54 protein-coding genes and 1 tRNA gene (2 of these 55 cut by a window edge) are annotated in these 57,671 nt (G+C 44.3%); 27 read left to right on the forward strand and 28 right to left on the reverse strand.

Going from position 1 to position 57,671, the window contains the following annotated elements; all coding sequences use genetic code 11:
- Positions 1 to 322, forward strand: partial view of a helix-turn-helix domain-containing protein gene (locus INQ51_RS22655; protein WP_317207971.1) — the end only. Its footprint begins 2,129 nt before the window's first position; the window shows 322 of its 2,451 coding nt (coding positions 2,130-2,451); the start codon falls outside the window, past its left edge; the stop codon is at positions 320 to 322.
- 27 nt (positions 323 to 349) lie between these two features.
- Here INQ51_RS22655 and INQ51_RS18410 read toward each other — a convergent pair whose 3' ends face one another.
- A complete protein-coding gene (locus tag INQ51_RS18410; protein ID WP_233379417.1) occupies positions 350 to 793 on the reverse strand; it encodes a DMT family transporter in 444 nt (147 codons plus the stop codon).
- Between the two features lie 162 nt (positions 794 to 955).
- Here INQ51_RS18410 and INQ51_RS18415 point away from each other — a divergent pair, with 162 nt between their 5' ends.
- Both INQ51_RS18415 and INQ51_RS18420 read left to right on the forward strand, forming a co-directional pair.
- A complete protein-coding gene (locus INQ51_RS18415) occupies positions 956 to 2,593 on the forward strand; it encodes an ABC-F family ATP-binding cassette domain-containing protein (RefSeq protein ID WP_233379418.1) in 1,638 nt (545 codons plus the stop codon).
- 203 nt (positions 2,594 to 2,796) lie between these two features.
- On the forward strand, positions 2,797 to 3,411 hold the full coding sequence (locus tag INQ51_RS18420; RefSeq protein ID WP_233379419.1) for a L,D-transpeptidase: 615 nt from the start codon (positions 2,797 to 2,799) through the stop codon (positions 3,409 to 3,411).
- Positions 3,412 to 3,415: 4 nt separating this feature from the next.
- Here INQ51_RS18420 and INQ51_RS18425 read toward each other — a convergent pair whose 3' ends face one another.
- From INQ51_RS18425 to INQ51_RS18440, 4 genes are all read right to left on the reverse strand, one after another.
- On the reverse strand, positions 3,416 to 4,690 hold the full coding sequence (locus INQ51_RS18425) for a zinc-binding dehydrogenase (protein ID WP_233379420.1): 1,275 nt from the start codon (positions 4,688 to 4,690) through the stop codon (positions 3,416 to 3,418).
- A 177-nt stretch (positions 4,691 to 4,867) separates the two neighbouring features.
- Positions 4,868 to 5,539 (reverse strand): HAD family hydrolase, encoded by a 672-nt coding sequence (locus INQ51_RS18430; RefSeq protein ID WP_233379421.1) that lies wholly within the window; start codon positions 5,537 to 5,539, stop codon positions 4,868 to 4,870.
- 3 nt (positions 5,540 to 5,542) lie between these two features.
- A complete protein-coding gene (locus INQ51_RS18435; RefSeq protein WP_233379422.1) occupies positions 5,543 to 7,594 on the reverse strand; it encodes an SDR family NAD(P)-dependent oxidoreductase in 2,052 nt (683 codons plus the stop codon).
- Between the two features lie 12 nt (positions 7,595 to 7,606).
- Positions 7,607 to 8,845, reverse strand: coding sequence for a hypothetical protein (locus INQ51_RS18440; RefSeq protein ID WP_233379423.1), 1,239 nt, complete (start codon positions 8,843 to 8,845; stop codon positions 7,607 to 7,609).
- A 146-nt stretch (positions 8,846 to 8,991) separates the two neighbouring features.
- On the opposite strand from INQ51_RS18440, the gene INQ51_RS18445 reads away from it, so the two are divergent.
- From INQ51_RS18445 to INQ51_RS18460, 4 genes are all read left to right on the forward strand, one after another.
- The gene (locus INQ51_RS18445) at positions 8,992 to 9,369 is read left to right on the forward strand and encodes a DUF423 domain-containing protein (protein ID WP_233379424.1); all 378 of its coding nucleotides are present in this window, start codon (positions 8,992 to 8,994) and stop codon (positions 9,367 to 9,369) included.
- A gap of 116 nt (positions 9,370 to 9,485) precedes the next feature.
- Entirely contained in the window at positions 9,486 to 10,271 is a 786-nt protein-coding gene (locus INQ51_RS18450) for a peptidoglycan DD-metalloendopeptidase family protein (RefSeq protein ID WP_233379425.1), read from the forward strand.
- A 308-nt stretch (positions 10,272 to 10,579) separates the two neighbouring features.
- Positions 10,580 to 11,062 (forward strand): exosortase/archaeosortase family protein, encoded by a 483-nt coding sequence (locus INQ51_RS18455; protein ID WP_233379426.1) that lies wholly within the window; start codon positions 10,580 to 10,582, stop codon positions 11,060 to 11,062.
- The gene (locus INQ51_RS18460) at positions 11,059 to 11,583 is read left to right on the forward strand and encodes a hypothetical protein (RefSeq protein WP_233379427.1); all 525 of its coding nucleotides are present in this window, start codon (positions 11,059 to 11,061) and stop codon (positions 11,581 to 11,583) included. Before INQ51_RS18455 ends, INQ51_RS18460 begins: the two co-directional genes overlap by 4 nt.
- Before the next feature lie 140 nt (positions 11,584 to 11,723).
- Here the strand turns inward: INQ51_RS18460 and INQ51_RS18465 are convergent, their stop codons facing one another.
- Positions 11,724 to 12,530, reverse strand: a complete 807-nt coding sequence (locus INQ51_RS18465) for a hypothetical protein (protein WP_233379428.1) — start codon at positions 12,528 to 12,530, stop codon at positions 11,724 to 11,726.
- Positions 12,531 to 12,993: 463 nt separating this feature from the next.
- Between INQ51_RS18465 and INQ51_RS18470 the strand changes: the two genes are divergently transcribed.
- Complete coding sequence (locus INQ51_RS18470; RefSeq protein WP_233379429.1) at positions 12,994 to 13,692, forward strand: hypothetical protein; 699 nt, start codon at positions 12,994 to 12,996, stop codon at positions 13,690 to 13,692.
- Positions 13,693 to 13,812: 120 nt separating this feature from the next.
- On the opposite strand, the gene INQ51_RS18475 is transcribed toward INQ51_RS18470, so the two are convergent.
- The gene (locus tag INQ51_RS18475) at positions 13,813 to 16,281 is read right to left on the reverse strand and encodes a thiamine pyrophosphate-dependent enzyme (RefSeq protein WP_233379430.1); all 2,469 of its coding nucleotides are present in this window, start codon (positions 16,279 to 16,281) and stop codon (positions 13,813 to 13,815) included.
- A gap of 100 nt (positions 16,282 to 16,381) precedes the next feature.
- Positions 16,382 to 17,653: a dihydrolipoamide acetyltransferase family protein gene (locus INQ51_RS18480; RefSeq protein ID WP_233379431.1), complete on the reverse strand. Its 1,272-nt coding sequence runs from the start codon at positions 17,651 to 17,653 to the stop codon at positions 16,382 to 16,384.
- A 181-nt stretch (positions 17,654 to 17,834) separates the two neighbouring features.
- On the opposite strand from INQ51_RS18480, the gene INQ51_RS18485 reads away from it, so the two are divergent.
- From INQ51_RS18485 to INQ51_RS18495, 3 genes are all read left to right on the forward strand, one after another.
- Positions 17,835 to 18,542 carry a GntR family transcriptional regulator gene (locus INQ51_RS18485; protein ID WP_233379432.1) on the forward strand — a complete coding sequence of 236 codons (708 nt, stop codon included), beginning with the start codon at positions 17,835 to 17,837 and terminating at the stop codon, positions 18,540 to 18,542.
- A 102-nt stretch (positions 18,543 to 18,644) separates the two neighbouring features.
- Entirely contained in the window at positions 18,645 to 19,535 is an 891-nt protein-coding gene (locus tag INQ51_RS18490; protein ID WP_233379433.1) for an alpha/beta hydrolase fold domain-containing protein, read from the forward strand.
- 401 nt (positions 19,536 to 19,936) lie between these two features.
- Complete coding sequence (locus tag INQ51_RS18495) at positions 19,937 to 21,253, forward strand: aspartate kinase (RefSeq protein WP_233379434.1); 1,317 nt, start codon at positions 19,937 to 19,939, stop codon at positions 21,251 to 21,253.
- A gap of 58 nt (positions 21,254 to 21,311) precedes the next feature.
- Here the strand turns inward: INQ51_RS18495 and INQ51_RS18500 are convergent, their stop codons facing one another.
- The 4 genes from INQ51_RS18500 to INQ51_RS18515 form a co-directional block, all read right to left on the reverse strand.
- Entirely contained in the window at positions 21,312 to 22,073 is a 762-nt protein-coding gene (locus INQ51_RS18500; RefSeq protein ID WP_233379435.1) for an MBL fold metallo-hydrolase, read from the reverse strand.
- Positions 22,074 to 22,100: 27 nt separating this feature from the next.
- Positions 22,101 to 24,320 (reverse strand): alpha-L-rhamnosidase C-terminal domain-containing protein, encoded by a 2,220-nt coding sequence (locus tag INQ51_RS18505; RefSeq protein WP_233379436.1) that lies wholly within the window; start codon positions 24,318 to 24,320, stop codon positions 22,101 to 22,103.
- Between the two features lie 298 nt (positions 24,321 to 24,618).
- Positions 24,619 to 25,161 (reverse strand): isochorismatase family protein, encoded by a 543-nt coding sequence (locus INQ51_RS18510; RefSeq protein ID WP_233379437.1) that lies wholly within the window; start codon positions 25,159 to 25,161, stop codon positions 24,619 to 24,621.
- A 70-nt stretch (positions 25,162 to 25,231) separates the two neighbouring features.
- Positions 25,232 to 25,846, reverse strand: coding sequence for an SIS domain-containing protein (locus INQ51_RS18515; RefSeq protein WP_233379438.1), 615 nt, complete (start codon positions 25,844 to 25,846; stop codon positions 25,232 to 25,234).
- Positions 25,847 to 26,142: 296 nt separating this feature from the next.
- Between INQ51_RS18515 and sucC the strand changes: the two genes are divergently transcribed.
- From sucC to INQ51_RS18530, 3 genes are all read left to right on the forward strand, one after another.
- Positions 26,143 to 27,276, forward strand: coding sequence for an ADP-forming succinate--CoA ligase subunit beta (gene sucC, locus INQ51_RS18520; protein ID WP_233379439.1), 1,134 nt, complete (start codon positions 26,143 to 26,145; stop codon positions 27,274 to 27,276).
- A gap of 26 nt (positions 27,277 to 27,302) precedes the next feature.
- Positions 27,303 to 28,175 carry a succinate--CoA ligase subunit alpha gene (gene sucD / locus INQ51_RS18525; RefSeq protein ID WP_233379440.1) on the forward strand — a complete coding sequence of 291 codons (873 nt, stop codon included), beginning with the start codon at positions 27,303 to 27,305 and terminating at the stop codon, positions 28,173 to 28,175.
- A 121-nt stretch (positions 28,176 to 28,296) separates the two neighbouring features.
- Positions 28,297 to 29,127, forward strand: a complete 831-nt coding sequence (locus INQ51_RS18530; protein ID WP_233379441.1) for a restriction endonuclease — start codon at positions 28,297 to 28,299, stop codon at positions 29,125 to 29,127.
- Between the two features lie 66 nt (positions 29,128 to 29,193).
- On the opposite strand, the gene queF is transcribed toward INQ51_RS18530, so the two are convergent.
- The 10 genes from queF to INQ51_RS18580 form a co-directional block, all read right to left on the reverse strand.
- Complete coding sequence (queF, locus tag INQ51_RS18535; protein ID WP_233379442.1) at positions 29,194 to 29,664, reverse strand: preQ(1) synthase; 471 nt, start codon at positions 29,662 to 29,664, stop codon at positions 29,194 to 29,196.
- Positions 29,661 to 30,320 carry a 7-cyano-7-deazaguanine synthase QueC gene (gene queC, locus INQ51_RS18540; protein WP_233379443.1) on the reverse strand — a complete coding sequence of 220 codons (660 nt, stop codon included), beginning with the start codon at positions 30,318 to 30,320 and terminating at the stop codon, positions 29,661 to 29,663. The genes queF and queC overlap by 4 nt, the downstream gene beginning before the upstream one ends.
- 1 nt (position 30,321) lies before the next feature.
- Positions 30,322 to 31,002, reverse strand: a complete 681-nt coding sequence (locus INQ51_RS18545) for a queuosine precursor transporter (protein ID WP_233379444.1) — start codon at positions 31,000 to 31,002, stop codon at positions 30,322 to 30,324.
- Between the two features lie 97 nt (positions 31,003 to 31,099).
- Positions 31,100 to 31,456: an arsenate reductase (glutaredoxin) gene (arsC, locus tag INQ51_RS18550; protein WP_233379445.1), complete on the reverse strand. Its 357-nt coding sequence runs from the start codon at positions 31,454 to 31,456 to the stop codon at positions 31,100 to 31,102.
- Positions 31,457 to 31,467: 11 nt separating this feature from the next.
- Positions 31,468 to 33,558: a polyphosphate kinase 1 gene (ppk1, locus tag INQ51_RS18555; protein ID WP_233379446.1), complete on the reverse strand. Its 2,091-nt coding sequence runs from the start codon at positions 33,556 to 33,558 to the stop codon at positions 31,468 to 31,470.
- 298 nt (positions 33,559 to 33,856) lie between these two features.
- A protein-coding gene (prfB, locus tag INQ51_RS18560) for a peptide chain release factor 2 (RefSeq protein WP_233379447.1) occupies positions 33,857 to 34,946 on the reverse strand; the annotation gives its coding sequence in 2 pieces (ribosomal slippage) (positions 33,857 to 34,882 and positions 34,884 to 34,946; 1,089 coding nt in all).
- Between the two features lie 161 nt (positions 34,947 to 35,107).
- On the reverse strand, positions 35,108 to 35,578 hold the full coding sequence (locus INQ51_RS18565; protein WP_233379448.1) for a regulatory protein RecX: 471 nt from the start codon (positions 35,576 to 35,578) through the stop codon (positions 35,108 to 35,110).
- A gap of 83 nt (positions 35,579 to 35,661) precedes the next feature.
- Positions 35,662 to 36,390: an ABC transporter ATP-binding protein gene (locus INQ51_RS18570; protein ID WP_119436828.1), complete on the reverse strand. Its 729-nt coding sequence runs from the start codon at positions 36,388 to 36,390 to the stop codon at positions 35,662 to 35,664.
- Positions 36,391 to 36,438: 48 nt separating this feature from the next.
- Complete coding sequence (locus INQ51_RS18575) at positions 36,439 to 37,902, reverse strand: DUF5687 family protein (protein WP_233379449.1); 1,464 nt, start codon at positions 37,900 to 37,902, stop codon at positions 36,439 to 36,441.
- Positions 37,903 to 37,970: 68 nt separating this feature from the next.
- Positions 37,971 to 39,410, reverse strand: a complete 1,440-nt coding sequence (locus INQ51_RS18580; protein WP_233379450.1) for a gliding motility-associated C-terminal domain-containing protein — start codon at positions 39,408 to 39,410, stop codon at positions 37,971 to 37,973.
- A gap of 81 nt (positions 39,411 to 39,491) precedes the next feature.
- Here INQ51_RS18580 and INQ51_RS18585 point away from each other — a divergent pair, with 81 nt between their 5' ends.
- Together INQ51_RS18585 and INQ51_RS18590 are read left to right on the forward strand one after the other, a co-directional pair.
- The gene (locus tag INQ51_RS18585) at positions 39,492 to 40,502 is read left to right on the forward strand and encodes an aspartate-semialdehyde dehydrogenase (RefSeq protein ID WP_233379451.1); all 1,011 of its coding nucleotides are present in this window, start codon (positions 39,492 to 39,494) and stop codon (positions 40,500 to 40,502) included.
- 110 nt (positions 40,503 to 40,612) lie between these two features.
- Positions 40,613 to 42,160: a bifunctional GNAT family N-acetyltransferase/carbon-nitrogen hydrolase family protein gene (locus tag INQ51_RS18590; protein ID WP_233379452.1), complete on the forward strand. Its 1,548-nt coding sequence runs from the start codon at positions 40,613 to 40,615 to the stop codon at positions 42,158 to 42,160.
- Between the two features lie 3 nt (positions 42,161 to 42,163).
- On the opposite strand, the gene hflX is transcribed toward INQ51_RS18590, so the two are convergent.
- Positions 42,164 to 43,363 (reverse strand): GTPase HflX, encoded by a 1,200-nt coding sequence (gene hflX / locus INQ51_RS18595; protein WP_233379453.1) that lies wholly within the window; start codon positions 43,361 to 43,363, stop codon positions 42,164 to 42,166.
- Positions 43,364 to 43,436: 73 nt separating this feature from the next.
- The gene (locus INQ51_RS18600; RefSeq protein WP_233379454.1) at positions 43,437 to 44,126 is read right to left on the reverse strand and encodes an energy transducer TonB; all 690 of its coding nucleotides are present in this window, start codon (positions 44,124 to 44,126) and stop codon (positions 43,437 to 43,439) included.
- A gap of 243 nt (positions 44,127 to 44,369) precedes the next feature.
- Between INQ51_RS18600 and INQ51_RS18605 the strand changes: the two genes are divergently transcribed.
- Together INQ51_RS18605 and INQ51_RS18610 are read left to right on the forward strand one after the other, a co-directional pair.
- Positions 44,370 to 44,443: transfer RNA gene (locus INQ51_RS18605), tRNA-Ala, on the forward strand.
- A 380-nt stretch (positions 44,444 to 44,823) separates the two neighbouring features.
- Positions 44,824 to 45,279, forward strand: a complete 456-nt coding sequence (locus tag INQ51_RS18610) for an OsmC family protein (RefSeq protein ID WP_233379455.1) — start codon at positions 44,824 to 44,826, stop codon at positions 45,277 to 45,279.
- 173 nt (positions 45,280 to 45,452) lie between these two features.
- Here the strand turns inward: INQ51_RS18610 and aqpZ are convergent, their stop codons facing one another.
- The 3 genes from aqpZ to INQ51_RS18625 form a co-directional block, all read right to left on the reverse strand.
- Complete coding sequence (aqpZ, locus tag INQ51_RS18615; protein ID WP_233379456.1) at positions 45,453 to 46,136, reverse strand: aquaporin Z; 684 nt, start codon at positions 46,134 to 46,136, stop codon at positions 45,453 to 45,455.
- 178 nt (positions 46,137 to 46,314) lie between these two features.
- Entirely contained in the window at positions 46,315 to 47,529 is a 1,215-nt protein-coding gene (locus INQ51_RS18620) for an efflux RND transporter periplasmic adaptor subunit (protein WP_233379457.1), read from the reverse strand.
- Between the two features lie 152 nt (positions 47,530 to 47,681).
- On the reverse strand, positions 47,682 to 48,383 hold the full coding sequence (locus tag INQ51_RS18625) for a hypothetical protein (RefSeq protein WP_233379458.1): 702 nt from the start codon (positions 48,381 to 48,383) through the stop codon (positions 47,682 to 47,684).
- Positions 48,384 to 48,434: 51 nt separating this feature from the next.
- Here INQ51_RS18625 and INQ51_RS18630 point away from each other — a divergent pair, with 51 nt between their 5' ends.
- The 5 genes from INQ51_RS18630 to INQ51_RS18650 all read left to right on the forward strand — a co-directional run bounded on the left by INQ51_RS18630 (position 48,435) and on the right by INQ51_RS18650 (position 53,371).
- Positions 48,435 to 49,121, forward strand: coding sequence for a M48 family metallopeptidase (locus tag INQ51_RS18630; protein ID WP_233379459.1), 687 nt, complete (start codon positions 48,435 to 48,437; stop codon positions 49,119 to 49,121).
- A gap of 152 nt (positions 49,122 to 49,273) precedes the next feature.
- Entirely contained in the window at positions 49,274 to 49,600 is a 327-nt protein-coding gene (locus INQ51_RS18635; RefSeq protein WP_233379460.1) for a hypothetical protein, read from the forward strand.
- 107 nt (positions 49,601 to 49,707) lie between these two features.
- On the forward strand, positions 49,708 to 51,171 hold the full coding sequence (locus tag INQ51_RS18640; protein ID WP_233379461.1) for a TrkH family potassium uptake protein: 1,464 nt from the start codon (positions 49,708 to 49,710) through the stop codon (positions 51,169 to 51,171).
- A 93-nt stretch (positions 51,172 to 51,264) separates the two neighbouring features.
- A complete protein-coding gene (locus INQ51_RS18645; RefSeq protein WP_233379462.1) occupies positions 51,265 to 52,602 on the forward strand; it encodes a deoxyguanosinetriphosphate triphosphohydrolase in 1,338 nt (445 codons plus the stop codon).
- A 169-nt stretch (positions 52,603 to 52,771) separates the two neighbouring features.
- On the forward strand, positions 52,772 to 53,371 hold the full coding sequence (locus INQ51_RS18650; protein WP_233379463.1) for a helix-turn-helix domain-containing protein: 600 nt from the start codon (positions 52,772 to 52,774) through the stop codon (positions 53,369 to 53,371).
- Positions 53,372 to 53,457: 86 nt separating this feature from the next.
- Here the strand turns inward: INQ51_RS18650 and INQ51_RS18655 are convergent, their stop codons facing one another.
- Positions 53,458 to 54,228: a TIGR00266 family protein gene (locus tag INQ51_RS18655; protein WP_233379464.1), complete on the reverse strand. Its 771-nt coding sequence runs from the start codon at positions 54,226 to 54,228 to the stop codon at positions 53,458 to 53,460.
- A gap of 101 nt (positions 54,229 to 54,329) precedes the next feature.
- Between INQ51_RS18655 and INQ51_RS18660 the strand changes: the two genes are divergently transcribed.
- The 4 genes from INQ51_RS18660 to glmM all read left to right on the forward strand — a co-directional run.
- Entirely contained in the window at positions 54,330 to 55,274 is a 945-nt protein-coding gene (locus tag INQ51_RS18660) for a pseudouridine synthase (RefSeq protein ID WP_233379465.1), read from the forward strand.
- Positions 55,275 to 55,428: 154 nt separating this feature from the next.
- Positions 55,429 to 55,917 (forward strand): RNA polymerase sigma factor, encoded by a 489-nt coding sequence (locus INQ51_RS18665; protein ID WP_119436847.1) that lies wholly within the window; start codon positions 55,429 to 55,431, stop codon positions 55,915 to 55,917.
- 3 nt (positions 55,918 to 55,920) lie between these two features.
- Positions 55,921 to 56,610, forward strand: coding sequence for a hypothetical protein (locus tag INQ51_RS18670; protein WP_233379466.1), 690 nt, complete (start codon positions 55,921 to 55,923; stop codon positions 56,608 to 56,610).
- 236 nt (positions 56,611 to 56,846) lie between these two features.
- A protein-coding gene (glmM, locus tag INQ51_RS18675) for a phosphoglucosamine mutase (RefSeq protein WP_233379467.1) crosses the window boundary here: on the forward strand, positions 56,847 to 57,671 show its 5' portion. It continues 558 nt past the right edge of the window; only the first 825 of its 1,383 coding nucleotides appear in the window; the start codon lies at positions 56,847 to 56,849; its stop codon lies beyond the right edge, outside the window.

Here is a 57,671-nt window from a genome sequence, read left to right on the forward strand (position 1 = left end):
TCCGAAAAAGGAGAAAAAGCCAAAAGTGGATACCAAGAAGGTGAGTTTAGAGATGTTTCAGTCTGGAAAAACAGTAGCAGAAATTGCCAAAGAGCGTGCTTATACTGAAAACACAATCGAGGGGCATCTGGCTCATTTTGTAAAAACAGGCGAATTGGACGTGTTTCAGTTTCTCACAAAAGAAAAGCTTGAAAAAATGTTAGAGTATTTCAAAAATACGAAGGAACGCAATTTGACACCTGCACGCGAAGCCTTGGGTAATGAATTCAGCTACGGCGATTTGCGGATAGGGTTGAGTTATCTGGAATCCCGGAAAGATTGAGCACAGAGACACCTGGGAAGGTGTGATTTAGTACTTCTGTATCAGAAAGATTCCGCTGATCAGCAATAGAATTCCGGCGATACGACCGGCTGAAATCTGGTGAACATTTAATCCGAAAAAACCATAATGGTCGATAATGGAAGCGGCAATTAATTGCCCCGCAATGGAAGCCGCCAATACCGTGCTGACTCCAATCCGGGGGATAAAAAAGATCACCGACGAAACAAAAATAGCTCCGAGCATTCCTCCGGCCAGTAAATACCAAGGCGCTGTTTTTACGTGCCCCCAATCAGGGATTTGTGTTTTGAAAATAACATTGAGAGCCAGTAAACAGATAAAACCTACCAGAAAATTAACAAGCGCTCCTTGAATCGGATGCTTTAAAAAAGTAGTTAGCTGGGTGTTGATACTTCCCTGAATGGCCAGTAAAAAACCTATTAACAGAACTATAAGGGTGTAAAATGCTTTCATGACTTCTGCTGTTTTGAATTGCAAGTATAACCATTTCGCCGCGACTGATCATTTTCCGATGTCAAATATTATCATTTGTGAAAAGAAAACGGTAAAATTAATTCCATGGAAAACTTACCGGACGGATGATTATCTTTGCGGCCTTATTTTCAGAAGATAATTATGATTTCGATTGACGGACTGGCGGTTACATTTAGCGGGACAACTTTGTTTAAAGACATCAATTTCGTGGTGAACGAGAAAGACCGCATTGCCTTGATGGGGAAGAATGGCGCAGGAAAATCAACTTTGTTGAAAATTATTGCAGGCGTTCAAACTCCTTCAGCAGGAAAAGTTTCGGCGCCCAAAGATGCAGTAATTGCCTACCTTCCGCAGCATTTACTTGTGGATAACAGCCGCAGTTTATTTGATGAGGCCTCGCAGGCTTTTTCCGATGTGCTGAACATGCAAAAAAGGCTCGATGAACTGAATCACGAGCTCACCGTCAGAACCGACTACGAATCGGATGAATACAGCAAGATTATTGAGGAAGTATCGGATTTAAGTGAGAAACTATACAGCCAGGGCGAGATAAACTTTGATGCAGAAGTTGAAAAGATTTTATTGGGACTGGGTTTCTTACGGGAAGATTTTCAGCGGCCTACTTCCGATTTTAGCGGCGGCTGGCGTATGCGAATCGAACTCGCCAAAATTCTGCTGAAAAAGCCCGACCTGATTTTGCTCGATGAGCCTACCAACCACCTCGATATTGAATCGGTGCAGTGGCTCGAAGAATTCCTGGTGAATGAAGCCAGGGCCGTGATTGTGATTTCGCACGACCGGGCTTTTGTCGATAACATTACCACCCGAACCATCGAAGTCACCATGGGGCGTATTTATGATTACAAAGTGAATTATACGAAATACTTGGAACTTCGTAAAGAGCGCCGCGAGCAACAACAGAAAGCATACGACGATCAGCAAAAAATGATTGCGGAAACCGAGCAGTTTATCGAGCGTTTCAAAGGAACGTATTCAAAAACATTGCAGGTGCAGTCGCGTGTAAAAATGCTGGAAAAACTGGAACTGGTGGAAGTGGACGAAATGGACACCTCGCACCTGAAACTTCGCTTTCCGCCGTCGCCTCGTTCGGGGAATTTCCCGGTAATTGCCGATCAGGTGGAAAAATCGTACGGCGATCATTTAGTGTTCTCGGGGGCAACGTTTACGATTCACCGCGGAGATAAAGTGGCGTTTGTAGGGAAGAACGGCGAGGGGAAAACCACGTTGGTTAAAGCCATTATGGGTGAGCTGGAACACGGCGGAACGTTAAGCCTGGGGCACAATTCCATGATCGGCTACTTTTCGCAAAACGAAGCTTCGTTGCTGGATGAAAAGCTAACCGTTTTTCAAACCATCGACGATGTGGCAAAAGGAGACATCCGCACAAAAATCAAGGATATTCTGGGAGCGTTTATGTTTGGCGGCGATAGCTGGGACAAACAGGTAAGTGTGCTTTCGGGGGGTGAGCGTACCCGTCTGGCAATGATCAAATTGTTGCTGGAGCCGGTGAACCTGTTGATTCTTGATGAGCCTACCAATCACCTGGATATTCGTACAAAAGACATCCTGAAACAGGCTTTAATGGAATTCGATGGCACCTTGATTCTGGTATCGCACGACCGCGACTTTCTGGATGGATTGGTTCATAAAGTGTATGAGTTCGGAAATAAACGCGTAAAAGAATACGAAGAAAGTATCCGCGAGTTCCTGGAACGAAAAAAGATGGAGCATTTGCGGGAACTGGAAGTGAAAAAGTAAAGAAGCATTGTTTTATTGGCGATAAATCCGCCGCAGTTTGACTTCCCGGGCGGTAACGAAAATTGTGACGGATATTCCTTATCTTTCGCGGTATGCGAAACGATTCTTTCAAATATTTGAAATATCTGGGTTTTGTTTTCCTGCTGATTTGGGCGTGTTCCTCACCGAAATCGGAAACGGAACAGATTAGGCAAATTCTAAAAGTGCAGGAATCATCCATTCCGGCAAATGTTGATCAGTTGTTAGTTGCAGTTGCTGAACAGTCCGGAAATACTCAGGTCAGCCTTTTTGCCCTGGAAAAAGCAGGTAATAATTGGAATGTTAAAATAGGTCCCCTGGCTGCCGGGATTGGCCGAAATGGTTTTGCTGCACTTGGCGAAAAAATGGAAGGCGACGGAAAATCTCCTTCGGGTGTTTTTGGCCTGGGGCAGTTGTTTACTTATGCCGATACCCTCAATACAAAAATGCCTTACACCATTTCAACCAATGAAGACAAGTGGATCGACGATTCTGAGTCGAATGATTACAACAAATATGTCAGGGGTGAAACCAACGCAAAATCATTTGAAAAGCTAAAGCTGAAAAGCGACTACTACAAATATTGCCTGGTGATCGAGTATAACACTGATCCGGTAGTCAAGGGCAAGGGAAGTGCTATATTTTTACATCTTCGGGAAAAGGCCGATGAAACTACGGCCGGTTGTGTGGCCGTTTCGGAGAAGGATATGGAGCAACTTTTAAAATGGTTAAACCGGGATGCTCATCCTATAATTGTAATGGGGGACAGGCTAACGTTGTCTCGTCAGCCTGTCCGGTAGTATTTTAGATTTCCGGCGCGTTCGCCAGCAAATATTCTTCAGCTTTTACGTTCCACAAGCCTTTTGTTTCGGCTACCAGTTTTGCCAGTTCAGCATAAAACGAGTCTGTTTTGCCCAATTCAGCAAAATCAGAAATGGCAACCAACGGAAGGTTTTTGTGCGTGTAGATCAGTTTTTTCCCTCCCGGAATATTAGGAAGGTTCAAGGTAGTTTCAGCAACCGCATTTAATCCGCCAACGTGGGTGATCAATCCTGCCGGATCAAGGCCTTTGCTCATCACGTCGAGTGCTTCTACCATATCGTCGTTGTTACCTCCGGAGGTTCCCACAATGTGGGTGTAAGCATAATGAACGTTGTAGAAGTTCAGTTTTGCAGCGAATTCAGTGTCAGAAGGACCGGCAAAAAAGTTGAGACAGCCGTCGTGAGCGAGAATCGCATCGCCTTGTTCAACTACCGGAGCTACCGGAGCGAATACGAAAACATCGTTGTATCCTTCTCCTCCCGAAACGTCTTTTAGTGCTTTCACCGGATCTTCCACATTTCCTGTATTCAGGTAAATCAACTCAATGCCTTTTTCTTTCGCCCACTCCACGGGGAAAATTTCAGCGGCACGATCCAAGCGATCCTGTGCAATATCTGTAACTACCAGGAGCGATGGTTTGCGGTCTTCGCGACTGATTACGTAATTGATGGCAGCCAATCCCATCGGACCTACACCTGCGAGGATGGCCATTTTTCCACCTTCCACAATCTCCATTTCGTGAACGTAAGAACCCGGAGTAGTGTGGTAGTTGGCATGCATCGCACCGATAACACAACTCAGAGGCTCGGATAACGACGCCGGGTAAAAGCCGGGACCGTCATAAGCCAGCAAACAATCCTGCTCGAGCACATCTTTTGGTATGATCACGTAAGTGGCATCGCCGCCAATATATTGATAAGAATAACCGGGGGCACTTAAAATCCCTACCGGTCCGTCTTTGTAATAAATAGCCGGCTGTATCGAATATTTCTGACCCGGTTTGAATTTGTGCTGCCATTTTGCACCTACTTCTACAATCTCTCCTGAAAATTCGTGCCCGATCATAATCGGTTCTTCTGCAATGTTATTTGGGACGCGTTTGTGGTCAGTTGCTTGTGTGGCAGCTTTGTAGCTCGACATGCAAATGCTGTCGCTTACTACTTTGGCCAGAATTTCATCGTCCTTGATCTCCGGAAGCTCAAATTCTTCCAGTCGCAGATCTTTCTTTCCGTATAATCTTACTGCTTTTGTTTTCATATCTGTTTTTTATTTTAATTCTTTCTTTTGCCGTGACTTGAATAATTTATGGTTTTGTGATTGCACTCACCCTGATCCCGAGTGATCGGGATCGTCCCTCTCTACGCGTAGAGAGGGAGAAGAGGGAGAGTCGGTTATCAACTTATTTTCCATTTTAATTTCAAATCTTGCACTCCATTAATATTTCGTGCTTCTTTTTACCATCTCCAATAATTCGGCAGGGCTGTTTATAAAATCAACGCAACCTGCTTCTTCCATATCTTCCAGTTTTCCGTAACCCCACGTCACACCAAGCGTTTGCATTCCGGCAGCTTTACCTGTTTTTATGTCAACATAGGAATCTCCCACAAACAGAACGTCACTGCTTTTTACGTTGAATTTCTGTGCGATCAGGTTGGCCGCAAAGGGATCCGGCTTTTTGGGGATATTATCTTGTTGACCGAATACCAGATCAGGAAGAAAATCCTTCATGTAATTTTCTACGATCGGCAGGGTTTGGCTGTGCGGTTTGTTCGTATTTACCGCAAACGGAATTTTATGTTGCTTCAGAAGCGCAAGCACTTCATCGATTCCTTCGTACAAATGGCTTTTCACCATCAAATGTGCGAGGTAATACTCTTTGTAAGCCTGAATGAAATAATCCAGTTTTTCCGGATCACTTTTTATGTGATCGGGAAGTGCTCTTTCAACGAGTTTGGCAGCCCCGTTTCCAATCCACGAGACATACGACTCCGTATCATGCGTTGGCAGATTCTTTTGTTCCAAAACATGGTTGCAGGCATCTGCTATATCCACAATCGAATGCAGTAGGGTACCGTCTAAATCGAATATGATTGCGTTAAATGTCATCAACTAATTCAGCATAATTTGTCCGCCACTTACCGGAATGGCCTGTCCTGTTTCATTTTCCTGGTCGATGGCGTAGAAAACCGCTTTTGCCACATCAACCGGAGAGCAACCTTTGCCTAGCGGGACTTGCGCCAGGTAAAACGCTTTCACATCGTCAACAGTTTTAGCTCCCGGAACTTTTCCTGCGTTTAAGTATTGAACAAACAATCCGTTTTCAGGATCACTCCAAAGCGGACCTTCGTAAAAGTTACCCGGGCAGATTGAATTCACCTTAATTCTATCGGGGGCCAACTCCAGCGCAAACGACTGGGTCAAACCAATGCCGCCAAATTTTCCACCGGCGTAAGCAAAGTTCTTCTTGCTTCCGGCCAAACCCGATTTTGAATTGATCTGAATCACATCAGCATACAATGAGGCATTGTATTTATTCTGCAATTTCATAATCGGAGTGGCTGCCTTGGTACAATAGAAATAGGCGTTATAATTGATTTTGGTAACCAAATCGAAACTTTCGGGTGTCATTTCCTCCAAACCTCCGGCACGTAAAATCCCGGCGTTGCTTACGAAAACATCCAGTCCTCCAAATTCGCAAACGGTTTGGTGCATCAGGTTTTTTAACGATTCTTGATCGGCAACATTGGTTTGTACAAAGATGGCACGGCTGCTGTTTTTTATTTCGTTGAACGATTCGGCGGTAGCTTTCCCGACTGTTTCGTTGAGGTCGGCAACAATGATGTTTGAACCGTTTTCTTTCATTACACGGGCAATCCCTTCTCCAAATCCCTGGGCGGCACCGGTAACAATCGAAATTTTGTTTTCAACACGTCCGGCTACTGTTCCTGCCGAAACTTTACGGCGGTAATTTTCAACCTCCCAGGTATCGATAAAGTTGATCTGCTCGGGTGTCATAAAATGCTGACCACCGAACGATTCCGACAGCCAGGAAATTTTCATGGCATCTTCAAAAACTTCTTTGATGATATTTGATTGATCGGCATTGTCGCCAATCGAAAGCATTCCGATGCCCTTAATAAACACAACCTTTGGAGCAAATCCATAATCAGCAATAAAAGCTTCATATTTTGTTTTGAAGGCTGCGATCGTTGCTTCCGGCGAAGAAACTTCTTCTATGTAAATGTATTTCGATTTGCAATAAACAATCAAATCGGGAGTGAACGGGTAATTCACTTTCTCGAACGCTTCAGCACTTGAATTGAATTTTTCAACTAATGCCGAGTTCGTTACTTTGATCGTTTTCAAACCTTCCTGTGAAACAATGGCACGAATGGCCGGTACAACTTGTGTTACGTGTTCAGCAACCGGAAGTGCAGTTTCGTCCACGGGATCGGAGACTGCCTTTTCAATGTTGGCAATAATCCCATCGTAAATATCAATGATCTCCTGAGTGGTATCGGCACTTACAAAAATGCCATGGTTCTGAAGTAAAATAACTTTGGGGTCGTATCCTTTTTCTGCTCTGAACGCTATGATTTTGGCTTCAACAGCTTTGAATAAAATGTAACCGGGATCGATGTATGGAATGTAAACCGCTTCGTCGCCAAAAACAGGTTTTACGAACTCTTCTGCCTGGTTGCTGCACATGATTCCGTTAACTGCGGTTGGGTGCAGGTGAACCACAAATTTGTAGTTGATGGCATTGTGGAACGATGTTTCCACCGACGGGCGTTTGTCTTTTGTTATGGTCGCGTCTGCTAAATCATCTTTAATCTGGCTTTCGCGTTTAAAAGGATCGGAACTGTATTCGTTTTCTGAAATTTTAGCCAGCTTGCTGCGGTCCATTACGGCAAAACCTTCTTCGCTTATGGTCGACAAAGCAAATCCGCTTGCTTTTACCCAAAGCTGATCGTCCGTTTTAAACGAAGTATTTCCTCCGCCCGCAATCACATATTCCTTTTGGCTACCGTAACTACGCGAAACTTCAATTAAATCTTTAATTCCCTGGTTCATGGTTTTTATTTCTTTGTGGTTCTCCGTGTCTTCTCCGTGAACTCTGTGGTAAAGTTTTTTGAACCCATAGAGTTCACCGAGTCTCACACAGAGTTTGTATTACATACTTAGAAATTTTGCAATTACTGCTTTCCCTAATTCAACAAAGGCAGCTTTTTCTTCGGTTTTGGCAATTTGTCCTTTTAAGTAGCCCTCTTTCCCGTTGGCTACCAAATACTGGTGAGCCGCCACAACAGCAGTGCCTTCGTAATTGATCTCTTTGAGCTCTTCATCCAGATCGATACCGCCGCCACAACTTAGTTTGATCGGATCGAGTTGCGGAGTATTGTGTTCACTTCCGAAAGTAATCACAAAGTCGTTTTGGTGGAAGAACTGTACAAAGTTCTTAAAAATGTCGAAGTTATTTCTCCCCGGGATCAACTCAATACTAAATACATTTTTGCTTTTTAGTTCGGCCAGCAGTTTTTCTTTGTCGGCTTCGTAGTCGGTGAAATTGGCGTTGCCAAAATCCAGCAAAACCGGATAACACGGAATTCCACCTGCATCAATGATCAGTTCTTTTACTTCTTCCAGCGAAAGAAAGGCTTTCGGATCTTCCGGAACAAAAGCAGCTCCGCCTGCTTTTAACAAGTTGCCGCGTATTTCGTTTTCCAGCCCGGCTACATCATCAATGGCTGACTTTACCGCTTTTCCCTGGAAAATAGCATTGAAAAGTCTGGCTCTTCCCAAATCAGTTTCCTCTTTCTCAAAAACTGCAATCCGTATCGCCTGCGCAATGTGGCGCTCACGGAACAGGTTTTTGGCCAACCGGTTTTGTAGTTCAGTTGCATCGAATTGAAGGTCGATATCGTTTTCTGACAGGAAAACATTTAGTTTTTCCACCATTTCGTAGGTTTGGCGGTTGCTTTCGGTTTGCAGGTTGCTGATTTTTTGGGAAGAGGCTTCACTCATTTTTGCCGGCTGACGAAGTCCTTTTCCGCTAAAATAAGTGCGGCCGGGGTTGCTGGGGTCGTTTACCCGGATGCCGGCTTGTTGCAGGTCGTTCTGTAAAGCCATAAACTCAATATTGAAAAGCGGGAAAATGTTGTGTTTTCGGGCCATCTCCGCAAATTCGTTATAGCCGTCGGTGGTATAAAAATCGTTGATGCCCAAAACCGAAACATCTTCTGTTTTTGCCATTTCAAAAGGCTGTTCAATATTCGAGAAGGCGCTGAACGAGTGCGGCGTGTGTATGTGTCCGTTAATGTTCGGGACTGCTTTGGGGGACTGTTCTTTGTACCATTTTAATAAGTCTTCCGTGTCGGGGAAGGTGGTAAATATGCTTTTTGCCTGTGTCATACTATTCTGATCTGAATTTAGGTGCAAAGAAACAAAACTGCTTATTTTCAGGTGTCCTTTGGTATCCTGTTTTAAAGATTACTGGGCCGGGAAACTTTCAGGCGGCTTTTCTTGTTGTTCATTCATAAAAATAAAATCAATATCAGATGAGCAGAATTATTATACTATTGTCGGCCGCGTTACTGGCGTTGGCGGTCGGATTGGGGGCTTTTGGTGCACATGCCTTAAAAACGCATCTTTCTTCCGAAATGTTACAAACCTGGGAAACGGGTGTTAAATATCACTTTTACCATGCTTTGGGCTTGTTGCTGGTGGGCGTTTTATCGTTTTTTATGCCTTCGGCTTACCTGAAATGGTCGGCTATTTTATTATTTGCCGGGATTGTTGTGTTTTCGGGTAGTTTGTATGTTTTAGCGCTTTCGGGGATTAAAATACTGGGTGCCATTACGCCAATTGGAGGCTTAAGTTTTATCGGCGGCTGGATTCTGTTGTTTTTGGCAGCCTGGAAAAAATTTCCCGCCTGATAAGTTTGTTAATGTTTCGTAAATGATTTGTTAGCGTTTCTAAAAGCAGAAACCGAATGTCGCAGAAAACATATTTTTCACTACTATTGCGTGAAATTGACCCGATTTTTTATCGTATGAGAGTAATTTTTCTTTTGTTGGTGCTTCTTTTTTTTGTTGGTTTTCAGAGCAATGCACAGTATGTAAATACTGATGAACTGGTAATTGTGCCCGGTTTGGAAGCCCCTGTTTCTTTAACTGAATACAATGTGATAAAAACGCAGGAACAGGAACAGTACAAAAGTTACCTGGCGGGTTTTATGGTACCCGGTAACGGGGGAAAGGTGATCAGCGATTACGGTCCGCGTTCGGGAAGGATGCATTACGGCACCGATCTGAAAATGGAGCGTGGAGATACAGTTTATGCTGTTAACGACGGAAACATTACCCGATCGGGTTGGGGGAGCGGCTTTGGAAACATTATCATCATTCAGCACGCCAATAACATCGAAACTTATTACGCCCATCTTTCAAAATTTTTGAGAAAAGAAGGAGAGTGGGTGGCCAAAGGTGAAGCAATTGCTTTGGCAGGGAGTACCGGTCGTGCACGTGGCTCACATTTGCATTTCGAGATACGCCAGGAGGGGAGGGCTTTTGACCCGGAGCTGGTGTTTGATTTTGGAGAACAGCAAATTAGGGACGAAGCCCGGAATTTTGAAACACTTGTGGCTTTGCATCAAACCTTAAAGCCCAGGGGATATTCAAACAATGCAGCAATTCCTGAATTTTACAAGGTGCGTTCGGGTGATTCGCTTTGGGTGATATCGCGAAAATTCAAAACCCCGATCAAAGATATTTGCCGCCTGAATAACATTTCCGAGAATTCGGTATTGCAGATCGGGCAACCTCTGAAGATGTATTAGCCGGGAGTTCAATTCAAAGATCGAAGTCAACTTTTAGAAAGTATCGAGCGCATTAGGGCTTGTTTGTAAACAATCTTTCAGGTGCGTTGTGTTATCTCATTTCTTGCATAGACAAGGACTTTTAGCAATATTTTTACTTCTTTCTGCCGAAATAAAATTATTTTTGGCCTTAACAGATTCAACATAAAGATTGTCCCGTGAACTACAACAGAAAACATAAACACCTTAGCAAGAGCGAACAAAGATCTATCGAGCGAAAAGAACTTCTCCGCCAATTACTGCCATTGGCAAAATCATTTGGACTATGGATGATTTTAGTTACAATTGTGGCGGTGGATTATGAAACAAACCGGTGGTTCTCCATGTTTTTTGTGCACGCGGCAACCGATCTTTCAGTTATTCTAAGTAAAATTTTCTTTATCCCGGCTAAATATTTAATCAGCACTTCCAATGCCATTGCTACGCCGGATTTAAATTACGACATGATTTCCATTGCGAACTACCCTTTGAAAATAGAGTTGGAATGTTCGGCCTACCATGCGTATTTTGCATTGATTGCCCTGGTTTTATTTTCGGCCTGGAAACTAAAGGATAAATTTTTGTACGGCACTGTTATTTTGGTGGTTCTGGCGATTTTGAACAGCGCTCGGATTGTAATACTTGGTGTTATTGGTAAAATGTTTCCGGCGATATTGGATGCTATGCACGACTATATCTGGAATATTTTACTGGTGATCATACTTTGGGGACTGTGGGAATTATCCAATAAAAGACTTACAAAAACGGCATGAGACGATATTTTAGAAATACCATTTTTGTTGTTACCAGTGTTCTTTTCTACCTCCTGTGGAACAGTGGAGGAGAGGAGGTTTACGCCAAATTTCTGAAGGAAGGGGTGCAGCATTTTACCACAAAAATTTCAGCCATTGAAACGGTTTATTTGAAACAGGAGGAAACAAAGGACAAGATCATTATCTGTTTTAAATATCCTGATCGGACAACAAAAATGACGCTGGATTACTGTATGCCAATTGTATTGTTGTTTGCCTGGCAGTTTTCTCTTTTGTTCGACTCGCGCATTACAAAAAAAACGGCCTTAAAGTTTTTTGCCATAAATTTTCTGATTGTTTTCATCCTTCAATTTCTGTTTCCTCTCTTGCTTTTCGATATCAGTAATTCAAAGGTAAAATCGGTTGGTCTTTATATTGGTTTTCAGATCTTTGGGTTTATTATCTTCTTTCTTATTCTGAAAGATTCAATTCTGATTCGACTAAAAGCACAGCAACAGAAATACAATTCCGTGGAAAATTGAGAATTTATTTTTACTCGTATGAGAGGCCGGCATATAAAAAGCTTGATAGATCTATTTCTGTTAGATTTATCAAGCTTTTTGTTTTAACGAGAGGGAAATAGTCGGGTCGCTGATGTTTTTCTGGGTATTTTATGGCATTTTTATGCCCTTATCCTATTAAAGATGGATCTTCTAAAGCGTAAAACTGTTGATGCAATAATCAGGAAGAAGACCAGGTATATTGCCCAACCGGAAACCGGAACAACAAGAGGGGCGCTCCCAAAAGCTATGTTGTCAGCTCCTTCTGCTCCGCTTGCAGGATCGTGTATGATGATTTTACCAATTGGGGTATCTGATGTAACACCCCAAAACGAACCGGACGGACTAGAAGCCGTGCTGGTGGACGCCAGAAGATTTGAGTTTATATCATATATTTCTATGGTAGCTGACGAGCCGCCAAAAATGTTTACAACGTCCATTCCAACAGCCTCTACTGCCGGATTAAAATTAATAACGTATTTTGCACCAAACACATTTGCTACTGCAACTTTACTTGAAACCCCCGCATAGTTGGTTCCAAGTAAAACTATTGCGGTTGGATAACTGGGATTTGATGTGGTAAATTCAATTCCCGGCAAAATATCTCCCGGACTAAAAGCGCTGTTGTTTGTACTTGCATTTAAGGGTGCTGCAAAACTTATAATATTATTGTCTGACACGTTCCCATTTTCAAATCCTTCGACCGGAAGTCCGGGGAAATCACCGTCAAAAACTGCACGACTATTATAATATGTTATGCCCGCTGCAGTTGAAGCACTAGCCGATTTTAATGGTTGCGATTTGAGCGTATTCGTTCTCTCAAGCGAGTTGCCGGATGCAGCAAGTTCGGTTACTGATGCTGGCGTGTTTGTTTGCGCAGATGCAAGAGCTACTGTAAAGCTCATCAAGAGGGTAAAGATCTTTCTCATAATTATTTGATGTTAAGTAGTTTTGACTGAAAAGGACTTTTGCAATCTTAGTTCTTAACAAATAAGTGTGCTTTATGTTTTACGGCGTGGCAAGTTTTGTTTCTTTGTTTATTGAGAGAAATCCAGTCTTCGGACAGGGATGTTTGCCGCCTGAATAATTTTTCCGATAACCCGGTGCTGCAGATAGGGAACTGCTAAGGACGTATTAAAATTAGTTTCGTCAGATAGCTTTAGAATAATTCTAAACTACTTGAAAATGATATCCATGCAGTGTTTTTTAAAGCAAGTCATTTACATTTATCTCATGCCTATGGGCCCTGCTCGTAAGCACATGAAATCACGAAAATAAGGCAGAGCCCGAGACTGTGCTGGTAGGCGTTGTCGGGTCTTTTGATTGGTTTGAAGAAAGAGGAGAATATTTGAGAGTTTCATTTAATGTAGTATTACTAATTACTCTGAAAATATGTTTGACATCATCAGGTATTCATTGACTGGTTTGCTGTTGATTTTAATAATTTCAGCAAAAGCGCAGGAACCTGCCCGTGAAAATAGCTTTGCCATTAACGGTTGGACAAGTATTGCCCGTGAAGGCTATAATCGTTTTGGGCTGGTAGATTTATCGCACGAATGGAAGCCCTGGCCTTACTTTGGTCTCGATTTGGGTGGTGGCTTTGGGTGGTTAAGCTGTTACGATCTGCAAAAAACTTCGGCTGGTATTGGGGCTTATGAAAAACTGTATTTGCGGGAAATGAGCGGTAGTTTCCAGTTAGCCCGGGGGAAGCTTACTGCTTATCTGCCTGTTTGGCGAGACGATGATGATATCACCCGCATTCAGGGTTTTGCTTCCATAATGGGCGGGGTTATAGGGGCTATTTCGTTGGATGGGAACCTGGAGTATTACGAAACAGGCCAGGCAATAAAAGCATCTTCTGAATTCGAGGGACATTTTTTTCGCGGTTTTGAGTTGGGTTTGTGGGGAGCCTTTTCCAGGCATTGGGCGATGAAATTATATGTTGGCGACAATAATATTCAATTTGGCAAAGCAGTAAAGGGCTTGAATACGGAGGTCGGCAATTTTCCGGTTCATTTTGATAGTTATGTATCGAAAGCCTATGTCGGCTTTAGCCTGATTTACACCTATCGGCTAAAAAGAAAGTCGTAGTAATAGTATTATTTAATCGCCAAATCATAAAAAAACCGGCTTCCTCTGAAACCGGTTTTAATTCTAATAAAAACCAAAACTTTGGATGCTTTTACCAACTAGTGCATCCTTAACTATGAATTAAATACCTCTGGCATTCCTGTCCAATTGTTCTGCCTCGGTAAAATCATTTTCACATACATGTCCTTTTAAAGGAACAATTCTTTCGTGGATAGCGTCGATGATCCATTCGGGTTGCGGGAAGAAATAATCTTCCAGTTCGTGTGCCGGAGTGATCCAGTTACGCGAACCCACTACCACCGGCGGTGCATCGAGGTAATCGAAAGTCAGCTCGGTAATGTTCGATGCTAGGTCGCGCAGGAACGATCCGCGTGCCGATGCATCGCCCGAAATAACGATCCGGCCGGTTTTTTTGATCGATTCGATTACCGGTTCGTAGTTGAAGGGAACCAGCGAACGGGCGTCGATTACTTCTGCCGATACACCGTATTTTTCTTCTAGTGTTTTGGCCGCATCCAAAGCACGATACAAAGTAGCGCCAATGGTCAGAATGGTTAGGTCGCTTCCTTCTTTCTTGATATCCGGTTCGCCCAGCGGAAGTTCGTAGTATTCTGCCGGAACACCTTCTTTGTGGAACTGCTCACCAATATCATACAAACGTTGACTTTCAAAGAAAATAACCGGGTCAGTTCCCTGCAGTGCTGTGTTCATCAGACCTTTTGCATCGTAGGGAGTTACCGGGAAAACTACTTTTAATCCCGGAATATGAGCAGCCAGAGCAGTCCAGTCCTGCGAGTGTTGTGCTCCGTATTTTGAACCTACAGAAACACGGATCACCACCGGCATTTTTAGTACGTTACCACTCATGGCCTGCCATTTTGGAAGCTGGTTGAAAACTTCGTCGCCGGCGCGGCCCAGGAAGTCGCAATACATGATCTCCGGAATAACTCTGCCACCGCACATCGCATAGCCAATTGCAGTTCCAACAATCGATGCTTCCGAAATAGGTGAGTTAAACAAACGATGGTAGGGAAGGGCCTCGGTTAATCCTCGGTACACGGCAAACGCACCGCCCCAGTCGCGGTTCTCTTCTCCGTAAGCAATCAGGGTCGGGTCTTTGTAGAAACGGTCGACAATGGCTTCGAAGATACCATCGCGTAATCCGTAAGTTTTTATTTTTGAATGCGCCTTTCCGTTGGCGTCAAACATAAAGCGTTCTTTTTTTGCCAGTTGCTGAACACGCGGGTTTTCTTCCATCGGGTGGTTCACTTCCACGGGGCGGTCTTCCATTTTGTCTACCGACTGGTTGCTGAACATCATTTCTCCGATCAGGTTCGGATGCTTTTTCATGTTCATGATGGGCGAAACTTCATCATCGATCGCCAGTTTCAGCGCGTAAGTGATCAGTTCGGTTGTAGAAGTCTTGATAGCTTCCAGTTGTTCTTCGGTGGCAACGCCGGCTTTTACCAATTCTTTCCCAAACCAGATGATTGAATCCTGGGCTTCCCATGCTTCCACTTCCTCTTTTGATCTGTACGATGAGGCGTCGGAAGGCGAGTGGCCGCTGTAACGGTAAGTCAGCACGTCGAGCAGCACCGGACCACGTTTCTCTTCCAGAATTTTCTTTTTCCGTTTGTAAGCGTCGATCACTGCCAGCGGGTTGTAACCATCCACACGTTCTGCATGCATCTGGTCGTCGTTCAATCCGGCGCCAATGCGGGCTGCAATGTTGTAACCCATGGTTTCGCCACAGGTTTGTCCGCCCATTCCGTATTGGTTGTTCATAATGTTAATGATTAGCGGTAGTCCGCCTTTCATGTCGCCTTCCCACAGTTCGTTAAACTGGTCCATGGTGGCAAAAGTCAGGCCTTCCCAAACAGGGCCGCAAGCCATCGATGCATCACCAATGTTGGCCACCACGATACCCGGTTTGCGGTTTACTTTTTTGTAAAGCGCTGCACCCACCGAAATGTCGCCCGAACCTCCAACGATGGCATTGTTGGGATAAACACCAAAAGGAGTAAAGAAAGCGTGCATAGAGCCACCAAGCCCTCTGTTGAAGCCTGTTTCGCGGGCAAAAACTTCTGCCAGCGTTCCGTAAATCAGGAATTTAATGGCGAGTTCTTTGGTCGTTCCTGTGTGGCCGGCTTTTACCGGTGCGGCGGTGATTCCGTCAAAATGCGAGTCCATGATTTTTTCCAGTTGCTCGTCGCTGAGTTTGGAAATGGCCGAAAGACCTTTGGCCAGAATTTCGCCGTGGCTGCGGTGTGAACCGAAAATAAAATCTTCCACTCCCAGCGTGTAAGCCATACCAACTGCCGCAGCTTCCTGTCCGATGGAAAGGTGAGCGGGGCCCGGGTGGTTGTAAGGAACCTCGTTGTATTCCCCCCGTGTTTTTATGAGGTTGAGCATGGTTTCAAATTCGCGGATAACCACCATGTCGTGAAAAATGCGAATCAGGTCGTTGTTCGAGAAATTTTCCTTCTCGTCTTCTATTGTTTTGTTGTACTGGTTTACCGGGATTGGTTTGAACTCAATTTGACCGGGTTTACGTACTTCGTCCGGATTTATATATTGTACTTTTGGCATTTCTTCTGATTTATATGTTTTTCAAAATTCTAACAGCCAGTTCAGAGTTTAAAGTTCAGTGTTCAGAGTAGAACATACTTTGAACTTTGAACACTGAACTCTAAACTTGTAAATTCTCGATTTGATTTTTGATTTCAGCAAGGAACAGTGTTGCTTCTCCGCCGTCGAGTGCCTGGTGGTCATAAGTCAGCGAGAGTCCCATCATCGGAACAAAGCCGTAGACACCATCTTCCAGCTCTTTCGGACGCGGAACAATGGTACAAACTCCCAGTATAGCAGTTTGCGGCAGGTTGATCACCGGCGTAAACATTTCCACTCCGTAATTTCCGAGGTTCGAAACCGTAAAAGTTGCAGCTGCAGGGCTTAGTAAATCGGGATTTACATTTCCGGCACGGGCGGCAGTTGACAATTGTTTTAACTGGCTTGAAAGACCGGTAATGGAAAGGTCATCGGCATTTCTCAATGCGGGCACCATCAATCCACGCTCTGTGTCAACGGCTAGCCCAAGGTGAACTTTCTTAAACCATCTCATTTTATCACCCAGGAAATGCGTGTTCGCTTGCGGGTATTTTTCCAGTGCGCGGATAACAGCGTAACAAACGAGGTCGTTGATGGTAACGTTTTGTTTGATTTCGCCGGCTTCGAGCTGAGCTTTGAATTTCTTGCGCAGTTTCATTAGCTGGCGGGCATCAGCACTCATGTGGTGCGTCAACTGTGCCGAGTTTTGCAGCGACTGATGCATTGCATTGGCAATCAGTTTGCGAATATTCGGAATGGCTTTTACTTCAAAATCATCTCCGGTTTCGAGAACGACTGCGGGCGTAGGTTTGCTCACAGGCGCTGCTTTGGGGGCCGGTGTTTCAATAACTGCTTTGGCAGCTGGCTTTTGAGCGGCTTCTTCAATGTCACGGGCAATGATTCTTCCGTGCGGGCCGGTGCCTTTTAGTATTTGGATGTCAACACCCATTTTCTCTGCCATGTTACGGGCCAGCGGCGAAATTCGCAGTCGCGCTCCTACCTGGTCTTCTTCTACTTCAAATTCAATAACTTTGGGTGCTTCTTCGGTGATTGCCTCAGGAGCTTTTTCTGCTTCTCCTTCTGAAGCACCGGGTTTGAATTCTTCGATTGATTCTCCTTGTTTGCCTATTACCGCCACATTTGTCAATACCGGAATCTCGTCTCCTTCTTCAAAAAATGTAGCCAGCAAAATGCCACTTTCTTTGGCTTCCTCTTCAAACGAGGCTTTGTCGGTTTCGTAGGAGAACAGAATGTCGCCTTCGTTGACTTCTTCTCCTACTTCTTTGTGCCATTGTCCAAGGATGCATGATTCAACTGATTGTCCTTGTCGTGGCATCATTACGGGTGTTGCCATATTTGTTAGTTTTATTAATTTGTCTTACTTGTAAATACAAATAATATTACTGCTTATTTTTAAGTATCAATAAATCAATAAAATAGTGATATCTTAAAATGCGGATGTAAAATTATATTTTATAACTTGTATTTACAAGTTGTGTTGCCATATTTTAAAAAAATTTTAACTTTGAGGTCACATGGAAAATTTACCTCAATATCGGAAGTTGTACGAGGTGCTCCGGAAACGAATTCTTACCGGGGTGTATCAGGAGGGTGATCTTTTGCCTTCGGAGAATGAATTAAGTGCCGTTTATGAGATGACGCGCCCCACTGTGCGTCATGCTTTGGAGACGCTGGTGAAAGACGGCCTGATTTTCAAAAAGCAGGGCAAGGGAAGTATTGTGCGAAAACCTCCGCAGAACATTGGTATTCTTTCGATTGCGGGAACAGCTTCGGCGGTTGGGGTGCGTTACCTGAAAACAGATATCCTGCAAAAACCAACGGTGCAAACCTGGCCTGAAGACTTTCCTTTTGAGCTTTCGGAGCTCGAACAGGAGTCGGGTTGTATTTACATGGAACGCCTGCGATATGTGGAAGACGAGCCGGTTTTTTATGATATTAACCACCTTCCGAATATTTACCTGCCGCGGATTGCACAGCGTTCGTTCGAGAATAAATCGTTATTTGAGATTCTGCGGCAAAATTACCAAATTGAAATTATTGGCGGAGAACAAAAGCTGAAGGCAGTGAAACCAACCGTAAAAATCAGGCAGTTGCTGCACTTAAAACCAGGGCAGCCCGTGTTGTACATGGAGCGGAAACTTACCACCAATAAAGAGAATTTTCATATTTATTCTACCATTTATTTTAACTCGGAGAAGCACGCCATTTTTGGGACGTTTTAACCAGGGGAAGCAGTTGTTTGTCTGTACTTCGATAAATAATCTGGCCTGTCTTTGGCTCGTGTAGGCAATATTTTTACATTTGTTCCCCTATTTTTGAAATCTATGGAGGAACAGCAGCAAATGATGGAGCCTGTCAATGCGGCGGGTGTGCGCGCTACTTTCTGTAACGAACGTTACGGTGATCACGAAAAAAATACCTTTGATATTTGGTTGGCCGATTCGGAAGAACCGACACCGCTTGTAATTTTTATACACGGCGGCGGGTTTATTGGCGGCGATAAATCGAGGTACTATGATTCGGAAGATTGGCCCCGTTTCCTGGAAGCAGGTGTTTCGGTAGCCACCATTAACTATCGCTATCTGAACGAACCTCCGTATGGTATTCTGGGAAGTATGTCTGATTCCAAAAGGTGTCTACAATACATTCGTCATAATGCCGAAAAATACAACGTGGATAAAAGCCGTATTGCCTGCTCCGGAGGGTCTGCAGGAGCCGGGACCTGTTTGTGGCTGGCTTTCTCAGAAGATATGGCCGATCCTCAAAATGCTGATCCTGTTTTGCGCGAATCAACCCGGATTGTTTGTGCTGGAGCTTTTGCCACGCAGGCAACTTACGATATTTTGCAATGGTCCGGAATACTTGGTTTGCCCGAAATGAAAAGTCCGCAGGATTTGCTGGTGATTGCACGCGCCTTTGGGTTTAAATCGCCGGAAGGAATGGATTTGTACAAGCAAACCGCCATTCGGCAGGAGCTCGATTTTTTGGGGAAGATGGATCAAAACGCGCCGCCCTTTTTTGTGCTGAATAAAGCCGAAGGAGGCATCCCCAGAAGTGAAGATGAGTTGAATCATCATCCCTTGCATGCCAAAGCGTTGAAAAGCAAAGCCGATAAACTAGGGCTGGAGGCTGTGATCTATGCTCCTGCTATTGGCATTGAGGATGAGTCGGGCATTGGGATGGTTGATTTCTTTCTTGGAAAACTAAAAGCGTAAGAATCGTTGTTTAAAGTGTCGGGAAAAAGCAAGGTACTTTTCTTGTGCCTGGATATTCATATTTATTTCTCGGTATAATTCACTGTTCTGTGTTGCGGAAAAGATAATTCTTATTCTTTTAAAAGGCTTTTGTCTGCGGCATTAATGTAAGTTCTCGCTTTTTAAGAGCCTGTCTGTATCCAACTTTTTTGTTTTTTAACGCGTAGAAAAAACGGGTTTTATAAAGGCGATCTCGTCTGCTTTTTATGGAGAGTTTAAATCTATTGTAAAAGTGAAGATGAAGCGGGGGACATTTCGCACAAAATCCGGGCTTTTTTGTTTTATTGCACTGATAAGCAGTTAAGACGGCTATCAAACAGACTTTTTAAAATAATTCGAAAATCGATTGAAAATTTATAGGTATGAAGGTATTGAAATTCGGAGGAACATCGGTTGGCTCGCCTGAGAATATGCGGGCTGTGATGAACCTGGTGACTGATGGCGAGAAAAAAATAATAGTACTCTCGGCCATGTCGGGAACAACCAATTCTTTGGTTGAAATCTCAAATTTTCTGCACAAAAAGAACAAGGACAGTGCGAATATTGCCATTGGTAAACTGGAAGCCAAGTACAAGCAGGTGGTTGCCGAATTGTTTCAGTCGGAAGAAAACAAAAAGGCCGGGCTCGCCATTGTGAAGGCCAGTTTTGATACCATCAAATCTTTTACCGCCGGCGTTTTTTCGGAGGTGGGCGAAAATACCATTCTGGCGCAGGGAGAGATTATCTCAACTCAGCTAGTAACGGTTTTAATGAACGAAAACGGATACAATACCAAGCTTCTGCCAGCTCTTGAGTTCATGAAAATTGATGAAGACAAGTCGGCTGATATGGTTTACATCCGGGAGCACATTAAACCCGTGATCGATAAAGCCGGGGAGGCCGACTATTATATTACGCAGGGATTTATTTGCCTTGATGCCAATGGCGACATTAGTAATTTGCAAAGAGGAGGAAGCGACTACACTGCTTCTTTGATCGGGGCTGCCATTGATGCCGACGAAATTCAGATTTGGACGGACATTGACGGTTTTCATAACAACGACCCACGCTTTGTGGAGAATACCCGGAAAATTGAGCAACTGTCGTTTAACGAGGCGGCTGAGTTGGCGTACTTTGGTGCAAAAATCCTTCACCCGCAAACAGTGTTGCCGGCAAGGGTTCAAAACATTCCGGTTCGCCTGAAAAACACCATGAATCCTTCGGATGGCGGAACATTGATCACCGCAGAATCGGATGGAAAAGGAATTAAAGCTGTGGCTGCCAAAGACGGAATTACCGCGGTTAAAATTCGTTCGGGACGCATGTTGATGGCTTACGGTTTTCTAAAAAGCATCTTCGAAGTGTTTGAGAAATACCGCACACCCATCGATATGATCTCCACTTCGGAGGTTGCCGTTTCCCTGTCGATTGACCATGTGCAGAACCTGGAAGCGATTCACGAAGAGTTGAACAAGTTTGGGTCGGTGGAAATCGACCACGATCTGTCGATTGTTTGTATTGTGGGAGATATTATCCAGGAAGAACATGGTTTTGCGTCGAAGGTTTTCCATGCGCTGGACGGAATCCCCATCCGAATGATCTCGTACGGAGGAAGCCGTTACAATATTTCGGTGCTGGTGCCAACCTCGCAAAAAGTAAAAACATTGCAGGCGCTGAGCGACCATCTGTTAAATAGCTAAAAAATTACAGGAGATACAGATATCCCGGATTGGTTGTAAAACCGGTTCGGGATTTTTTTTACTGAAGCTGAAAAACTTCGGAGGCTTCGCGACGCGAAGTCAGTTTAACTGCAAAGCGTTCGGTGAGCGGCTGCATGGTCTCGAAGGCCATCTCCGGCGTATTGTTTTCTTTCGACAAGTGACTAAGGAACACACATTGCAGATTTTCTCCGGCATGCTGGTTTAAGAGTTCGAAGGCCTGGTCGTTGGAAAGATGCCCGACATCGGAAGCCACTCTCTTTTTTAGGTGCCACGGATAACTTCCTTCCCACAACATTTTTTCGTCGTAATTTGATTCCAGAAACAGGCTGTCGCACAGTTGGAGGTGTGTTTTTACATTGTTACAAGCTTCGCCAATATCGGTAAAAACGCCAATGTTTCGGTTTTGGTATTCAATTCTGAAAGAGCAAGGTTCGGCAGCATCGTGGTTTTTAAGTACCGGGTAAATGGAAAAATCCCCTACTTCGATGACATCGTCCGGAGAGAAGAATTTTGGGTAGTCGGGACGCAGGTTTTTATACGAACTGTTGTAGGTTTTGGCGGTCAGGTACACCGGAATCTGAAGCCTTTTTCCCAACACGCGTGCCCCCCGCATATGGTCGCCGTGTTCGTGAGTGATGAACAATGCTTTGATTTTAGTCGCATCCAGGTCGCGTTCTTTCATACGCAACAGAATCTGTTTGGTCGAAATACCGGCATCGATCAAAACCGCATCGGTGTGGTTTCCTATGTAATAACAGTTTCCGTTGCTTCCGGAAGCGATGGCACAAATCTCAAGCATAATTAATCCCTTTCTGGCTGCAAAGATCTATTTTTTTGCTGAAATAAGGTAAGTTCCGCTGGCCAGTTTAAATAAATTCCTGGACATCCCGAGGTATTCGACTGTTGAATTGACTTCTGCTTTTTTTCCGTTAACCTTTACAGTCGGGAGTTCTGATGGAATAAGTACCAGTGCCTCGCTGTTTCCGGGCACCGAAAGTTCCATTTCCCATTCTTCCGGATTGCTTTTGAGCTTACAGGTAATCGCCCCGCGAATTGTCGGGATGGTGAGTTCGATGTTCTCAAGCCCGGTTGGCTGCGGGTTTACTGAAAAAGTCTTAAAGCCGGGCTCTACCGGTTGGATGCCCATTAAACGTCGTGGAATAATGTTGGCCGGAGCGGTTGCCCACGCATGATTCCAGGTGAGATTGGGCTTGTAGGCTTCGTCCCAGGCTTCGGTGGTCATGGTGGAGCCAACCTTCAGCATGTTCATCCAGCTTCTTTTGTCTTCCGATGTCATCAGGTTCAAGGCATATTCAGCTTCTCCTGCATTGTACAATGCTTCCAGCAGGTATTGGGCGCCGTAAACGCTGCACGCAATTCCTTTGCTTTTGATGTATCGAACAACCGAAGGGATGTCTTTTTCGGGCACCAGGTTGAATGCCAGTGGAAACATATTGGCATGCAAACTTGCGTGGCTGGCATCGATTCCATCCACAAAATAGCCTTTTTGCGTGTCAAACATATTGCGCAGTATGCTTTGTTTCACCTTCTCCGCATGCGTTTTGTAAAAGTTGCTGTCCTCTGTTTTACCAAGTGCGGCGGCAATTTCCGACATGCATTTCAGTGAATAGAAGTAAAATGAATTAACCACGGTATTGTAATCGGCAAACTCATAGTTATCGTTTTCAATAGGCGGCCAGTCCACAATGTCTCTGAATCTTTCCCCTGTAAAATGAATGCTTTTCAAAACCTCGGAGGTTAGTTTTCCGGTTTTGGTGCTAATCAGGCCATCTTCGCGTTGCAGGTCGATCAGCGTTTTCTTTTTCAGATCGTTGTAAATCGTTGCCAAAAACTCGGTGTCGCCGGTGTGCATGTAGTGTTCGCGGGCCATCATAACTGTATGCATTTGCCATTCGGTTGGCCAGCTGGCATGCGAAACCAAAAACGCAAGACTGTAGCGGGCCGCCGAAAACTCACGATCTACCGCATAGTGCCCCAGTTGCTGAATGTAAGCATCTGCTTCGTAGGGCATTCGCTCGCGGTTCCCGTCGGAATAAACCCCTAAAAACGGCGTGGCTTTTAGCGTGTATTTGCACAGGTCCCACACCTTGTTCAGGTTCTCATTGGGGCTGTTAAACGCCGACTGGCTGTCGTCAAACAGATAATAAAGCGCTTCCTGGGTGATGCTGTTTACCCGTATTTTTCCGTCGCTTTCAATTTCTGCATAGCGAAACGGGACTACCTCGGGATAAAAAGGCGCCATTTTCTGGCTGTGTGGATAACGGGCGCTGTGTGGAGGAATTTTTACCTGGTAAGTATGTGTTCCTTTTTTTAATTCGATTTCCGTTTGAAAGAAGCCGATGTTGCTACGCCCCGGATTTTTATGCACCGATAAATCTTCATTTTTTCGTTCGCTCAGGTAAACCCTGATCTTTTGTCCTTCAACATCTGACGTGATCGAAAAGTCAGCTGTTGCAAAGGCGGCTTGTCCAAAATCGGCAAACCAGTTTCCTTCACTGACTTTTTTGAATAAAACGGGTTCTTTTTTTGTGAAGCTCGCCATTTGGCGGTCTTCTGCTACCCAATTGCCGGGCGCCAGTTCCACCCAATTGCTGACACCTGCCCACTCGTCGCTTCTCCAATCGAAGGTGCCGGTAATGAATTGCTGAGGTTTACTGTATGCGCTCGCTTTGCCTTCTTTTCCCCACACCTTTACTTTCCACCAGTATTTTGAATGTGACGACAGGCTCTTTCCCTTGTATGAAACGTTTATCGAAGTCGCGGTGTTGATTTTTCCGCTGTTCCACAAATCTGCTTCTTTTTCTGTTAGCAGATCGGGAGAAGAAGCCACCAGTATTTGATAAGCAGTTTGAGTCACTCCTTGTTGCGGGAAGATCCATCCAAACTCGGGATTGGAGTCGGTAATGACGGCTTTTTCGGGTTCCCGAAGTAGTTCAACCAGTAAGCCGGTTGGAGCTGGCAGGTTTTGAGCAAAAACGGAGAAAGGACTAAAAATCAGTACGAGCGAAAGGATTGTTCTGTTCATGGTTAAAAACGGTTACTATTGGTTCGGTTGCTTAAAAATAAGAAAAGAGTTGAAATGGAAAACAAAATAATCGTGATTCCGGGAAATCATCAGCAGAAATGAAGGTTAGATGTAGACTCGTATTCTGGATTTGTTTTTATTTTTTTATTGCAGAATTACCAATATCCAATTTTCCGGATTTTGTTGGATATTTTACATTCAAAATTGAGCGTTGGATATTTTTTAAAATTGACTCTCATAAAAAAAGCAGGGAGTGCCCTGCTTTTTTTATATGGTTTCTAACCTGAGTAGCTGATAGTTATTTCACCAGTTTCGATATAGCTTTGAACTCATCGGTTCCGGCTGCACGCGTTAATTCGAAAAGAATGGATTCGTAAGAAGTCATCAGAATGCCTTCGTGGCGGAAGCGTTCTTTAGCCAGTTCGAAATTTTCCGGGGTGCGCGACGAAACGCAATCCATCACCACAATCGGGTTCAGACCGGCTTCTTTTAGATCAACCGCGGTTTGCAAAACACAAACATGCGATTCAATACCGCAAATAATTACATTTTTGGCGTTGAAAGCGTTAATCTTTTCGCGGATTTCCGGAACATCAAAACAACTGAAATCTTTTTTCTCAAGATATTCGAATTCCGCAAACAGTGATTTTACTTCGGGCAGTGTTTCACCCAAACCGCGTGTGTATTGCTGCGAGACCAGCACGGGTACACTTAAATGGTTCAAGCCTTCAATAAGTATCTGGCAGTTTTTCTGCAGCGTTTCTTTTTCATGCATTACCGGGAACAAACGTTCCTGTATGTCAATAACCAATCCTACAGTGCCTTCTTTGGTAATTCTCATTTGTCTTCATTTTATGAAATCTCTTGCGGGAAATGCCCCTTCCGAAATTTCAGATTGTAGTGGTAAGGTTCTACTTTTTCTCGGTTTTTGCCTGCATCCGCGATTTATCTCCCAGGTAGCCTCCGTGGTGACGCTTGGCATATTCTTCGTTGGTAAAACCGATCTTTTTCATCATCGAAACTACCAGTGCATCACCGATTACGGTCATTACGGTGGTGGAAGTTGTAGGCGATAATCCCAGTAAGCAAACTTCTTTGGGGTTGCCGGTGAAAATGAATGCATCAGCATTTTGCGCCAGTACTCCATCCGGGTTGCTGGAAATAACGATCAGCGGCAAGCCTTCGTGAAGGTTTTCGGCCAGATCAATCAGTTCAATAATTTCGCGGGTTTTGCCCGAGTTGGAAATCACCAGCAACACATCGTTTTCCTGCAATACTCCGAGGTCGCCGTGTTGCGATTCACTTGGGTGAAGAAATACAGCAGGTGTTCCGGTAGAGCTAAATGTGGTGGCATAGTTTAGCGCAATTTGCCCGGCTTTCCCCATTCCGCTGGTAACCAGTTTTCCTTTTTTTTGGTGTACCCGCTCGTAAATCAGTTCAATAGCTGTCAGCATTCCATCGCTAACCGGAATGTTTCGGATGGCTTGCGCTTCATCCTCTATAACCTTTTTGATTAAATCCTTCATAAGAGTAGAAATTGAGGCACAAAACTAACGAAAATTCGGAAGTCAGCCAGCCAGACTCCGCTCTTCCGGAATATTTTTAAAACATGTGATAAAAGTTACACAGGAAATGTGTTATAGGTCATAAAAAAAAGAAAACAATTTGGTCGTTTGAGGGTTAAATAATTGATAAATTTAACGATAATTTTTTCAACCGTAACAGGCCGAAAATGAACGATTACACTGACCTTTAGTAAAAACCGCATCGCGCAGGTTCTTGTGGTTTGCTTTCATAATTCGGCGAAAAACAATTTAAACACATGAAAATTCATGAATATCAAGCCCGAGATTTATTCAGGAAGTACGGGATTCCTGTGCCGGAAGGAGAGTTGTGCCATTCGGTAGATGAAGTAAAAAAGAAAGTTTCGGACAAAGACAAACTGAGGGTTGTTAAAGCCCAGGTATTGGTCGGTGGAAGAGGAAAAGCCGGTGGTGTTAAGCTGGCAACCACCAAAGCCGAAGCAATTGAAAAGGCCAAACTGATACTGGGAATGGATATCAAAGGCATAACGGTTGAAAAAGTACTGGTTGCCGATGCCGTGGATATCGAAAAGGAATTTTATGTTGGCCTGATCAACGACCGGAATGCAAAAGCCGTAACCCTGATGGCCAGTTCTGAAGGGGGAGTGGAAATCGAGGAAGTGGCAAAAACCAATCCCGAGAAGATCATTAAAATGCCGATCGACCCAACCATGGGACTGATGGACTGGCAGGCCCGCAAAGTGGCTTTGCAGCTGTTTAACGATCCGAAACAGGTACGTCAGGCAGCCGAAATCCTGGTGAAGCTTTACAAACTGTATGTTGAAACCGATTCTTCGCTGGCTGAAATCAATCCGTTGGTACTGACTCCGGATAAACAAGTTTTGGCGATCGACGGTAAAATGAATTTTGACGATAATGCCTTGTTCCGTCAAAAAGAAATTATTGCCATGCGTGAGGCCGACGAAAACGAGAAAAAAGAGCTGGAAGCCAACGCAAAAGGACTTTCATATATTAAACTGGATGGCAACATCGGGTGCATGGTGAACGGCGCCGGACTGGCAATGGCTACCATGGATATGATCAAATTGTATGGAGGCGAGCCTGCCAACTTCCTGGATATTGGTGGTTCTTCCAACCCGCAGAAAGTGGTTGATGCCATGAACATTCTGCTGGGAGATAAAAACGTAAAATCGGTGATGATCAATATTTTTGGCGGAATTACCCGTTGCGACGATGTAGCTCGCGGACTGGTTGCTGCACTCGATCAGATAAAAACAGATATTCCGATTGTGATTCGCCTTTCGGGAACCAATGCCAAAGAGGGGCTCGAGATTATTGAAAAAACCGGGTTGCCGGTGGTGAAAACCATGAGCGAAGCAGCTCAGAAAGCGATAGAGCTAAGTCAAAAGTGAAACGTTGAAAGTAAAAAGTTAGAGAAATGAGCATTCTTATAAATAAAGATACCAAAGTAATTGTGCAGGGAATCACCGGACGCGACGGTGCTTTCCATACCAGTAAAATGAAGGCTTACGGTACCAACATTGTTGGTGGAATTTCTCCGGGAAAAGCGGGGCAGCAAGTGGAAGGCATTCCGGTTTTCAATACGGTTGAAGACGCTGTGAAAGCTACCGGGGCCAATGCTTCCGTTATTTTTGTTCCGGCACCTTTTGCCGGTGATGCCATCCTGGAAGCGAGCTATGCCGGAATTGAGCTGGTAGTGTGTATCACTGAGCATGTGCCGGTGCAGGACATGATCCGGGTAATGCCGGTGTTGAAGAAAAACGATACCAAGTTGGTGGGTGCCAACTGTCCGGGATTGATTACGCCGGGCGAGTGTTTGATCGGAATTCTTCCGGGAATGATTTTTAAACCTGGAAATGTTGGTTTGATCTCGCGTTCGGGTACACTTACCTATGAAGTGGTAAACATGTTGACAGAAAATGATCTGGGGCAAACTACCTGTGTGGGAATCGGTGGCGATTCTGTTTCCGGTTTGTATTTTATCGATTTACTGGAGATGTATGAAAATGACCTGAAAACCGATGCGGTGGTTGTAATTGGTGAAATTGGTGGCGATGCCGAAGAGCAGGCAGCCAAGTTCATTAAAGAGAAAATGACCAAGCCGGTGGTTGCTTTTATTGCCGGCCAATCGGCTCCTCCCGGAAAACGGATGGGACATGCCGGGGCAATCATTTCTAGTGGTGCAGGAACCGCAGAAGAGAAGATCAAGGCTTTTAATGCGGCCGGTGTTCCGGTGGCAAAAGAACCTTCAGAAATTCCGGGTTTGATCAAAGAAAAATTAGGACTGTAGAACCTCCCGATTTAGGGAAGAGTAAAAATAATGAACCGGTTGTCAGCTGACAGCCGGTTTTTTTGTTTTATCTGCCCACGATACAAAATATCCTTTAAATTAGGGGCAAAATCAAAAATCCATGAATTTACACGTTACAAAGGGAAACGGAGAAAAAGTGTTGTTTGATGCCGGTAAACTAAAACAGGCACTTCAGTCGTCGGGGGCAGGAAAACAGGAGCAGGAAAGCATTGTCCGGCTGGTCCGGGATGAGTTGTACGACGGGATCCCGACCCGGAAGATCTACCAGTTGGCGTTTAGTCTTTTGAAAAAGGAATCGTATAAAATGGCGGGACGTTACCGTCTGAAAAATGCGATTATGGAGTTGGGACCAACCGGATTTCCTTTTGAAAAATTTGTGGGGCGGGTGCTCGAAACCATGGGATACCAGGTAGAGACCGGCGTGATTGTTAAGGGGAAATGTGTGCAACACGAGGTAGATGTAGTGGCCCGCAAAAACGGCGAAATGCTGATGATCGAATGCAAGTTTCACAGCGACAGCCTGACCAAAAGCGGGGTGCAGGTGCCACTTTACATTCATTCGCGTTTTCTGGATGTGAAAGCTGCCTGGGAAAAGCAATACGGTACCGATCTGCAATACCACGGCGGAGTGGTTACCAACACACGTTTTAGCGAGGATGCCATGAGTTATGGAACCTGTGTGGGACTGTTTATGGTATCGTGGGATTTTCCGCAGGGAGAAGGGTTGAAACAATACATTGATAAGTCGGGGCTGCATCCGCTTACTTCACTGATTTCACTAAGCAAAGCTCAGAAACAGCAATTACTTGAAAAGGGCATTGTTCTTTGCAGCGAGATCACCAATCAGCCTGATTTGCTTCGGGAAATGGGCTTACCGGAAAAGCAAATCAACCGGATTCTTCGCGAAGCCCGTAACCTGATCGCAAAGTAACTTTTCAAATTTGTGCAGTAAAAACGATAGACAGCTTCTTGTTCTTTTAACGCAGAAGCAAACTTTTTAGCGGTTGTCGATCTTTTCCGGATTCATATCGTGATTTTGCATGCGGTACCAGGCCAGTTCTTCGTAACGGGTTCCGGGTTGGCCGTAGTTGCTGTACGGATCAATGCTCAAACCGCCGCGTGGCAGAAATTTTCCCCAAACTTCGATGTACTTCGGTTCCATCAGGCTGATCAAATCTTTCATGATGATGTTGATGCAATCTTCGTGAAACGCGCCGTGGTTGCGAAAACTAAACAGGTAGAGTTTCAGGCTTTTGCTTTCCACCATTTTTTCACCCGGAATGTAGCTGATGTAAATCGTTGCAAAATCGGGCTGCCCGGTTATCGGACAAAGGCTGGTAAATTCGGGTGCGTTGAACTTCACCCAGTAATCGTTCTCCGGATGTTTGTTGTCAAAGGTCTCCAGTACACCGGGTGTGTAATCAAAAAGGTAGTTCGTTTCGTTTCCGAGGTGTTTTAAATCGCTCATGCTTTTTTTGAATTTAGATAATTTTCCAGTCCGCGGTTGCGCAACATGCAGGCCGGGCAATGCCCGCAACCTTTGCCTTTTACGCCGTTGTAGCAGGTTACTGTTTCGTTTTGTACAATTTCCATCACGCCAAGTTCATCCGCCAGTTGCCAGATGGCTGCTTTGTCTTTCCACATCAGGGGAGTGTGAATCGTGTAGTCGTAATCCATCGATAAATTCAGGGTTGAATTCAGCGACAGGATAAAGTCGTTCCGGCAATCGGGGTAACCACTAAAGTCAGCTTGCCCCACACCGGTTACCAAATGATGGATATTGCGGGACTTAGCAAAAATGGCGGCGTAGGTCAAAAACAACATATTTCGTCCTTCCACCAGTGTATTGGGTGGCCGGTCTTCCGGTTTTGCTTCTTCCACTTCCATTTCCTGCGAAGTGAGCGCATTTTGCGTGAGTTGTCCCAACAGGTCCATTCGGAAAACACTTAGCTGAATTCCTGCTTTTTCTGCAATGCTTTTCGCGGCTTTGAGTTCTATTTTGTGCCGCTGGCCGTAATCAAAAGCAATGGCCTGCACTTCCGAGAAATTTTGCTGAGCCCAATAAAGACAGGTAGTTGAGTCCTGTCCGCCCGAAAAAACAACAAGGGCTTTTTCTGTTATCATTTTAAACCTGTTTTAAGCGGAACGGATTGTACGAAATATTGTAATCGTAGGTGTCGATGCCTTCCAGTTTTTTCACTTTGTTTACGATAACAATGGTCAGCGGAAGCACCAGAATCTCATAAACAGTTTTGATCAGGGCCTGTGTCAGGATCATTGTCAGCATAACACTCACAGGAAATACTCCGGCAAAGGCAACGGTGATGAAGATGAGTGAATCGGCTCCTTCACCGGCCAGCGTTGATACAATGGCCCGCAACGAAAAGTTCTTGCCGCGGGTCATGACTTTGAAACGGCTCATTACATAAGCATTCAGAAAAGATCCGAGCAAATAGGCCATTAAACTGGCAGCCACAATACGCGAAGTGCTGCCCAAAGTGGTTGCAAAGGCATCCTGGTTTTGCCAGAACGGAGCGGCAGGCGCTGCAATGGCCAGAGTAATAAACAAAGCCGCGAGAATGTTTACGCCAAAACCAGCCCAGATAATCAGACGGGCTTTTTGGTAGCCCCACACTTCGGCAATTACGTCGTTAATAATGTACGCCAGCGGAAAGATCAAAACTCCGGCAGGAGCCGACCACGGTCCGATCATCATAATTTTTGTTGCAAGAATGTTGGAGAGGATGAGGCAGGCTGCAAAAACAATACCCGCCAGCATGAAAGTTACTGATACAGTTGTTCTCATTTACTTGTTTTTAACGTGGTTATCAAGCACACGTGGTTAATACGGCTGCAAATATACAAAGATTTTGTAAGTTGCAAGCGAAGTATGTGTCCGGGAATCAGTGTCTTATGTTTAGCTGCAGGATTTGGTCGATGTTCTCCGGTGGATTTCCCAAAACAGCTTTATCTCCGTTCACTACTATGGGGCGGTGCAGCAGTTTAGGATTTTGAACCAGTATTTTTATCCACTCTTCGTCACTCAAAACTTTTCCTTTGTAGAGGTCTTTGTAGTCCTGCTCGTGTGTGCGAACAAAGTCGAAAGGCTTTTTCCCGGTAAGTGCGATAATTTCTTTCAGTTCTTTTTCGCTGATGCCTTCTTCCAGGTATTTAACTACTTCAAACTGGCAGCCTTTGTTTTCGAGGTATTGGAGTCCGTTGCGGCTTTTTGAACAACGGGGATTGTGGTATATCTTCATTTAAACGAATTTTATTCTGTTGTATTAATGGTCTCTTCCTGTGCCGAATGAGTGATCGATTTAATATAATGATAGTAATCTTCCTGCGCCCTGAATTTTTTGTCAAGTCCGTCTTCCGAGTATTGATTGGAGAGATCGGGATCCAGAACGCGCGCTTTGGAATTGTCGCGTAACTGGATGAGCAACATCTCTTTCAGCTCTGCTTTAATGGACGCATCATAAATCGGACACGCTACCTCAATTCGGCGGTTGAGGTTACGGGGCATCCAGTCGGCAGAGGAAATGTACATTTTTTCCGCACCGCCCGCGCCAAACAGAAAAATGCGCGAATGTTCGAGGTATTTATCTACAATGCTGATGGCCGTGATGTTGTGGCTAAGCCCGTTCTCCCCGGTTTTTAACCCGAAGATTCCTCTCACGATCAATTGTATTTCTACCCCGGCTTTTGCGGCGTCGTACAGTTTTATCATCATGCCTGGGTCGATGAGGCTGTTCATTTTCAGAATCATCCAGGCAGGTTTTCCCTGCTTGGCCAGTTTAATTTCCTGGTCGATGTGTTTTTCAAAGTATTTGCGCATGGCAAACGGACTAACCACCAAGTGTTCGTAGTTGTAGTGGAGGTAGTTTTGTTTGAAAAATTCGAATACCTTTTGCACCTCGTCGGCCAGTCGCGGATCGGCAGTCAGCAGACCTTCATCGGCATACACCCTGGCTGTGCCTTCGTGAAAATTACCCGTTCCGATGTAGGCGTAGTTACGCACTCCTCCGTTTTCTTTGCGTTGTACCCAGGCGAGTTTGCTGTGTACTTTCATTCCGGGAACACCGTTGATTACATTGGCGCCTTCTTCCTGTAATTTGTTCGACCAGAATATGTTGGCTTCTTCGTCGAAGCGGGCCTGCAATTCAATTACCACGGTTACAATCTTCCCGTTTCTTACCGCATTCAGCAAGGCATTCATCACTTTCGAATCGCTGGCTACCCGGTAAATCGTCAGTCCGATTTCCTTTACCTGCGGATCGATGGCCGCTTCGCGCAGAAAATCAATAAAGTGGTTAAAGGTCTGATAAGGATAATGCAACATAATATCCTGCTGCCTCAATACCTTTAAAACGCTGGTAAACGGCGGCAGGTCTTTGTGGCGCGAAGGTGGCAGGTTGGTATAATAATGATGCTTTTTCCCTATCTCCGGGAAATTCATAAAGTCTTTCTGGTTGTGGTACCTGCCTCCCGGAACTGCGTCGCTTCCTTCTGCCAGTTTCATTCTTTTGAGCAAAAACTGAAGCAGGTCGTCGGGCATGTTGCGGTCGTAAATCAAACGAACAGGCTTGCCTTTTTTGCGCTTTTTGAGGCTCTGGCTCATTTTTTCGATAAAGCTTTTCGAAATATCATCGTCAAGATCGAGCTCTGCGTCGCGTGTAATTTTTATGGTGTAGGCATCGTATTGGTCGTGGTCGAAATAAAAGAAGATATCCTCCATACAGAAACGGATGATGTCGTCGAGTATCATCACAAACTGTTTCCCGTCTTCTTCGGGCAAAACTAAAAAACGGGGTACCGAGCGTCCCGGAATTCGTATCAACGAATACAGTACTTCCTTTGGATTGTTTTTTTGCGAGAGTTTAACGGCCAGGTAAACCGAGCGGTCGCGCAAATAAGGAAACTTGTTTTTACCCAACATGATCGGAACCAGGTTGGGCAATACCTTGTCGTAAAAATACGACTTGACAAACTTGCCCTGCTTTTCTGTTAACTGGGCTTCGTTGATCATGAAAATATTATTGTCCTCCAGCTCCTCCAGAATGTCGTTGTAAATCACATCCAGCTTGCGTTGTTGCTGGTGAACAATGTTCTGAATTTTGTTGTGAAGTTCGTTGGGAGTCATATCTCCCAACAGGTTTTCTTCGTCTTTCCCCAGCGATACCATGCGGCGTACCGTTGCTACACGCACCCTGAAAAACTCATCGAGGTTGTTGGAAAAAATACCTATAAAGCGGATCCTTTCGAATAAGGGAGTTTCGGGGTCTTCCGCTTCCTGAAGTACCCTTTCGTTAAACGACAGCCAACTGATTTCCCTGTTTATGAATTTTTCGTTTGAATACATGTGCGCGGTATTTGCATGTTTAAACAACCAGAACACTGACAGCCCCAAGATGCCAAAAGCCCCTGATATTTCCAAGAGGAAAAGCTGTTTTTAATCAAATAATTCGTCGTGGCTTGCCACGGGGATTCCTTAATATTCTCCCCTGAGTTTCAGGGGAGATGTCATCTGTCAACAGGCGGATGACAGAGGGGTGAAATAAAGAAAATTCGGTTTTTCGGCTTTTTTGCTGAAATAAAGTTGGCGTAATATCCCGTGACAGAGCCACGAAGATAGTCAACTCTAAGAATTTTCTTTAATGCTATTCTCCGCCGAATTCCATCAGGTAGGCTTTGATGAATCCATCAAGGTCACCGTCGAGCACTGCATTCACGTTCCCCGTTTCGTAACCGGTGCGTAAATCCTTCACCATTTTGTAGGGTTGCAACACATACGAGCGAATCTGAGAACCCCATTCGATCTTCTTTTTCTGAGATTCTATTTCAGCCGTTTTTTCACGCCGTTTGCGCAGCTCCAGCTCGTACAGTTGTGATTTTAGCAAACGCAAGGCATTTTCCTTATTGCCCAGTTGCGACCGGCTTTCCGTATTTTCAATGGTAATGCCGGTAGGAGCATGCCGCAACCTTACCCCGGTTTCTACCTTGTTTACATTTTGTCCGCCCGCACCGCCACTTCTGAACGTGTCCCAGCTAATGTCGGCAGGATTGATTTCAATTTCAATCGAGTCGTCGACAAGCGGAGCAACATATACCGAGGTAAACGAAGTCATGCGTTTGTTTTGCGCATTGAAAGGCGACAGGCGTACCAAGCGGTGCACCCCGTTTTCGCTTTTCAGGTAACCGTAGGCAAATTCTCCTTCAATTTCTATGGTACAGCTTTTTACCCCAACTTCGTCGCCCTGCTGCATATCGGCTATTTTCATTTTGTAGCCGTTTTTTTCGATCCAGCGGGTATACATCCGGAAGAGCATGTCTGCCCAGTCGTTGCTTTCAGTACCTCCGGCCCCTGCATTAATACGGAGTACCGCGCCAAGGTGGTCTTCTTCGTTGCGAAGCATGTTCTTGGCTTCCAACTCTTCAATCAGGGTTAGTGTTTCTTTGTACGAACTTTCCACTTCTTCTTCCGAAGCTTCTTCCATTTCAAAGAATTCGTACAACACCAGGAAATCTTCGGCAGCCTGGTTTACTTTCAGAAAGCCATCGGTCCACGTTTTGATGGCGCGAATCGTTTTCATTTGGGCTTCCGCTTCTTTGGGGTTGTTCCAAAAATCGGGGTCTTGTGTTTTGAGTTCTTCTTCTTCTAATTCGATCAACTTTGCATCGTAGTCAAAGATGCCTCCTCAGCGCATCCCGGCGCTCAACAAGGTCTTTTACCTGTTCCTTTAAAATCATTATTTATTGCTTTTTATGATGGTTTGCAAAGGTAGCAGGAAATGTTGAATGATGAACATTGATTGGAGATTAACGATTTTCGATGTAAAATTCTGCCATCAAAAATCATTAATCGAAATTCATAGATCAGTTTGAGGTAGTCGCAATATTTATTAGGCTAACTATTCCAATACCTCATTCAAATGACGGTGAATCAGCTCCGGTTCAAAACCCCGGCTTTGCGTATAGCGGATAACCTGTCCCATTTTTTCAAAGCGGCTTTTCTTTTTGAGGGTTTTGGCCTTGGCCTTCATGGTTTTGATCAAAAGCGTTTTGTATTTCTCCTCGTCAATGTTTTCAAGCCCCCTTTGAATCACTTCGTCTGAAAGTCCTTTGGCAAGCAGGTAGTGCCGCATTTTCACTTTGCCCCACTTGTTGATTTTGAACTTGTCGTTTACATAAGCACGAACATATCTTTCGTCGTCGATGAACTTTTCTTCAATCAGTTTGGAGATGATTTCATCCACAATCTCATCCACAATTTCGTAGGCCATTATTTTTTTGCGGATATCGGCCGAACATTGTTCCGATCGGCTGCACAGCTGTGCCATTTTGGAATAGGCCTGCTTAATATTCTGTTCGTGACTTTCCATTTCGGGTAAATTTCTGCTAAAATTACAGAAAAAACCATCTGCAACCTAGCGTTTTTTATTGATTGAAAGGGGGTTGTGTTATTTTATAGCTCGTCGATAAAAGAAGTTTCCTTTTTTACCCCGGTAAAGAATTCTTCTAGCTCGGCCAAAGTTGATTCGGTCTTCTGTACGTCGCGAACTATTTCTCCTTTTTCAAGGATCACAATTCGGGAGCAAACATCCGCAACATGGTCCAGGTCGTGGCTCGAAATCAGAATCGTTTTATCTTTTTGCTTTCCAATTTCCTTGATCATGTTTCGCAACTGGTATTGCGACGAAGGATCGAGGTTGGCAAATGGCTCGTCAAGAATAATTACTTCCGGATTTCCCATAAAAGCGCCAACAACACCCACTTTCTTCTGGTTTCCTTTTGACAGGTCGCGGATGTATTTCTTTTTACCCACAATTTCGTCTTTAAAGAAATCGGCAAATTTTTCAAGAAAGGCTTTTACGTCTGTTGTATTGAGGTTGCGCAATTCGCCAATGAAGTTAAAATACTCGTCGGGTGTAAGGTAACCGATGGTAAAGGATTCGTCGATATAGGCTGAAACCTGTTCTTTCCAGTCCTCCGATTTGGCCACGGGAATTTCGTTGATGATCACTTTGCCGCGGGTTGCCCGAATAAGGTCGAGCAGCAGTGAAAAAAAAGTGGTCTTTCCTGCTCCATTGTTGCCTACCAGTCCGAAAACTTCGCCTTTTTCGATGCTTAGTTCCGGTAAATTTAGTACGGTGGTACCGTTGTATTCTTTTTGTAGATTAATAGCTTGTATCATGTTGTATATTTTTCAATTTCTATTTTTTCATTCTGAATTTCTCACTGCTTATGTGGCTTTATAGCCTGCAATCATTTTGTATTTGCGTTTGAGGTATTGCCCGGTAAAATAATCGATCAGTTTGGGATGCAGAATGATCCCGATCAGGCCAAGTGCCCCGAAAATAATATAAGCAGCAATGTTGCCGAAAGCCCAGGAAATCAGCCCGAAAATAGCCAAAGGGCCAAAGAGGATCGGGAAGGTCATCAGCCATTGGGTTGCACCCACGCCCTGGTAATTGAACGCGGCCCGCTGGTTAAGTTCGATAGCTTTGCGGCTGTTGAGCCCGAGTGCGAAAATAACCCACGAATTTACTCCAACATTGTAAAGCATTACCACAAAGTGTACATATAAAACTTTGGGTGTAATGTACATGTAACCAAGCGACAGGAGGTAGAAAACGATGTTGGTCGCGGCCATTAGGAAAAAGGCCGATTGCAGCACTTGTTTCATTTTTACGTTTTGTGCCATTAGCAGTGGGTAGTATTTACCATGCCACGCCGGGAAAAACTGGCCGTACATCATGCTGAAAATCCCGGTCATAAACATTCCGCCAAGAACCAAAATAAACTCCGGTCCGTCAGGTTTATAATCGCGGTAAATCAGTAGTCCGTAAAACATAAAGAGCAGCGACATTACGGCCGAACTTTTTGAACGCTTGTTGCGCAGGATCATTTTAACTTCGAGCGACAACATTTGTCCGTAACTACCCACATTGTTCAGCCACGAGAAGTCGTGTGCCTTGCCTTCTTTTTTCTTTTGCGAAAGCTCGTCGAGGTAGAACCGGTTATTGATATAATTTTGATTCAGCAGATAAAGGGCCGCAATCAACAAAGGGAAGATGAGTGCTGCCGGAGGATTGGCGATTATAAAATCGAATATTTTTCCGAAAGCCTCGTTGATATTCACAAGGCCGAAATACTGCAAAGCAGCAATTCCAGCGGCTGTCGCAAGAAATCCGTAAAACAAAACATCTGATTCGTTGGTGCGCCACTTGATGTAAATGGCCAGAAAATGGTTTACAAAAATCATCAGTACAAGCGATCCCAGCCAGGCTGCCAAAACAGGGGCTGCCAGTTCATTCACGGCAATTTTAAAGGTAAACGGCAAAAGCAAAAACAAAGGCAGAACATTAAAAAAATGCAGCAACGATTTGTTCAGCATATAACGGGCAATCCTTTTTCGTTTTACCGGAATGATCATAAACGGCTGAAATCCAAAGGTAGGCAGGTTTTGCACCATGATGCGCATTACGAGATCAAAACCGGCGTATATAAAAATCAGGGCATTAAAAGCTTTCATTTTATCCGGAACATTTGCCATGTTTCCAGCCAGTTGAAAGCCCATTACGGTTCCGATCAGTGAAAAATACAGGGCCAGGAAAATAAGCACTCCCTTGGTAGCCATGTTTTTGTTTTTCGAGGCCGACCGTATAAATTCCCGCCAGGCAAAGTAGAAGAAATTACGTTTCATATTTTTGTTGAGACTATTGAGATTTGGTTTTTATTGTTTGTAATAAGGTAAGAGCTAAAATTACATTTTTATTTCAGACTATTTGTTAAAACTACACCGTCCTTGTAGCGGGTAATATTTCCGCTGAGGTCGTACAGCTCAACCAAAACAACATACACACCCAGTTTTTGGATCTGTGCGTTTTCATCGGTTCCATCCCACACAAGTGTCTCATCGGTACCTAAAACGCTGTTTTGCGCCAGCTGTGTTATGGGGCGCCCTGCTGCATCAAAGATGCTGACATTGCACAGGTAACCGGGTTTGTCGAGTTGAAAACGAATCAAATATTCATCGTTATAGCCGTCACCATTAGGAGAGAAAGATTCCGGCTCGAAACTTATGTTGTTATTTTCTGCAAGGCCATCTCCCGCCTGCGAGTTTTGATAACCGGGTGTTCCGTAACCGGACAAGGAAGAGGCAGAGTGCCAGTTTGTCGCTTCGTTAGTGTGGGTTGTAAAAGAAATCCGTTCAAGCGAAATTCCTTCGCGGTCGTGAAAAACGGGGAGATGCAAATCTTCGGTGTAAAATAACTCATCGATTACTTCCAGTTCGTTATTGAGCAAAACCACGTAATCTTCATCGTTATTAAACGAAGGGAATTTCTCCATTTGCAGGAAACAGCCGGGGCATTCGAGGGTAAACCACGGAAAAACGCCGTTGGTATCTTTGGTAAGAGCGAGGTAGCTGTTGGGTTCAAAGTTCAGTTTTTCTGTGGTGAGCGCATAAATCTGGGTGAGCTGCAATTCTTTGTCGCGCGAAGCCAGGTAAAGTTTATTCAGCGGAATTTGCTTTTCGGAGTGGTTGTAAATTTCCACAAAATCTTCTCCATCCGGAACGGGGTTAAAAAGCACCTCACTGATCAGCACATCGCCGGGCTCGATAAACACCGGATTCCTTTCTTCACCACTTACCACAACTTCATCCAAAATCACCTTATCCGATGCATAATGGTTGTTCATTTGCACTACGATCTGGAGTTTTTCCCCGTTCAGATTTGTCTGTCGGGCGGTGTCGAGTTCCCAGTTCCCATAATTTTCTCCTTTGCTTTTAAAAGGAAGTACGGGGCCGTTGTCGACACAATAGAAGGCTTTCAGAAATTTGGTTTCCGGATTGTCGCCGCTGCCTGTTTCGCTGGCAATGAGCTGGATACTTATGTTTTTGTAATCCGAAATATCGATTTCTTCTGATCGCCAAACGACTGCGCAATTGACGTCGCGGCATTCAAATCTTCCGCCCGAAGTGGATACTGTTTTGGCGTAATCATCAGCGTTTGAAAGCAAAACATTTTCATATTCAAGTGCCCAGGATGTGATGCCTTCAAAATCGGTAAGAACGGTGCTTCCGTCGCCCGAACCCCAAATGCCTTTTCCCGGGACCAAGAAATGCTCGCTCCATATTTCCTGGGAGTGCCCCGGCAGGCTATAAAAGACTAGGAGGAATGTTAATATTTTTGGAAGATTGGGCCTCATAACATTACAATTATTTGCAAAATACTAACTTTGGCCCACTTAATTGATAGCAAGGACTTTAATTTACTAAAAGATTCAAACATGAGAGTTGCAGTTGTTGGCGTGAGCGGTGCCGTAGGACAGGAGTTCCTGAAAGTGCTCGCAGAAAGGAATTTTCCGATGGACGAGTTGGTGATTTTTGGCTCGGCAAGGAGTGCCGGCCGTACCTATGAATTCAAGGGTAAACAGCTAACCGTGAAGGAACTCAAACATGGCGACGATTTTAAAGATATAGATATTGCATTGACTTCGGCCGGTGCAGGTATTTCAAAAGAATATGCTGAAACCATTACCAAACACGGAGCTATCATGATCGATAACTCGAGTGCGTTTCGTTACGACGATGACGTGCCGTTGGTAGTACCCGAAGTAAATGCTGAGGATTGCCTGAATCGTCCGAGAAACATTATTGCCAATCCAAACTGTTCTACTATTCAGATGGTAGTAGCGCTGAAGCCGATTGAAGATCTTTCTCCGATCAAAAGCATTCATGTGGCTACTTATCAGGCGGCGAGCGGTGCAGGTGCACAGGGAATTGCAGAGTTGGAAAACCAGGTGAAAGAAGTTGCCGGTGGGGAAGAACCAACCATCAGCAAATTTCCGTACCAGTTGGCAATGAATATTATCCCGCACATCGATGTTTTTCTGGAGAACGATTATACCAAGGAAGAGATGAAGATGAACTGGGAAACCAAAAAAATTATGCATACTGAAGCCGAAGTAAGTGCAACTTGTGTGCGTATTCCGGTGGCCCGCGCGCATTCAGAAGCCATTTGGGTGGAAACCGAGAAACCACTTTCAGTAGAAGAAGTGAAAGCTGCTTTTGAAAATTTTGAAGGCTTGACAGTGGTGGATAATCCTGCGGAAAAGCAATATCCGATGCCTTTGTTTGTTTCGGGTAAAGACGATGTTTATGTGGGTCGAATTCGCAAAGACGTTGCCAATCCGAATGGAATCACTTTCTGGTGTGTAGGCGATCAGATTAAGAAAGGTGCCGCTTTAAATGCAGTACAAATTGCAGAGTGGCTGGTAGCCAACGGTGAGGTAAAATAGCCTTTACAAAAAAATAAATATTAAGAAAGTCTGGTAATACCGGACTTTTTTCGTTTTTGGGACTTCGGTTTTTTTAGTAAATTGAGCAGTATCAAAATCACAAACAATTTATGGAGCAAATAGATACCGTTGAGTTGAGGCAGTTGAACCTGGGAGATTACGAAGAACTAAAGAAGTCAATGATCGAAGCTTATGCCAACTGGCCGGGTGCTTATTGGAGCGAACTTCATTTTCAAAAGCTCTTAAAGATCTTTCCTGAAGGCCAGCTGGCTGTTCTTGTAAACGATGTGGTGGTGGGTTGTGCGCTTTCCATCATTGTGAAATACGAATTGTTTGGAGATGATCATACCTACCAGGAAATAACCGGGAGATATACTTTTAATACACATAATCCGAAAGGAAATGTGCTTTACGGAATTGACGTTTTTATTCGTCCCGATTTTCGGGGGCTTCGTATTGGCCGCCGTTTGTACGATGCGCGGAAGGAGCTTTGTGAAACTCTCAATTTAAAAGCCATCGTATTTGGTGGGCGTATTCCGAATTATCATTTGCACGCCAGCGAAGTTACGCCGAAAGAATATATCCAAAAGGTAAAGTTGCGCGAATTGTACGATCCTACTTTAACCTTCCAGCTTTCGAACGACTTCCATGTTAAGAAGGTGCTGAAAGGTTACATGCCCGGTGATAAGGAGTCGAAAGATTATGCTGTTCTGCTTCAGTGGGACAACATTTACTACCAGAAGATTTCGGATAAAGCGGGTGCGCACAAATCGGTTGTTCGGATTGGGCTGATACAATGGCAAATGCGGCTTTACAAAGATATCAATGAGCTTTTTACCCAGGTGGAATATTTTGTGGATGCAGTTTCGAGTTACAAAAGCGACTTTGTTCTTTTTCCGGAGTTTTTCAATGCTCCGCTGATGGCTGATTACAATCATCTAACAGAAGCCGAGGCCATTCGGAAACTGGCAGAATATACCGAAGAGATTAAAGAGCGTTTCTTGAAACTGGCCATTTCATACAATATTAATATTGTAACAGGCAGCATGCCGGCCATGAGGGACGAGAAATTGTACAACGTTGGCTTTTTGTGCCGGAGAAACGGAACGTACGAGACTTACGAGAAAATTCATGTAACACCCGATGAGGCCAAATGGTGGGGCTTGTCGGGAGGAAATACGGTGGAAGTTTTTGAGACAGATTGCGGACCGGTTGGAGTTTTGATTTGTTACGATGTGGAATTTCCGGAGTTGCCAAGAATTCTGGCGCAGCAGGGAATGAATATTTTGTTTGTGCCTTTCCTGACAGATACCCAGAACGGGTACTCGCGGGTTCGTTATTGCGCCCGTGCCCGTGCCATCGAAAATGAATGTTATGTGGCGATCGCCGGTTCTGTCGGCAATTTGCCAAAAGTTGAGAATATGGATATTCAGTTTGCACAGTCGGTGGTGTTTACTCCGAGCGATTTTTCGTTCCCTGCCAACGGAATCAAAGCAGAAGCCACTGCCAATACCGAAATGATACTGGTAGCGGATGCTGATCTTGATCTTCTAAAAGAGCTGCACTCTTTTGGTGCGGTGCGTAATTTAAAAGACAGGAGAACCGACTTGTATTCGGTTTGCCTGAATAAGCAGGGAGATGAAAACTGCCGGGAATAAACTTTACTCTTCTGTTATTTCATAAAGATAATCGTTGAACGGGAAGCGCTGAACGTGTATCTTTTTTACCTCGTCGTATATCTTTTGCTTAAATACGTCAATATTTTCTTTCTCAATGGCAGAAATAAACAAAGCGGGTGTGTTGTCTTTTGCCATCCACGAGTTTTTCCATTCATTCAGGGTGAAATTGGCCTTAGTACGCGGTGTCAGATCATCTTCATCTTTTTCCTCGTAGGTAAACGCATCTATTTTATTAAAGATATAGATCAAGGGTTTGTCGCCGGCATCGATTTCCTTCAACGTATTGTTTACGGTTTCAATCTGTTCCTCAAAACCGGGGTGCGAAATGTCCACGATGTGCAACAGAATGTCGGCTTCACGCACTTCGTCGAGGGTCGATTTAAACGATTCAACCAGTCCGTGTGGAAGTTTACGGATAAAACCAACCGTGTCAGCCAGCAAAAAGGGAATGTTTTCGATCACCACTTTTCTGACGGTTGTATCGAGCGTTGCAAAAAGTTTGTTTTCAGCAAACACTTCCGATTTGGCCATCATGTTCATAATTGTTGATTTGCCCACGTTGGTGTAACCCACCAAAGCAACACGTACCAGTTTTCCGCGGTTTTTGCGCTGGGTTGCTTTTTGCTTGTCGATTTTAACCAGCTGCTCTTTTAGCCGGGCAATTTTTTCGAGGATAATACGGCGGTCGGTTTCAATCTGTGTTTCCCCCGGGCCACGCATCCCGATACCTCCCCGTTGACGTTCCAGGTGGGTCCACATCCGGGTCAGTCGCGGAAGCAGGTATTGATACTGGGCCAACTCCACCTGGGTTTTTGCATGGGCCGTTTGTGCACGTTTGGCAAAAATATCCAGGATCAGGTTGGTGCGGTCCAGAATTTTGCATTCCAGCTGACGTTCTATATTTCGAAGTTGTGTGGGCGAAAGCTCATCGTCGAAAATAACGGTATCGGCTTCCACTACTTTTATGTAGTTGCCTATTTCTTCCAGTTTTCCGGGTCCAACAAAGGTTGCCTTGTTGGGGATATCCATTTTCTGGGTGAACTTCTTTAAGACCACAGCACCTGCTGTGTCAGCCAGAAATTCCAGTTCATCAAGGTATTCTTTTACCTGGCGTTCATCCTGCTGAGAGTTGATCAATCCAACAATTACGGCTTTTTCTGTTATTGGTGCTGTTTCTATCATTGTCTAATTTTTAATCACAAAAAAACTCCTGCCTCAAAAGAAACAGGAGTGCAAAGATATTGTCTTTCTGTTATTACTGCAACACGAAGTTAATTGGTACCGTGTACGATACATTAACGGGTTTGCCACGCTGTTTTCCGGGCTTCCAAGTAGGAAGGCTGTTTACAACGCGAAGCGCTTCTTTGTCGAGCGACGGGTCAACACCCCTTGCAATGCTTGCATTGGTTACTTTTCCGTCTTTTCCAACAACGAAAGTTACATAAACTTTACCCTGGATTCCGTTTTCCTGAGCAATTACAGGATACTTGATAGCGTTGGCAATGTATTTACGCAATGCCAGGTCACCACCCGGGAATTCAGGCATGTCTTCCACAATCAGGAAAACCTGAGCTTCATCTTCTTCTTCCTCTTCAGCAGTTTCAATTACCGGAGCCACATCGATCACGGTATTGTCGTCAGCTTCTGAGTCTTCGATCTCGAGTTCGTCTTCAATCTTCACCTCGTCGTCAACAATATTCAATACTTCAACAACTTTTGGCGGAGGTGGTGGTGGCGGTGGTTTTACTTGCTGCTCACGAGTGATCGGAATAATTTCTTCTTCCACTTCCTGTGCCTGAACCTGTCCCAGCGAATCAGCCTTACTTGGCTTTGTGGTCCACTCAAAGGCAACAAGTGTGATGCCTAAAGCCACTACCAACCCTAATAACCAGTAAGTATTCTTACGGCTCTCAAGATCGGCTTTCGGCGATTTTTTAAGTTCCATACTTTAGATATTTTTACTTGTTTTATTCGAATTTTGTCCCCTTAAAAACGGGGTTTAAAGATAGAAAATAATATTTATTTACAAGCTCTAAATGTTTTAATTTAATGTCTCTAATAATTCCCCGTTATGAACACTGTTCATGAATAATTGTAAAATTTGTCCCTCTATTTTTGCTACAAAAATTTTACCACAAATTTTGTTGGATGTTTTGAAAAAAATATTTCTATATTTGCAACCTCAAACGGGGGATTAGCTCAGTTGGCTAGAGCGTTTGACTGGCAGTCAAAAGGTCATCGGTTCGATTCCGATATTCTCCACGAAAGAGCAGTTTTAGCGGACTGCTCTTTTTTTGTTTTTATTTCAAGGTTTCCCTCGATGCTGAAATCCAGTAACTATTATTAATGAAGAAATTGTAAATAAACCGGTATTCTTGGGTTGAATCTTATCATCAGAATAAATAATGAATTTATTTGCAGAGACAAAATAGCGGAAGCAAAACGAAAATTGAAAAGAATGATTTTACCACTTTCCACAGCAAACAATACGATGATGTGTATGTGCTGCTGTATGTTGTTAAAACAACATGTGGAGGGTGATGCTATGCTATAATAACGTAGAACAGATAGTAATTACATAAAGGCAGTAAGCCCTTCACAATTCAGTGGAGGGCTTTTTTTATAATTATAACTCAAAAATTATGTCAGATTTAACATTTAAAATTGAAGGCGAAGCCCAATCCCCCGCACGTTTGGCGGTAAGTGCAAGACAGTTTATTATTGTTGTTGATGAACCACCTGCTTTGGGAGGAGATGATCAGGGAGCAAATCCGGTTGAATATTTGTTGGCGAGTTATGCCGGCTGTATCAATGTGGTGGCACACCTAACCGCAAAAGAACTGGGAATAAAGTTGTCAGGGTTGAAAATTCAAGTTGAAGGCAATTTAAATCCCGCGCGGTTTTTGGGAAAGTCGGATGAAGAGCGTGCAGGCTTTAAACAAATAAACGTCGATTTTTTTCCTGAAACGGATGCAAGCGCTGAAGAGATCAGCAACTGGATATCGTTGATTAAAAAACGTTGTCCGATCAACGATAACCTTGTAAATACAACTCCGTTGTCGTTTAATTTAGTACACGAAGCTCTTGCTGTGAATTAAATTCCCGGGAAGAAATTAGAGAGCAGCGTCTTTGGCGTGCTCAGTGAACTTGATCAGGCAGAGCAGCTGTTTTGCTAAAGGAGGCTCAGCCAAAACAGGAACAATGCAAGTATGATCAAAACAAAAAAGAGTAGTTGTTGGTGCTACTCTTTTTTTGTTATTTAAGGTGTATTTTATTTTTCTTCGGGTGAAACCAGTTTGTAGACAAAACCGGCAATCAAGGCGCCGATAATCGGTGCTACCCAGAAAAGCCACAACTGTCCCAGTGCCCAGTCGCCGACAAACAAAGCCTGACTGGTACTTCTTGCGGGGTTCACCGATGTGTTGGTAATTGGAATGCTGATCAGGTGAATCAGCGTTAAAGACAGACCGATGGCAATTCCGGCAAATCCTTTGGGGGCTTTTGAATGGGTGGCTCCCAAAATAACGATCAAAAACATAAAGGTCATAACAATCTCACTTACAAGGCCCGAAACCATGCTGTATCCGTCTGGAGAGTGCTCGCCAAAACCGTTGGCTGCAAAGCTACCGATTTCTTTTCCCGAGCCGGTAATAATAATGTAAAGAACAGCTGCCCCTACAATCCCTCCCAAAACCTGGGAGATAATATAAGGTACCAGGTCTTTGCCGTCGAAACGGCCTCCCGCCCACAGTCCAATTGACACTGCAGGATTCAGATGACACCCGGAGATATGCCCGATGGCATATACCATAGTTAATACTGTTAATCCGAATGCAAGCGCTACTCCGGCAAAACCGATCCCCAGATCGGGATAGGCTGCAGCAAAAACAGCACTTCCGCAACCACCGACTACCAACCACATGGTTCCGATAAACTCAGCTACTAGTTTTTTCATACAATGATTTTTAAAGTGAAATAATGAGTGATAAACATATGTTTTGTCCTCAATTTAAATCAAATTCATGAAAATAGAGGCATCGAATCGCCAAAAATTGAGATTGCCGGCTTAAGCGCCAATGGAAGGATTTGTGTTGAGTGCTTTCTCCAAAAGGGAAGCAGCGGATAAGAAACGCTTATTCAAAATCAATGACCTCGGGGCTGGTAAGCGGATCGGGACCATTGGTTAAAACAATGTCGCCTTCACTTAGCCCGGAAACTATTTCACACCAGTCGCTGCCTATGGTTCCGAAAACTACTTCGGTTTTTACGGCTTTGTTTCCCTGCACCACATATAAAGTTTGCCGGGTACTGTTTTCAAAGCCTGGCTGCTTTTTCAAGCGGAGTACATTTTCCTGGTCGCTGGTAATAATGTCGAGTGCAAGGTTTTGGTTCGGAATCAGTTTGTGATCACTTTTTTCTTTTATGTGAACATCGAACTGGATACGCTCATCCATAATCGGAATGATCTTTCCTATTTGCCCGTTCAGGTCTTCGCCGTCGGTATGAACGAGTACTTTGTTCCCGGTTTTGATGAGGAAGGAGTATTTTGAGTCGATCATTCCAACCAACTTAAACGAAGAGAGGTCTGCCATGCGAACCAACATTCGCCCGCTTTCTACCCGCGAGCCGTTTTCGCCTCCCACTTCAAGAATCACCCCCGGCACAGGCGCTGCAATCCGAAGTTTGCTGAGCAATGCCTTTTTTTCAGCCAAATTCGATTTTTGGGTTTCAAGCTGGAGAAGTTGTCCGTTTACATCGGCTTCCATTTGGGCAATGCGAAGCGTGTTTTTGTCTATCAGTTTCTGCAGATCTTTTTCCCCCAGGTCGATCTCTTGCCGGGTTCTTTCCACACGGTTTTCAGAAATGGTACCGGCTTTCAGCAGATTTTCCTGGTCGGCCAGCATGGTTTTTAACTTATCAATTCGGTTCTTCTTGACTTCCTCGTTGTGTTTCAGATCGATTTGGGTGCTTTCAAGGTTCAGGCGGATTTTCTCCACTGCATTTGTGCGCATTTCAAGTTGAGCGGCCATTCTTGCAATGTCTTCCTGCACGCTCTCTCCATCGAGTTCAAGGACGAGATCGCCTTTGGCAACTTTGTTTCCGGGAGTTTTGTATACCTTTTTTATAATGCTTCTTTCAGGACAAAGAATGAGTAAATCTTTTTCTGACTCCACGGTGCCGAATGCTTTTACCGATGAAAATACGTCACCACGGCCAATGGTTTCTGTTTGATATGACGGACGATCAGCAGAAGAATTGGTAGCAGGCCGAAGCAGGAAGATGGCGCTGATCCCTGCCAGAATTACAACGACCAAAGCAATAATAATAAAACGTGTTTTGTTTTCCATCGGGATGTTGGATAAGGTTTTCAATCAATACTTAACTGCTGAACATCAACAAAGGTATTAAAATTGGGAAATAATTTTCGGGCATTTGGGGCAGGTACGGAAAATAAAAAAGGTGGCTCACTGAACCACCTTTCCTTTATCTGGGTAAAATACTATTTCATTTTTTGCTCGTACAGTTTTTGGATAGCACTTAAATATTCAATGTCCATTTTGTCGGAACGGATACGTACTGCTTCGTAAAGTTTACCATTGGAATAAACCGATGCGTTTGCGGCATCAAATTCGTGGCCTTCCCAGTTGTATTTTACGTCCATCGAAACTTTAATGAATTCTTCTGCATCCAGGTAGCGCGATACATAAATGTAAGCAAAGGTGTTGTCGTTGGCATTCATGTAAATACTTGGTGTCAGTTCTTCAAGAACCAGGAATTTTACAATTTTGGTACGTGCTTCCAGTTTGCCGGTATGCTTTTTCCCCATCAGGAAAGTGATGCCCTGATTTACATAAGCTTCCTGTATTTTTTCCACCAAATCAAGTTCAGGTAAATGCCGCAGCCTGATGGCGTCCAGGTTGGTTGAGCCGATGGTAATGTACGCTTTGCCGGCATCAAAACTCCAGTCGTACTGCTTTTCAATGTTTTGCGTTGCACGAAGAATTTCTTCCAGCGGATACTGCTTGCCCAACACCATGTAAATGAACATGGAACTGGCATCGGTCGGAAGCTCGTGATAATAACCCGGGAATGGATTCAGGGAGTCGAAAACCAAACTGCCCTTCAGGATTTTATCGTCCAATGCAACAAGAGTGTCATTTTTGGTGAGGTTTACAAAAACCTCGGTCTTTTTATTGCCCATGTTTGATATCTTTGGTTTTGAATTTTACTATCATAACAGATGCCCAACCAAGTGGTTCAATTAAAACATATTGGGAACGTTACTTTTTCAAAAAATCGTCGTTCTAAAAACATAAAGCTAAGCATTAAACCCGATAAATCAATACTTGTTTCGTATCCTTTTTATGTTTCAGAAAAAGAAGTGCTGAATTTTGTGATGCGGAATGAATCCTGGATTTTGCAGCAACAGGCGAAAATGGAAACGCGAAAAACAAGGATTAATCCGGAGGAGGAAATGAAAACCAAACTTTACCAGATTCAGTTTCTGAAAGCCGATGAAAACCGGGTAAGCAGAAAGGGGAAACTGATCCGGATTATGCTCGCTGATTTTGATTCGGAAGCATCAACGGCTTTTGCCGAAAAGTGCCTGACCGAGATTTATCGATTCGAAGCCAAACAATTGTTGCCCGGAAGGTTGGCAGAGTTGGCCCAACAGCATGGCTTTAGCTATAACAAGGTCACCATTCGCGATAACCGCCGCAACTGGGGCAGTTGTTCATCGTCGAATAACATTAGCCTGAACCTGCAAATGATGAAACTGTCCAACACTTTAATTGATTATATTCTGCTGCACGAGCTGGTTCATACTGAGATTAAAAACCACGGGCCAAAATTTTGGGAACGCCTGAACGGAATTACCGGAAAGCGAGCAAAAGAACTGGCCGGCGAAATCAGAAAATACTCTACCTATACGCTTTGATTTGTAAGTGTTTATTATTTAGCGACATAGGTTGTTTTGCCCTCTCTTTAACAGAATTAAATAATAATCAATATTAAGCCCTTTCTTCATTTTTCAAGCGGAACTTCAGACCGCCGGTGTTACATTTGTTCCGAATTTTAAGAGAGAACGCATTGAGCCGATTGATCATCGTTTTTATTTTACTCTTTCCGATCAACGGAATTTTCTCGGGTTTAGCCCATACAGTGAGTATGGTTGAAGCGCACACTTCGTCGCTTCTGTACGACCGGGGAGATTTTTCTTTTTGTGCCGATGAACCGGCCTTTGTGGAGGAGTGCGAAGAAAATGAAGAGGCGGTTTTGTTTACTTCGGAGTGTGAGCTCAGAAGGCATGAAGAGTCTGTCGTTTCTGCGGAATCAAGACATTGGGAAGATGTTGGCGTCCTGCAAATCAATGCTCTTTTTTATACCAATCTTCCGCCCCCTGTAACCTTTCATTAAACAGGCCGGGAGTTAATAATTCAATCCAATTCTTTAAATTTATGTTGTAGTACAGGGGCATGTCTTCATGGCAGGCTAAACTGCAACACTGTTTCGCGGATCTAAATATGAAGAGATCGAAGATTAATATTGCGCTTCTTCTCCATTTTATCTCCATTGTAATGGTATTCGAAAGCCTTTTTATGCTGATGGCAGTGGGCGTTTCGTTTTATTACAAAGAGGAGATCGCATTTAAAATGTTGTTGTCGTTTGCAGTAACCTTTGTTTCCGGAGTAGCGCTGAATGTGCTGACCCGCCGGGAAAGATACCACGAACCATCCATTCGCGAAAGCTTTGTAATTGTTTGTATGGCTTGGGTAATCATGGGTTTGGTGGGCACCATCCCGTACCAGCTTACCAACAGTATACCATCGTTTACCAACGCATTTTTTGAATCTTTTTCCGGATTTACAACCACCGGGTCTTCCATATTGGCGGATATTGAGGCGCTTCCAAAAAGTATTTTATTCTGGCGCTCCGAAACCCACTGGATCGGCGGCATGGGAATCATTGTGTTGGTGGTGGCGATTATGCCTTTTCTGAAAATACACGGGATCTATCTTTTTTATTCCGAGGCCTCGAATGTCGACAACGAAAAAATATCGACCCGCATACGCAAAGTAGCCCGGAATTTATGGCTGATTTACATGGGGCTTACAGTTGCAGAGATCGTTTTTCTGAGCATTGGTGGCATGCCTTTGTTCGACAGTGTTTGTCATTCCTTTGCCACGGTTGCTACCGGTGGTTTTTCTACGAAGAACGACAGCATTGCCGGATATTCGCCTTACATCCAGTATGTGATAACGTTTTTTATGTTGTTATCAGGGATAAATTTTACGGTGCATTTTCTGATGCTTCGCCGGCGTTTTAAATCCGTTTTTCACAACGAGGAATTAAGAGCCTATCTTTTAGTGATCCTGTTTGTTGGGGGAATTATTACGCTGGTACTTTATTTTATTCACCAGGAATACGGACTGGAAAGTGCCTTCCGAAGTGCTTTCTTTCAGGTTGTGTCAATTATTACCGCAACGGGGTTTGCAACAGCCGACTATCTTCAGTGGCCGGTTCAGGCAATACTGCTGATCGGAATGCTGATGTTGATTGGTGCTTCGGCGGGGTCGACCGGCGGTGGAGTGAAAGTGATCCGTCATGTAATAGCATTGAAAAAAATGAAACTTACTTTCAGTGAAATATTGTCTCCCAACAAGGTAAAGCTCCTTCATTACAACGGGCAACGGGTAAGGGACGAGCATGTGACACAAATCATGACCTTTATTTTTGTGTATTATTTTATTGTATTGGTGGGCACCATGGTGATGCTTTTGTGGACCGAAGACTTGGCTACCTCGTTTGGAGCGGTTGCCACCAGTATGGCGGGCATCGGGCCCGGATTCGGAACGGTGGGCCCGGTAAGTAATTTTCTGCATTTACCTGCCGGAGCCAAGTATTTTCTCACCTTTCTGATGTTGATCGGACGATTGGAAATCTACAGTGTGATCATCATTTTTACCCGCACGTTCTGGCGCGATTAATTCCGTTTTGCTTCACTTCCTGAGCAGCTGATACTTTTGATTTTTCTGTCTTCATCGGGGAATTTCATTATTTTCGTGACTTAAACGATTACAATGGATTGGAACCAACTGCTTTCTGCCAAACGGCTGGGAATGGAGGAACATCAGCCGCTGGCGGCTCACGAAGACCGGACACAGTTTCAGCGCGATTATGACCGCATTATTTTTTCGTCGCCTTTCCGGAGGATGCAAAACAAAACCCAGGTTTTTCCGCTTCCCGAGCATGTGTTTGTGCACAACCGGTTGACTCACAGCTTGGAAGTGGCCAGTGTGGGGCGCTCTCTTGGAAGCATTCTGGCAGAACGTTTGTCAAAAAAATATCCGGAAAATCAGTTGATTCATGAAATCGGCAGTATTGTTTCCACTGCCTGCCTGGCGCACGATCTGGGAAACCCGCCGTTTGGTCATTCAGGTGAAGCTGCTATTTCCAATTTTTTTCTAAAAGGTAACGGAAAGAAATTCAAAAAGAAAAAGTTTGGTTTAACCGAAGGGCAGTGGAAAGATTTTACGCATTTTGATGGGAATGCCAATGCATTTCGTACGCTGACTCACCAGTTTAACGGAAAGCGCGACGGCGGTTTTGCCTTAACGTATTCTACACTTGCCAGTATTGTTAAATACCCGTTTGAATCAACAGCAGCTACCAAATCAAAGTTTGGCTTTTTTCAGTCGGATAAGGAAAACTACCTGAAGATTGCAGAAACGCTTTCCATACATCGGAACGAAGACGGAAGTTTTTGCCGTCATCCGTTGGTCTACCTGGTTGAGGCCGCGGATGATATTTGCTACCAGATCATGGATTTGGAAGATGCTTTTAAACTGGGAATCCTGAATTACGATACCATCACAGGTTTGTTTCTGGGGTTTTATGATCCGGAAGCTGAAAAGTCGCAACTCGACCGGATTGAAAATACCCTGTTGAAAGTAACCGACCGCAACGAGCAAATCAGCTACCTGCGTGCCGGGGTGATCGGGAAATTGATTTACGAGTGTATCCGCATTTTTGAGGAAAACGAAGGTGAAATACTGGCGGGCACTTTTAAGAAAAGCCTGATTGATCGTTTGCCGGCAGTTCAGCATGAAGCAATGAAACGCGTGCAAAAGATATCGGTAGCCGAAGTGTACAACCATCGTACGGTGGTGGAGATCGAGATTGCAGGTTATAAAATTATTGGTACGTTGCTGGATGAATTTGTGGAGGCGATTATGACACCGGAAGAAAAATACAGTAAGAAAATCCTTTCGCTGTTGCCCGGTCAATACAAACCCGCTGATGAATCAACTTATTCAAAAATACAGTCGGTAGTTGATTTTGTTGCCGGGATGACCGATGTGTTTGCCCTCGATCTGTACCGGAAAATCAAAGGAATCAGTTTGCCGGGAGTTGTTTGAGAAAGTGTTCAGTTGTCAGTGATCCGGCGCAGTTTTCGGAACGATTAAAAGGGAGTATATTTTGCTTGTTTTTATCTTCTGACACATATGACGCAGAAATGACGCAGGATTGACGTTACCAGGCAAAGCTGCACAAAATACATTTGCTTCTGAATTCAAAATCAAAAAAATGAGCAAGCAAAATCTGGCCAAAAACATTCGTGAATTAAGAACACGAAAAGGATTATCTCAGGAACTACTGGCCGAAAAATCAAAAGTTAGTTTACGAACCGTGCAACGAATCGAGAACGGGGAAACAGAGCCCCGTGGTGACACTTTGATCCGCTTATCGGAGGCGTTGGATGTGGCGCCCGAAGATTTAATGGACTGGGAACCCGAAGAGGACAAAGGTTTTCTGATGTCGCTGAATCTTTCTTCGCTTGGATTTATCGTTTTCCCTTTGTTGGGAATCATTATTCCCCTCATTCTGTGGATATCGAAAAAAGGCAGGCTGAAACAAATCGATCGGCTGGCTAAAAATGTGCTTAACTTTCAGATCACATGGACCATCGTACTTTTGCTAACCTACATTTGGTTTATCGGGAGTACTTATTACCGGCTTCATCAATCAGGCGATGTTTCTCTGTCAATACTCGGAAATCCGGTTTATAAAATAATGGCCATTGGCGGTTTGTATTTGTATAATCTCGTATTGGTTGTAAGCAACACGTTTCGTATCAACCAGGGGCATGAAGCCCGCTATTTGCCAAGAATTCGTTTTGTGCGATAAAAAATGGCGGGAAGTAAAAATCACTTCCCGCCATTTTTTATTTTTTAGACTCTCTTGCACTGCCAACTGCGACTGCTAGCTAAAGCTTATCCTTCCAAAATCTGATTCAGTAACCCTGATCGACCTTCTTTTCGTGCATTGCCTCCTGCGGGAGAAAGTTCGGCAATCAGTTTACGGATAGGCATACTTTGCAGCCACACTTTTCCGGTACCACGCAATGTGGCCAGGAAAATTCCTTCGCCGCCAAACACCATCGAGCGCAATCCGCCGGCTTGTTCAATGCTGTAGTCAATGGACGTTTCGAATCCGACAATACAACCGGTATCAACCCTTAGCGTTTCGTTGTTTAGTTGTCGTTCAATAACGGTTCCTCCGGCGTGAATAAACGCTCTGCCATCGCCCTCCAGTTGCTGAAGAATAAACCCTTCGCCGCCAAAAAATCCGGCACCCAATTTCCGGTTGAAGGTGATCGAAATTTTGGTTCCGAGCGCAGCACACAAAAAAGCGTCTTTCTGAACGATCACTCTGCCGCCAAGGGAAGGCAGGTTCAGCGGAATGATGGTTCCCGGATAAGGAGCTGAAAAAGCCACATGTTTTTTACCCCATCCGCGGTTGGTAAAGTGCGTAAGAAACAAAGATTCTCCGGTGATCAGCCTCGATCCGGCAGAAAGCAGTTTGTCAAAAAAGCCTGCTCCCGGATTTGATCCGTCACCCATTCGTGCCTGAAAATCAATTCCTTCTTCCATGTAAAGCATGGCTCCTGCTTCCGCAACTACGGTTTCCCCCGGATCCAACTCCACTTCGACCAGTTGTACATCATGTCCGATAATCTTGTAATCTATTTCGTGTGACTGCATAAAATGTTTTTTTGAAATGTTTTCCCGAAATTAATGGATTTGAGGCAAATAAAATCTGTAATCCGAATTTTTATCGATCTTTGCAAAAAGTAAAAACAGCAATGAACAGGCAAAACAACAGAAGCGGAAGCAGCGCCCGCAATACAGGGAAGCCGGGACGGCCCCCTAAAAAAACAGGATCGGCTCCAACAGGGAAAAGAGTTGGCAAGTCGAGACCGGTAGTCAAAGAAGAACCAAAGAAAGAATTTGCTCCGCGGAAATGGGAGAAAAAACCTTTTGCACGTAAAACGCAGGCCGAGAAACCGGTAAAACAACCGAAAGACCGCACGCTTTCTTCGGAAGGGATGCGCTTGAACCGTTACATTGCCAATTCCGGAGTGTGCTCGCGCCGCGAAGCCGACACCTACATTACTGCCGGTGTGGTTACCATAAACGGAAAAGTGGTAACAGAGCTCGGAACCCGTGTAATACCGGGCGACGAAGTGCGTTTTGATGGCCGCCTGCTAAGTGCTGAAAAGAAAGTTTATTTATTGCTGAACAAGCCCAAAGATTTTGTAACAACTACCGAAGATCCTCATGCCGAAAGAACCGTAATGGAATTGGTTCGGAATGCCTGTGACGAACGCATTTACCCGGTAGGAAGACTCGACCGGAATACCACCGGTCTGCTGCTTTTTACCAACGACGGCGATTTGTCGAAAAAGCTGACACACCCGAGCCACAACATGAAAAAGGTGTACCAGGTGAGCCTGGATAAACCTTTGACCAAATCGGACATGGAAAGAGTTGCCGACGGTTTTGAACTGGAAGACGGATTTATTGCTGCTGATGCGATCAGCTACATTGATGCGGAAGCCAAAACCGAGATAGGGATTGAAATCCATTCGGGCAAAAACCGGATTGTACGTCGTATATTCGAGCATTTGGGTTACCGGGTTAAAAAACTGGACCGTGTGCTGTTCGCCGGGCTTACCAAAAAGAACTTGCCGCGCGGAAAATGGCGTTTTCTGACCGACAATGAGGTGAAATTTCTGAAAATGAATTAATTTCAACGACACAAATATTCCGTGTTTTCAGAAAAAAGAGGAAGCCGGACAAAGCCAAAATCGGATTCTGAAAACACATCCAAACATGATAGCCTGTGTTTTAGGTGATTGAACTGTGTAATTTAAACCCAAATTAGCTACTAATAACCTGATTTTGGAAAGGGACTTTTTACAGATAATACAGAAGAATCAGGGCATCATCCACAAAGTCTGCAATATTTATTGCGACACGGACGATGACCGGAGCGACCTTTTCCAGGAGATTGTAGCACAGCTTTGGAAATCATTCCCAACTTTCAGAGAGGAGTCGAAGGTTTCGACGTGGATGTACCGGGTTGCGCTGAATACGGCAATTACGACCTTCAAAAAGAGCAAAAGAAGGCCTGATCAGAATCTTCTCACTTACGAGAATTTTCAGATTGTAGATGAAGCTTACGATACGGAAACCGAAGAGAAAATAAAAGAGTTACACAAGGCGATCAACTATTTAACAGGTATTGAAAAATCGATTGTTCTGCTCTTTCTCGAAGATAAAAAGTACGAGGAGATTGCAGAGATCACGGGAATCACGCAGAATTATGTGCGTGTGAAGATGAACCGGATCAAGAAGAAACTAAAGAAATTCATGGATACAGAAGCATAACAAATGGATTTAAACGATCTAAAGAAAACCTGGAATAAGCTTCCTGCCGGAAAGGAATTGGATGAAAGCCAGTTGCGGAGCATGCTGAGCAAGCGCACCGGCAGCCTGATTGAGCGAATCGACCGGAATATCAGAATCGGATTTCTGGTGTTGTTCGCTTTGATCCTGCTGTTTGCTTTCGACGACTTTTTTGTGTCGCCAACGGTACTGAAAAGTTTGCCGGAGGGAGTAAATGTTCCCCAATGGCTCGTGTTTCTCGGAGTTTTTAGCAACGCACTTATATTTACCACTTTCCTGTATTTTGTAATCAAATATTACCGGGTGCGGAAAAACTGCGATGTGATTTGTGATCTTCGGGAGACCTTGAAAAAGATCATCAATACCCTGCAGTTGTACAAAAGGCTGTTTTACCTGGCGCTGGCAACTTTTATGGTGGCAATTGGCCTGGCATTTATCTCGGGGCTTTACCAAGGAGTAAATGTCAGTATGACCAGTCAGGCAGGCGAAGTATTACAGATCGATTCAGGAAAACTGGTACTGCTGATCATAATCGGATTGCTTGTGCTGACCATTTTGGTGGGCGGAATATTTCTTTTTCTTCGCTGGGGATTCCGTAAACTCTACGGAAATTATATCAGCAAACTAAAAGCTACCCTTAAGGAGTTGGAAGGAATCGAAGACGAAAATCTATAATACTCCTTTTTTAGTTGGCGCTTAAAATCCCCGAAACCTAATCTTAAGTGTTTCAGCTGCAAAATGGCGAATTTACATTTTGTCAGTTTTCAGGAAAAAGACAGACAAATCTTAATTTTTGATTACCGATTTGTTACTTGATTATTGTGAATGCTAAATTCCGTGGTCTAACTGATATTTCTTAGCCATTTATCTTGGGGTGATGCTTATCTTTGTCGCAGCAAAAAACAAAGAAGATGACTTTAATAAAATCCATTTCAGGAATTCGTGGTACAATTGGCGGAAAACCGGGCGAAGGACTTAGTCCGCTGGACGTAGTAAAATTCTCGGCAGCATATGCTACCTGGGCAAAAGAGAAAGCTGGTAAAGAAAATCTTACAATAGTGGTGGGACGCGATGCGCGTATTTCCGGAGCTATGGTTAGCTCGCTGGTGGTGGCAACGCTTACCGGAATGGGATGCAATGTGGTAAACATTGGTTTGGCAACAACGCCAACTACCGAAATCGCAGTAACTGAAGAGAAGGCCGATGGCGGAATTATTCTCACTGCCAGTCACAATCCCAAGCAATGGAATGCATTAAAGTTGTTAAACGCTTCCGGCGAGTTTCTGGATGCTGCAGAAGGCGCAAGGGTGCTGGAAATAGCGGAAAGCGAATCATTTGTTTTTGCCGAAGTGGATGCGCTCGGCACGGTTGTCGAAAAAGATTACACTGATACTCATATCGAACATGTGCTCAACCTCGAATTGGTAGATGTGGAAGCGATCCGCAATGCCGGTTTTTCAGTGGCGGTTGATGCAGTGAATTCAGTGGGGGGAGTGGCCATGCCCGCACTTTTCAAAGCTTTAGGAATTGAAAAAGTGGTAGAGATCAATTGCGAAGCAACCGGGCATTTTGCGCACACACCGGAACCACTTCCTGAAAACCTGGTGGAGACCGCCGAAATCATCCGGAATGAAAAGGTAGACGTAGGCTTTGTGGTGGATCCTGATGTGGACCGTTTGGTGATCATCAGCGAAGATGGCAGCATGTTTAACGAAGAATATACGCTGGTAGCAGTG

This window comes from Maribellus sp. CM-23, assembly GCF_021354595.1.
In the GTDB taxonomy this organism is placed as follows: domain Bacteria; phylum Bacteroidota; class Bacteroidia; order Bacteroidales; family Prolixibacteraceae; genus Draconibacterium.

Coding starts and splice junctions, on each gene's coding strand:
- INQ51_RS18410 (WP_233379417.1), bottom strand. CDS start 793: ATGAAAGCATTTTACACCCTTATAGTTCTGTTAATAGGTTTTTTACTG.
- INQ51_RS18415 (WP_233379418.1), top strand. CDS start 956: ATGATTTCGATTGACGGACTGGCGGTTACATTTAGCGGGACAACTTTG.
- INQ51_RS18425 (WP_233379420.1), bottom strand. CDS start 4,690: ATGAAAACAAAAGCAGTAAGATTATACGGAAAGAAAGATCTGCGACTG.
- INQ51_RS18430 (WP_233379421.1), bottom strand. CDS start 5,539: ATGACATTTAACGCAATCATATTCGATTTAGACGGTACCCTACTGCAT.
- INQ51_RS18440 (WP_233379423.1), bottom strand. CDS start 8,845: ATGACACAGGCAAAAAGCATATTTACCACCTTCCCCGACACGGAAGAC.
- INQ51_RS18445 (WP_233379424.1), top strand. CDS start 8,992: ATGAGCAGAATTATTATACTATTGTCGGCCGCGTTACTGGCGTTGGCG.
- INQ51_RS18450 (WP_233379425.1), top strand. CDS start 9,486: ATGAGAGTAATTTTTCTTTTGTTGGTGCTTCTTTTTTTTGTTGGTTTT.
- INQ51_RS18455 (WP_233379426.1), top strand. CDS start 10,580: ATGATTTTAGTTACAATTGTGGCGGTGGATTATGAAACAAACCGGTGG.
- INQ51_RS18460 (WP_233379427.1), top strand. CDS start 11,059: ATGAGACGATATTTTAGAAATACCATTTTTGTTGTTACCAGTGTTCTT.
- INQ51_RS18465 (WP_233379428.1), bottom strand. CDS start 12,530: ATGAGAAAGATCTTTACCCTCTTGATGAGCTTTACAGTAGCTCTTGCA.
- INQ51_RS18470 (WP_233379429.1), top strand. CDS start 12,994: ATGTTTGACATCATCAGGTATTCATTGACTGGTTTGCTGTTGATTTTA.
- INQ51_RS18475 (WP_233379430.1), bottom strand. CDS start 16,281: ATGCCAAAAGTACAATATATAAATCCGGACGAAGTACGTAAACCCGGT.
- INQ51_RS18480 (WP_233379431.1), bottom strand. CDS start 17,653: ATGGCAACACCCGTAATGATGCCACGACAAGGACAATCAGTTGAATCA.
- INQ51_RS18485 (WP_233379432.1), top strand. CDS start 17,835: ATGGAAAATTTACCTCAATATCGGAAGTTGTACGAGGTGCTCCGGAAA.
- INQ51_RS18490 (WP_233379433.1), top strand. CDS start 18,645: ATGGAGGAACAGCAGCAAATGATGGAGCCTGTCAATGCGGCGGGTGTG.
- INQ51_RS18495 (WP_233379434.1), top strand. CDS start 19,937: ATGAAGGTATTGAAATTCGGAGGAACATCGGTTGGCTCGCCTGAGAAT.
- INQ51_RS18500 (WP_233379435.1), bottom strand. CDS start 22,073: ATGCTTGAGATTTGTGCCATCGCTTCCGGAAGCAACGGAAACTGTTAT.
- INQ51_RS18505 (WP_233379436.1), bottom strand. CDS start 24,320: ATGAACAGAACAATCCTTTCGCTCGTACTGATTTTTAGTCCTTTCTCC.
- INQ51_RS18510 (WP_233379437.1), bottom strand. CDS start 25,161: ATGAGAATTACCAAAGAAGGCACTGTAGGATTGGTTATTGACATACAG.
- INQ51_RS18515 (WP_233379438.1), bottom strand. CDS start 25,846: ATGAAGGATTTAATCAAAAAGGTTATAGAGGATGAAGCGCAAGCCATC.
- sucC (WP_233379439.1), top strand. CDS start 26,143: ATGAAAATTCATGAATATCAAGCCCGAGATTTATTCAGGAAGTACGGG.
- sucD (WP_233379440.1), top strand. CDS start 27,303: ATGAGCATTCTTATAAATAAAGATACCAAAGTAATTGTGCAGGGAATC.
- INQ51_RS18530 (WP_233379441.1), top strand. CDS start 28,297: ATGAATTTACACGTTACAAAGGGAAACGGAGAAAAAGTGTTGTTTGAT.
- queF (WP_233379442.1), bottom strand. CDS start 29,664: ATGAGCGATTTAAAACACCTCGGAAACGAAACGAACTACCTTTTTGAT.
- queC (WP_233379443.1), bottom strand. CDS start 30,320: ATGATAACAGAAAAAGCCCTTGTTGTTTTTTCGGGCGGACAGGACTCA.
- INQ51_RS18545 (WP_233379444.1), bottom strand. CDS start 31,002: ATGAGAACAACTGTATCAGTAACTTTCATGCTGGCGGGTATTGTTTTT.
- arsC (WP_233379445.1), bottom strand. CDS start 31,456: ATGAAGATATACCACAATCCCCGTTGTTCAAAAAGCCGCAACGGACTC.
- ppk1 (WP_233379446.1), bottom strand. CDS start 33,558: ATGTATTCAAACGAAAAATTCATAAACAGGGAAATCAGTTGGCTGTCG.
- INQ51_RS18565 (WP_233379448.1), bottom strand. CDS start 35,578: ATGGAAAGTCACGAACAGAATATTAAGCAGGCCTATTCCAAAATGGCA.
- INQ51_RS18570 (WP_119436828.1), bottom strand. CDS start 36,390: ATGATACAAGCTATTAATCTACAAAAAGAATACAACGGTACCACCGTA.
- INQ51_RS18575 (WP_233379449.1), bottom strand. CDS start 37,902: ATGAAACGTAATTTCTTCTACTTTGCCTGGCGGGAATTTATACGGTCG.
- INQ51_RS18580 (WP_233379450.1), bottom strand. CDS start 39,410: ATGAGGCCCAATCTTCCAAAAATATTAACATTCCTCCTAGTCTTTTAT.
- INQ51_RS18585 (WP_233379451.1), top strand. CDS start 39,492: ATGAGAGTTGCAGTTGTTGGCGTGAGCGGTGCCGTAGGACAGGAGTTC.
- INQ51_RS18590 (WP_233379452.1), top strand. CDS start 40,613: ATGGAGCAAATAGATACCGTTGAGTTGAGGCAGTTGAACCTGGGAGAT.
- hflX (WP_233379453.1), bottom strand. CDS start 43,363: ATGATAGAAACAGCACCAATAACAGAAAAAGCCGTAATTGTTGGATTG.
- INQ51_RS18600 (WP_233379454.1), bottom strand. CDS start 44,126: ATGGAACTTAAAAAATCGCCGAAAGCCGATCTTGAGAGCCGTAAGAAT.
- INQ51_RS18610 (WP_233379455.1), top strand. CDS start 44,824: ATGTCAGATTTAACATTTAAAATTGAAGGCGAAGCCCAATCCCCCGCA.
- aqpZ (WP_233379456.1), bottom strand. CDS start 46,136: ATGAAAAAACTAGTAGCTGAGTTTATCGGAACCATGTGGTTGGTAGTC.
- INQ51_RS18620 (WP_233379457.1), bottom strand. CDS start 47,529: ATGGAAAACAAAACACGTTTTATTATTATTGCTTTGGTCGTTGTAATT.
- INQ51_RS18625 (WP_233379458.1), bottom strand. CDS start 48,383: ATGGGCAATAAAAAGACCGAGGTTTTTGTAAACCTCACCAAAAATGAC.
- INQ51_RS18640 (WP_233379461.1), top strand. CDS start 49,708: ATGAAGAGATCGAAGATTAATATTGCGCTTCTTCTCCATTTTATCTCC.
- INQ51_RS18645 (WP_233379462.1), top strand. CDS start 51,265: ATGGATTGGAACCAACTGCTTTCTGCCAAACGGCTGGGAATGGAGGAA.
- INQ51_RS18650 (WP_233379463.1), top strand. CDS start 52,772: ATGAGCAAGCAAAATCTGGCCAAAAACATTCGTGAATTAAGAACACGA.
- INQ51_RS18655 (WP_233379464.1), bottom strand. CDS start 54,228: ATGCAGTCACACGAAATAGATTACAAGATTATCGGACATGATGTACAA.
- INQ51_RS18660 (WP_233379465.1), top strand. CDS start 54,330: ATGAACAGGCAAAACAACAGAAGCGGAAGCAGCGCCCGCAATACAGGG.
- INQ51_RS18670 (WP_233379466.1), top strand. CDS start 55,921: ATGGATTTAAACGATCTAAAGAAAACCTGGAATAAGCTTCCTGCCGGA.